Below are 57,671 nucleotides of genomic sequence, written 5' to 3'. Positions count from 1 at the left end.
CAGCGGTGTCGCGGGCGCCCAGGGGCCGTCGGAACAGCAGATCCTTCAGGAGTTCGGGGTCTCGCGCGCGGTTGCGCGAGAGGCGCTGAAGATCCTGGCGTCGCTCGATATGATCGAGATCGCGCAGGGACGGCGCGTGGTGCTGCGCCCCGCCGAGGAGTGGGATTACCTCAGCCCATTGCTCATCGACTGGCTGCCGCCCGAGCAGATGCGCGAGATCCTGGCCGAAGCGCACGCGACGCGGATAATCATCGAGCCGGCGATCGCCGCCATCGCGGCCAAGCACATGACCAAGGAGAACCTCGAGCGTCTCGGCACCTTGCTGGCGGCGATGTCGGCGAGCGAAGACAATCCGGATGCCTATCTGAAGCTCGATCTGGATTTCCACATGGAGATTTGCCGGGCAGCGCAGAACAGGATTCTCGACCGCTTCATGTATTCGTCTCGGTGGTGGCAGATGGCAAGCAGGCGCATCAGCAATCAGATGCCGCATGCGCTCCCCTCGGCAACCGAAATGCACAGGGCAATCTACGAGGCGCTCGTGGCGCGCGATGAAAAGCGAGCCGAAGAAGCGATGCGCCGGCACCTCAAGAAAACCACCGCGGTCGGCTTGCCTCGGTGAAGAAGCAGCGCAGCCAGCATTTGCGCTGGCCGCGCCGCAGCGTGCCGGGAGGACAGGGCGTTGAATTGAGAGGGGGCCCTAGGCCCTCTTCGCTTGTTGTTCCTGGCGCTGGCGTGCGCGGAAACCGAACATGTCGCCCTTGTCCTTGATTTCCGCCCAGATCGGGGCCGTGATCCTGTCGATGGCGGCAATGTCCGCGTCGGAGATCGTCCAGCCGGCGCTCTCGACGTTTTCCTCCAGCTCCTTGACGGTGCGGGCGCCGACCAGCGGCGAGCTGACGCCCGGCCTGCTGGTGAGCCACTGGATCGCAAGCTGCGGAACCGTCTTGCCGTAGCGCGCCGCGATCGGCTTGAGGAGGTCGACGGCATTCACCGCCCGCTCATAGGTGCCCGGCTGGAACAGCACCGTTGTGCGCCGCTCATCGCCCTCGACGAATTTCGTGTCCGGTGACAGCGTGCCGGTGAGCAGTCCCTGAGCCAGGCCGCTGTATGGCATGACGCCGATATTGTGCTTGCGGCAATAGGGCAGCGTTTCGGCCTCAACCTCGCGCCAGAGCATGTTGTAGGGCGGCTGCAGCACGTCGATGACGCCATGTTGGCGGGCGCTGTCCATGTCGGCGGTGTTGAAATTCGAGACGCCGACCGCCTTGATCCGTCCTGACGCGCGCAGCCGCTCCATCATCTCCATGGTCGGGCCGATCGGAAACTCCGAGTTCGGCCAGTGGACGAAATAGACGTCGACATGGTCTGTCTGCATGCGCTTCAGCGAACCGTCGAGCGCCGCCTCTATCGCGGCGGGTTCCAGATGATTGGGCGCGACCTTGGTCGCGATGACGGCCTTGTCGCGACGGCCGGCCAGTGCCTCGCCGACGACTTCCTCGGCATGGCCGTGTCCATAGGCCTCGGCCGTATCGATTAGCGTGATGCCAAGCTCGAGCGCGCGTCGGATCACCCGGATCGATTCCTTATCGTCGGCCGCGCCCCAAAACGCGCCCGACATGCCCCAAGTCCCAAGTCCGATTTCCGATACCTTGACCGGCGACGATCCCAGCTGTCGCTGTTGCATCCTGTTCCTCCCGATTGCCGGCATATATGGGCCATGGCCCTGCCGTTACCCAATTTATACGCTTATATACTCGTCTAACAAGTGCGTTCTCCGGGAATCGCAATTCGTCGCCAAAAACCGCAAATTCCCAAATAATTCAAGGTAAGGCGGGAGGCTCTGAAGCCGGCTGACGCAAAATCTCTCAAAGGGGGTTTACGCCTTATTCGGCAATCGTGTATGCTTATTAGACAAGTTGGCATTTAGCCAGAATTGTATGCTGTAAAGTGCGACGCCATTACGGGGAGAAGGATCCGATGAAGATCGTGGATATCAAGACAGCGGTCGTCGCCTATCACGGCAAGGCGACGCTGATCCGGATCGATACGGACGCCGGTATCTCCGGTTATGGCGAAGCCAACCCCGATGCAGGTGCCGCCGCAATCGTCGGGCTGATTTCGGAACTGAAGTCGGAATTGATCGGCCAGGATCCGCGCAATGTCGAATATTGCTGGGACAAGATCCGCCGCGATCACGTGTTTTCCGGCGCGCAGGCCGGCGTCTTTCTCATCGCCCTCACCGGGCTCGAAATGGCGCTGTGGGACGTGGCGGCGAAAGCCGCCGGCCAGCCGCTCTACCGCATGTTCGGCGGCAAGTTCCGCGACCGGATAAGGCTCTACGCCGATTGCGGCGACGGCGATGACGAATCGGGATCGCCGCAGGGCTGTGCGGCGCGCGCGCGCCGCATGGTTGAGGAGGGCTTCACCGCGCTCAAGTTCGACATCGACAATCTGCACCATCCAACGAAATTCGACCGGATGAACCACACCATCAACGGCGCGGAACTCCGCTTCATGGTGGAGCGTGTGGCGGCGGTGCGCGAAGCGGTCGGCCCCGACATCGATCTCTGCATCGATTTGCATGCGCGCTACGACGTGCTGAGCGCCAGCCGTATCGCCGCCGAGATGGAGCGCTTCAATCTTCTGTGGCTCGAAGAGCCGATCCCGGCGGAAAATGTCGAGGCTCTAAAGCAGATCAGAATGCGTACGAAAACGCCGATCTGCGTCGGTGAAAACCTCTATCTGCGCTGGGGCTTTCGCGAGTTGTTCCAGAATTACGGGGCCGACGTCGTCATGCCCGATGTGCCGAAATGCGGCGGCCTTGCGGAAAGCCGCAAGATCGCCAACCTCGCCGAGATGTATTATGTGCCCTTCGCGCCGCATCTGGTGTCGACGCCGCTGGGCACGATGGCGACCTGCCATGTCTGCGCCAGTGTGCCGAACTTCCTGGTGCTGGAATGGCACGCGCTCGAGGAACGGCACGCGTGGGACAGCTATGTCCGCCTGCCGGACGGCGCAAGGTCCATCGTCGAGGACGGCCATATCGCGGTGTCCGACGTTCCCGGCATCGGCGTCGAGCTCGACATGGATGGTGTGTGCAAGCACGCGGTTCCTGGCTTCGGCATTTTTGAGTAGCGGATGATCGGATGGAGACTCTTCTGGCCGGGCGCTGCGCTGCTCGGCAAAAAGAGACCGTCAGGAGGAGGCCATGGGCAAGCGGATCGTTTTCACCGGCGGCAGCGGCAAGATCGGCCGCCACGTCATACCTTATCTGCTGAAACGCGGGCATCAGGTCCTCAACCTCGACCTGACTCCGCTCGACGTGCCGGGCGTCGACACCGTCATCACCGACCTTGCCGACGCCGGCGAAGCCTACAATGCACTGACGCTGCATTTCGGGTTCAATGAATATTTCGGCGGCAAGGGCCGCCGGCCGGTCGATGCGGTGGTCCATTTCGCGGCGCTGCCGCGGATATTCCTGCGGCCGGACAACGCCATGTTCGCCGCCAATGTGCAGTCGACCTACAATGTGGTCGAGGCCGCCACCAAGCTCGGCATACGCAAGATCGTCACGGCTTCCAGCGAGACGGTCTATGGCGTCTGCTTTGCCGAAGGCGAACGCGATTTCAAGTCGTTTCCGATGGATGAGGACTACGACGCCGATCCGACCGACAGCTACGGCCTTTCCAAACTGCTAGGCGAGAAGATCGCGCGGTCTTTCGCCTCTCGCACCGGAGCCGACATTTATGCCCTGCGGATCGGTGGCGTCGTCGAGCCGAAGGACTATGCCCGCTTTCCGGAATTCCTGGCCGATCCCTCGAAGCGGCGGCGCGACGCCTGGACCTATATGGACGTGCGCGATCTCGGTCAGATCGTCGACCTGTGCGTCGAGAGGGACGGCTTGGGATTCCAGATATTCAACGCCGTCAACGACACCATCGTGTCTGAATTGCCGACGGCGGAGTTTCTCAGGAAGCATGTGCCCAACATACCGGTCACCCGCGCCATGGACGCATTTGAGGGACCGATCTCCAACCGGAAGCTGCGCGACGTCCTTGGGTTCCGGCAAGAGTATGACTGGCGGACACAGTGACCCGATCGTGCCCCACGGGCAGCGGCGACCGGCTTGATAGAGCCACTACATCCGGCTGATCTCTGACCAGCTCGTTCCAGGCGTCAGGCCGGTGACAAGCCACCCAGGCCGAATGTCGCGCCGTATCACAATCGGCAGAGCGTCAACATGATTTCTCTTCCGAGCTTACTCGCGATGAAGGTACCTCTCACCTCGGGCAAGGTCCGTCCGCGCAGTCAGTTCTTGTCGAGATCGAGAGATTTACAGCGACTAACCTGTAGGGACGTTTCCACCCCCGGAAGTCAAAGGATAAGCTGCGGTCGGCGTTTGGGCTGCAAGCGGGCCGGCAGCGATTTCGCTGCTCCTGACCGATGTCAGCTACGCTGCTGGACCCAGATGTTGGAAGAACTGCAGGAACAATTCACGCTCGGTGGTGATGTCGAGCTTTTCATAGATGCGGCGGCGGTGGTTCTTCACCGTGCCGACGGTGATGCCGAGCCGCTCGGCAATGTTGGCGGTGGGATGGCCGGCGAGGATGAGCTGCACCAGTTCGCGCTCGCGCGATGAAAGCTCGGGCCAGAGGCTTTCCGGAATTCTGGGCTTCTGCTGCGGCGAGGCGCCGGGACCACTGGGCGCCGAGGTGCGGGAGAAGTCTGAGCCGCGTGCTTTGATGTCCAGCGCATGCAGCGCCTCGAACACCGGCAATCGCTCGGTGAGCAGCGCGATCTCGCTGTCCTTGAACGACACCGTCGAGCGGTCGAGGAAGATGCCGAGGCACCAGTCGCCGCCATCGGCCAGCATGATGCCGACCTCGTCGCAGATTTCCGACTGCGCCAGGAAACCGGCTATGTACTGCCCGCGTTTGGCCTCCTCGTTGGCCAGACCTTTCAGCGGCATGATGCCTAGCCGGCGCTGGCTGCGCCACGAGGCATAGAACGGATCGAAGACGTAGTAATTGTCGAGATAGCGCCGCACCATCTCGTCGGAGAAGCGCCGGTGCTTGACGAATTCCGGCGTCTTGGTCGCCGAGTAGCGCGTCACCGTCACCAGGTCATGCGCGATGTCGGCGCCGATCAGGTCGATCAGGCAGTCGACATGCCGGTCGGTGCCGGTGGCGGCGATCGCTTTGGCCAGCGGCGCCCAGATGTTGCCCATGCGCATGCCCTTTTCTCGGCGAACCCGGCCCAAGCGTCATTGTGTCTTTAGGCATATGGCGCGATCCGGCTTTGGGAATCTAGCCTGCGGTCACTCTCGGCAAGGGAAAGCGACCCGTGGACCAGATTACCACCAACCCAATCGTCATCGGCATCGACGCCGGTGGCACCATGACCGACACGATCCTTGTCGATCAGGACGGCCACTTCAAGATCGGCAAGTCGGCGACCACTCCGAAGAACGAGGCCGAGGGCTTCCTCGCCTCCGCCGAGGATGCGGCCGATGCCTGGGGCATCTCGCTGCAGGACCTGTTCTCAGGCGTCAATGTCGTGCTCTATTCCGGCACCGGCATGCTCAACACGCTGTTGTCGCGCACCGGCCGCAAGCTCGGGCTGATCACCACCAAGGGCCTCGAGGACATGATCCTGATGGGGCGCGGCCTGCAGGCCTGGGCCGACTATTCCTATGCCGACCGCCTGCACGCGGTCACCCATCACCATCCCGATCCGCTGGTACCGCGCCGCCGCACCCATGGCGTCACCGAGCGCATCGACCAGTTCGGCGACGTCATCCTGCCGCTCTACGAGCACGAGGTGCATGCGGCCGCCAAGAAGCTGATTGCCGACAAGGTCGAGGCGATCTGCATCATGACCATCTTCTCTCACGTCAATCCGGCGCATGAGAAACGCATTGCCGAGATCTGCCGCGAGGAGATCGCCACCGCCGGCGCCGACATCCTCGTCTACACCAGCCATGAGGTGCGTCCGGTCATCCGCGAGCAGTCGCGGCTGAACTCGGTGCTGATCGAGGCCTACGCCACTTCGCGCGGCCGCAAGCAGCTCAAGGGCATTGAGGACGTCTCCAAGAAATACGGCTTCAAATATGGCGTGCAGACGCTGCTCTCCTTCGGTGGCCTGACCTCGATCGACCATCCGCGCCTGCACGAGACGATGATCTCCGGGCCGATCGGCGGCATTCTCGGCGCGGCCTATGTCGGCAAGCTGATTGGCAACGACTCGCTAATCTGCTCGGATATGGGCGGCACGTCCTTCGACATGGGCGTCATCACGCGCGGCCAGACGCGGATCGAGAACGAGCCGCTGATGGACCGCTTCAAGCTCAACGTGCCGACGCTGCATCTCGACACGATCGGCGCTGGCGCCGGCATGATCCTGAAGGTCGACCCGCTGACCCGAAAAGTCTCGCTCGGACCGGAAAGCGCCGGTTCCGATCCCGGCCCGATCTGCTTCGCCAAGGGCGGCACCGAACCAACCATCGCCGATTGCGATGCTATCCTCGGCCGCTTGAACCCGCACTACTTCCTTGGCGGCAAGGTCGTGCTGCAGGTCGAGAAGGCGCGCAAAGCCTTCGAGGAGAAATGCGCCCGCGTGCTCGGCGTCGGTGTCGAGGAAGCTGCCGAAGGCATGATCGACATGCTGGAGGCCGACGCTAACAATGCGCTCCGCCGCGTCATCTCCGGCCAGGGCATTCACCCCTCGGAATTCACGCTTCTGTCCTATGGCGGCTCGGGGCCATTGCACCTCGCCGGCTGCTCCAGGGGCATCGGCTTCAAGGACATCATCACCTTCCAGTTCGCCGCAGCCTTCTCGGCCTTCGGCTGCACCACGGCCGATTTCATGCGCCGCCATTCGGTGTCGACGCAGATCGACATCGGCGCCCGCGCCAGCGATGACGAATTGCAGGCCTTTGGTAAGAAGGTGACCAATGTCTGGGACGATCTCACCAAGGCTGCGGTCGACGAAATGATCGCCGACGGCCACAGCCACGACAAGATCAAGACCGTGCCGTTCCTGATGATGCGCTACACCGGCCAGCTCGAGGACGTCGAGGTCATGGCGCCGCTGTCGGCGGTTCGCTCGGCCGACGACATGCGCAAGGTCATCGCCGAGTTCGAGGCGGTCTATGCCAAGGTCAACCACCGCGTCTCGCGCTACGGCGAGGCCGGCTTCTCGATCACCGAGCTCGGGCTGATCGCCACCGCCGACAAGGTCAAGCCGATGCTGGTCAAGCGGCCGCTCGGCAAATCCGATCCGGCGTCCGCCCACAAGGGCGTGCGCGAGGCCTATATCGGGGGCCGCTGGCACAAGGCGAATCTCTACGAGATGGACTTGCTGCAACCCGGCCACGAAGTTGTCGGCCCCGCCATCATCGAACATCCGGCGACGACGCTCGTCGTCCATCCGCAGGATCGCGTCCATGTCGATGAATGGACGCTGCTGCACTACACTCACGCTTGAGAAGGGCGAACGCCATGCTGGACAAACCCGCCTCTGCGCTGCGCATCCGCGAAAGGCTGCTCGAATCCGAACGGCTGATGGACGAGACCGGCTGCTATGACGGCATCACCGAGCTCAAGCTGCGCAACCAGGATCCGCTGAAATTCGAGACGCTGCACACCAAATTGCGCGCCTACTGCGTATCGGCCCGCGAGATGGCGCGCCGCATCTCCGCCTCGCCCGGCGTGCGCGAGGTCGGCGAGATGGTCGTCGCCATCTACACGCCGGAAGGCGATGCCATCGCGCTTTCCAACGGCATCATGGTGCATGTGCACACGATGAGCCGCTTCATCAAATGGATGATCCGCAACGGCTACGAGGAAAACCCGCAGATCCGTGATGGCGACATCTTCGCCAACAATGACGCCTTCATCGGCACCGTGCAGGTGCCGGATGTGATGGACGTGGTGCCGATCTTCCATTCCGGCAAGCTCGTCGGCTGGGCCGGTGCGGTCTGCCACGAGCTCGAAGCCGGCGGCATCACGCCGGGCGGCGACGTTGCGCTGGCGCAGGAACGTTTCACCGAGGGCCTCTTCGTCTGCGCCGAGAAGGTCGGCGAGAACGACGAGCTTCGCCGCGACTACGTCATCCGCTGCGAGCGCAATCTCCGCATGCCGATCTACTGGGTGCTCGACGAGAAGGCCAAGGTGGCGTCGTGCATCGACATGCGCGAAAGCGTCAAGGCGCTGATCGACGAGATCGGCCTCGACTACTGGATGCAGGTGTCGAAGGAATTCATCGAGGAGGGTCGCCGCGCCCAGCTCGCCCGCACGCGCCAGCTCACTGTGCCCGGCATCTATCGCGGCCACACTTTTTACGGGCACGTCACCAAGGGCAAGCCCGGCTACCAGCCGCTCGGCGATCCCGACTGGCTCTACAACATGCCGATCGAGATGGAGATCACCACCGACGGCAAGATCGTCATGGACTTCGAGGGCACGCAGCCCTGGGGCTACCATTCGATGAACTGCACGCCGGCCGGCATGGATGGCGGCATGTTCGTGACGCTGACGCAGCACATGAATTTCGAAGGTCTCGTTAATGACGGCGCCTGGATGGCGACCGAACTGAAGCTGCCCAAGGGCACCTGGACCAACCCCGACAACGAGATGGTGGCGACGGCGACTTCCTGGGCGTTGCTTTTGCCCGCCTATGGCGTCTTCCAGCGGCTCCTGTCGCGCTCCTTCATCGCCCGCGGCTTCGTCGAGGAGGCCTTTGTCGGCCAGGTCAACAGCCCGATGATCGAGATGGGGGGCACCAGCCAATACGGCACGCCCTTCGGCATGGCGCATTTCGAATGCGCCGCCGCCGGGTCCGGCGCGCTCGCGATCAAGGACGGCTTGGACACCGCCTATGTCGGCTGGAACCCGGAATCCGACATGGGCAATATCGAGATCTGGGAACAGAACATGCCGATGCTCTATATCGGCAGGTCCATCGTTCCCAATTCCGGCGGCGCCGGCAAATATCGCGGCGGCTGCTCCTTCCTGTCGACCTGGCTGGTGAGCAAGACCGATCATCTCAGGCTGGTCACGTCCGAACATTCCTCGCGCGTGTTCGACAATGGCGGGCTTTGCGGCGGCTATCCGGCGCCGACCTGCCAGAAGCACCGCGCCGTGCGCGAGAGCAACATCTTCGAGCTGGCCGAAAATGGCGCGCCGCTGGCCCACCACACCGGCACCAACCCGTACCGCTCCGAACTCGAGGTCCGGCTGGAAGGCGAGCATGTGACGCTGGAAGGGCCTTACATCACAGCGCCGCATAAGACCGGCGACGTCTTCACCCATTCCTACAATGGCGGCGGCGGTTACGGCGATGTGCTCGAGCGCGATCCGGTCAAGACCGCCTGGGATGTCGAGAACGGCTTCCTCACCAAGGAGGCTGCCGAAGGCATCTTCGGCATCGTGCTCGATGAGGACGAGGAAGGCTTCCCGGTCGCCAATCTGGACGCCACCAAGCGCCATCGTGCCGAGATGCGGGCGCGACGTTTGGCTCGTGCAAAACCGGTTTCGGAATGGATCGCCAAGGAGCGCGAGCGGGTGAAGGCGGCCGATTTCGCGCCCGAGGTGAGGAAGATGTATGTCAGCGCGATCAAGCTTTCGCCGCGCTTCACCAAGGATTTTTCGACCTTCTGGGATGTCGACGCCAAATCGACCTTCGGCGTGGAGTAAGGGACCATGACCTCATACAGCAAGGAAGTCATCGCCGACCTGGTTGCCGGCACGCTGCCCTGGCCGCAGACGCGCCGCATCATGAGCGCCTACAAGGACGACGACCGCTTCTTCAAATATGTCTCGGTGCTGCAGGACCGCGTCGGCTGGAGCGATCCGATCCTGCTTCCGGTCGGCGACCATCTCTTCATCTGCCAGAGCGGCGACGAGCGGGTGACGAAATGCGAATGCGGCCATTCCTTCGGCGACTATCGCAAGAACTGGAAGCTGAAGGCGGCGATCATCGTGCGCGACAGCGAGGAGACGCTGCGCGAGATCTACCCCAACAGCGATCTGCCGGATCCGGACTGGATGGAGATCCGCGAATTCATCTGCCCTGAATGTGGCACGCTGCATGAGGTCGAGGCGGCGGCGCCCGGCTATCCGATCGTGCATGATTTCGAGCCCGATCTCGAAGGATTCTATCGCGATTGGCTTGGCAAGCCGCTGGAGCCGTCGAACAAAGGAGGCTGATGCCGCAAATGGGCCGCGTCGCAGGTAAGGTGGCGCTCGTTACCGGGGCCGGTCTCGGCCTCGGACGGGCGTCGTCGCTTTTGCTGGCGTCGGAAGGCGCCAGGCTCGTCGTCAGCGACATCGACGAGGGCCTCGCGACCCACACGGCGGCCGAGATCGTCAGGGTCGGCGGCGAAGCGCTGGCTCTGCGCCATGACGTGTCGAAGCCTGAGGACTGGCCCTCGGTCATGGCGGCGATCGAGCAGCGCTTCGGCCGGCTCGACGTGCTGGTCAACAATGCCGGCATCGCCATCGCTCGGAACATCGAGGATACCTCTTTAGCCGAATGGCGGCGCACCATGGCGATCAACCTCGACGGCGTCTTCCTCGGCTGCCAGGAAGGCATCAAGCTGATGAAGAAATCCGGCGGCGGATCGATCATCAATCTCTCTTCCATCGACGGCGTCATCGGCGAGGCGGATCTTGCCGCCTACTGCGCCTCCAAGGGCGGCGTGCGCACCTTGACCAAGGCGGTGGCCGTACACTGTGCCGAGCAGCGCTACGGCATCCGCTGCAATTCGATCCACCCCGGCTATATCTGGACGCCGCAGACCGAGAATTATCTGCGCGATCTGGGCACGCTCGAGCAGGAGAAGGCGAAAGCGCTGTCGCGCCATCCGATCGGCTTCCTCGGCGAACCCAACGACATCGCCTACATGGTCCTCTACCTCGCCTCGGACGAATCGAAATTCGTCACCGGCTCCGAAATGGTCGTCGACGGAGGCTATCTTGCAGTGTGAACACGGAGCACGTTCGCGATGACCAACCTCACCGGCCGCAGCGCCATCGTCACCGGCGGCTTTTCCGGCATGGGTTTTGCCATCGCCACGGCGCTCGCCAAGGCCGGCGCCAATGTCGCCGTCGGCTCCTACGTGGCGCCGCCGCACGCGGACAGGGCGGATGCCGCCTACTATCCCGGCGCCGACGAGATCGAGCGCGTGACGTCAGCGCTGGCTGCCCACGGCACCAAGGCGCACGCCGCCCATCTCGACGTGCGCGACAGCGCGCTCACCAATCTCTTCTTTGCCGAAGCCCAGGCGGCAGTCGGCCCGGCAGACATCCTGGTCAACGCCGCCGGCTCCACGGCCGAGCAACCGGTCTGCGGCCATTCCGACGAGCTCTGGGACAAGATCGTCGACACCAATCTCACCGGGGCGTTCCGTACGACCCGCGCGGTCCTGCCCGGCATGATCGAACGCGGCTGGGGCCGCATCGTCAACATCGGCTCGACCGCGGCTTCCGTCGGCTGGAAGGACAATCCTGCTTACTGCGCCTCCAAGGCCGGCCTGCTCGGGCTGACGCGTTGCGTGGCGCTCGAAGGCGCGGCACACGGCGTCACCTGCGTCATGATCAGTCCGACCTGGGTCGAGACCGAGCTGATGCGCCGCAACGTGGCGCAGGTCGTCGAGCGCGAAGGCAAGGGCCGCAGCGCAGAGGAACTGATGGACGAGTTCAGGAAAGGCAATCCCCAGGGGCGCATGATGCAGCCGGAGGAAATCGCGGCGCTCGCCGTCTTCCTTTGCTCGGACCTCGCCAGGGGGATCACCATGGAAAACATCCAGATCACCGGCGGCGCCTTGTGGTAGCGTCGGTGGGGGGCGATGGATTCCGGTCTCGTGGGAGGAGACCGGCATAGACGGAAGGACCATCAACAGACAGGGGAACTGACATGAAAATAAGAAATGCCTTGCAAGGGGCCGGTCTTGGCCTCGCGCTGATGCTTGCCGCAACGACGGCCGGGCAAAGCGCCGATCTTGGCGCGAAGGACGAGCCGATCAAGCTCGCCATGCTGGAATGGACGGGCGCGCACGTCTCCACGCACATCGCAGGCCAGCTTCTGGAGAAGCTCGGCTATAAAGTCGAATACGTCACCGCCGGCAATTTCCCGCAGTTTTCTGGTCTCGCCGACGGCTCGCTCAGCGCATCGGTCGAGATCTGGTTGAACAATGTCGGCGACATCTATCCGAAGGTGCTGGCCGCCAAGCAGATCGAGGATATCGGCAAGCTCGATCTGAAGACGCAGGAAGGCTGGATCTATCCGAAATTCATGGAAAAGGTCTGCCCCGGCCTGCCGGACTGGACTGCGCTGAACAAGCCCGAATGCGTGCAGGCATTGGCGACACCCGAAACCGCGCCCAACGGCCGCTTCCTCGACTATCCGGCCGATTGGGGCTCGCGCGCGGCCACCATCCTTGCCGACAACAACATGCCCTACACCGCTGTGCCGTCGGGCTCCGAAGGCGCGCTGGTGGCCGAGTTGGAAGCCGCCGAAGCCGCCAAGACGCCGCTCATCATGATGTTCTGGGGTCCGCACTACGCGCTGGCCGAGAACGACGTCGGCTGGGTGACGATGCCGCCCTGCAAGGAGCAGACCAACGAGCACTGCATCACCCCACCCGACGTCGACAAGATCGTCTGGTCGGGCTTTGGCGCCAAATGGCCGGCGGCTTACGCCTTCCTCAAGGCCTTCAAGATGGATGCGACCGAGCAGCAGAAGATGATGCTGGCCGTCGACAAGCAAGGCAAGGATCTCGACGCCGTCGTCAAGGAATGGATCGACAAGAACGAGACGGTGTGGAAACCTTGGCTCGACGCCGCCAAGGGATAATTCGCCGATGTGCCTGGCAAAGGCTGAGGGCACCATAGGCCCGGTTTCCGCACTGCGCGGAGCCGGGCGGGCGATCGGCACGGGTGGTTGAGGATGAACACGGCCGCGCGTCCGATAAAGCTTGCCTGCCGAAATGTCTGGAAGGTCTATGGCCGGCGCCCGGCCTATTACTTCGACTCGCGCGGCTATATCATCGATCCCGATGCGCTGGCCGAGCGCCTGCGCGCCGAGGCGCATCTGCCGGCCGTGGTCGATGCCAGCTTCGAGGTGGCGACCGGCGAGATATTCGTCATCATGGGTCTGTCCGGCTCCGGTAAGTCGACCCTGGTGCGCTGCCTGTCGCGCCTGGTCGAGCCGAGCGCCGGGGAGATACTGCTCGATGGCAGGAACCTGCTTGCCGCCAGCGGCAAGGAGCTGATCGAGCTGCGCCGCCACGCCATGGGCATGGTGTTCCAGAATTTCGGCCTGCTGCCGCATCTGAACGTGTTGGGCAATGTCGCCTTCCCGCTGAAAATTCAGGGCAAGCCGGCGAAGGAACGCGAGGCCCGCGCCCGCGAGATGATCGCGCTGGTCGGACTCGAAGGCCGCGAGGCATCCTTCCCGCACCAGCTCTCCGGCGGCCAGCAGCAGCGCGTCGGCATCGCCCGTTCGCTTGCGGTGGGGCCGGAGCTCTGGTTTCTCGACGAGCCGTTCTCGGCGCTCGATCCGCTGATCCGCAAGCAGATGCAGGATGAGTTCCTGCGCCTGCAGCGCATGCTGAAGAAGACGATCATCTTCATCACCCACGATATCGCCGAGGCCTTCCGGCTTGCCGACAGGCTGGCGATCATGCGGGCCGGCAAGATCGTGCAAATCGGCCGTCCCGCCGACATCGTGCTCAACCCGGCCGACGACTATGTCGCGCAGTTCACCGAGGACATGCCGCTGTTGCGCGTCATCACGGCCGGCGACATCGCCACGCCCGCCAATGGCGCGCCGTTGCCGGAACGAAGCGTCGTCGCCGACACCAGCCTCGAGGCGCTCATCCCGCAACTCGCCGCGGGCGCCACGGCCTTCACCGTTCCCGGGGTGGGTGACAGCCCGCCGGCGGTGCTCGACGCCGGCGCCGTGCTCGCGGTGCTCGAACGCGAGCAGGCAAGGCGCAAGAACTCATGACGGCGCCGGCCGCGGCATTTCGACCCTCATCGCGGTTCGTGGTGGAACCGGCGCTTCTGCCTTGGTGCGGCCTGGCCGTGCTGACGGCGCTTTGCCTGCTTCTCAAAACCGAGCTTCCCTGGCTGGTCAATTTCCCCAAGCAATGGACGCTGCCGCTGGCTACCTACATCAATGCCGTGACCGACATTGTCGTCGCCGTCATCCAACCAGCCTTCCGGGCGCTGTCCGCTTTGCTCGATGCGCCGATGCGCGGCGCGCGGCTGGCGCTCGCCTGGCTGCCCTGGCCGGCGGTGATGCTGGCGATCGCCGCCCTTGCGCTGAAGTCGGGCGGTGAGCGGTTGGCGATCTTCGCGCTCGCCACGCTCGCCTATATCCTGCTCGCCGGCTACTGGCCGCAGAGCATGAACACGCTGGCGCTGGTGCTGCTGGCGGTGCCGATCTCCACCGTGCTCGGCTTCCTGCTTGGCTTTCTGGGTTACGCCCGCCCGCGCTGGCGTCCGGTCCTGCTCGGCGCGCTCGACCTGATGCAGACGGTGCCGGCCTTCGCCTATCTCATTCCGCTCCTGCTCCTGTTCGGCTTCGGTCCGGTGGTTGGGCTGATCGCCTCGGCGATCTATGCGACGCCGCCGATGGTCCGCAACACCATGCTCGGATTGGACCGTGTGCCGGCGGCCATCAGCGAGGCCGGCTTGATGAGCGGCTGCACACGCCGTCAGCAATTCTGGCAGGTCGAGGTGCCGACTGCGCTGCCGCAGCTTCTCGTCGGCTTCAACCAGACGACCATGGCGGCGCTGTCGATGGTCATCGTCGCCGCCATTATCGGTGGCTTCGAGGATATTGGCTGGGAGGTGCTCTCCTCGATGCGCAAGGCCGAGTTCGGCCAGAGCATCCTCTCCGGCCTCGTCATCGCGCTGCTCGCCATCCTCATCGACCGCCTCACCATCGGCTTCGCGAAGGCGCCGGAGACCGGGCCGACGCCCGCCATGCGCTGGATGACGCCGCGCCGGTTGGCCTTGTCACTGGCGGGTGCGCTGGCTCTCGCCGTGGTCATCCGATTGGCCGCGCCAGATGCGGCGCTTCTGCCGGAAACCGGTCTGCGCATGCAGATGGGCGCCGTCAACCAATGGCTGCTGGCGCTCGTGCGCGACTACGCCTGGTTCTTCAACGGCGTGCGCAATGCGGTGCTCTACTGCCTGCTTCTGCCGATGCGCGTCGGCATTGCCGGCTCGGCGACGCCGGCAATGTGGGGCTTCACATTGCCATCTTCGGTGCTCGCCGCCTATCTCGTCCTGGTGCTGGCCTTGGCCGTGTTGGCGCTGCGCGGCTTCGGTTGGCGCGGGGCGCTGGCCGTGCTGGCCGCCGGCCTTGTTCTCTATACCGGCTTTCTCGATCTCCCCTGGCCTGCCTTCATCCTTGCCGTCGCGTTGCTCGCCGGCCAGGTGGCCGGGCCGCGGCTCGGTTTTTTCGCGCTTGTCGGCTTCGGGCTGATCCTGGTCAACGGGCTGTGGCCGCAACTTGTGCAGTCGCTCTATCTCTGCACGCTGGCGGTCCTGCTCTGCCTTCTGATCGGCGGCGCGCTCGGCACATGGGCGGCGCATAACGATCGCGTCTCGCATATCCTGAAGCCGATCTGCGACGCGCTGCAGACGATGCCGCAATTCGTCTTCCTCATCCCGGCGCTGATGTTCTTCAAGGTGGGCGAGTTCACGGCGCTGATCGCCATCATGCTCTACGCCATCGTGCCGCCGATCCGCTATATCGAGCACGGGCTGCGGCATGTCCGTCCCGATGTCGTCGAGGCGGTCGAGCAGATGGGCGCGACGCCGATGCAGACCTTGCTGCAGGCCAAGCTGCCGCTGGCTTTGCCGATCGTCATGCTTGGCCTCAACCAGACCATCATGGCGGCGCTGTCGATGCTGGCAATCGCCGCGCTCGTCGGCACGCGCGATCTTGGCCAGGCAGTCTATGTCGCGCTCGGCAAGGCCGATGCCGGCATGGGCCTGATCGCCGGCCTGTCGATCGCCTTCCTGGCGATCCTCGCCGACCGGCTGATCCAGGCGGGCGTCAGCGGCAGGGCCGACGAAGTCAGCTGAATCTGACGCCCACAAGGCCGCGAAACCGCTAAGTTCTTGAAAAATAACATGATTAGTCCGGAGGCGCTGATAGCAGAGACTTCAGGTCGGCCTAGCTGATCCAAGAAAAGAGCCTGGACACCCTCCCATGGGCCAGATTCCCGCAGTCATTGCACCGGCTAATTTTGCTTTGCGGCTTGGTCGCGGTGCCATAGCTTCCGTTCCGGAAGACCTTGCCGACAAATTTGGTCGCCAGACCTGCATGGATATACCGTGCCTGTGAAAGCAACTACCCATGTCCAGGCCATGTCCGCTTTTGCCTTGGCGAATTTCGGTGGCTTCGACCGGCCCACGCTAGCCCAGAACGAGAGCGCCTTCCCGCCTAACCCGAAGGCAATCGAAGCCGGCCGGGTCGCTGTGGCACGCAGCCATCTCTACCCGGACCCGGACTGGACCTTGCTGCGCGACGCGATCGCAAGATCCTATGGGATCGAGCGTGATCTCATCCTGTGCGGCGCGGGTTCGATGGAGCTGATTGCCTGTACCATCGCGGCCTTCGCCGGACCGGGCGCTGACGTGCTGGGTACGGACTATGCCTATAATTTCGCCGCCTCGGCGGCCGCGCGCGTCGGGGCGACCTATGCCAAAGCGCAGGAGCGCGGCTTTGAGGTCTCGATCGACGCCGTCCTGGCGGCGGTGACGTCGGCGACGCGTATCGTGTTCGTCTGCAATCCGGGCAACCCGACCGGCACGCGCATCAAGAACGCGGAGCTGCTGCGCCTGCGCGCGGCCCTTCCCGGCGACGTTCTCCTGATGGTCGACCAAGCCTATGGCGAATTCGACGATCAGGATCCGCAAGCCGTCTTCGCGCTGGCCGGGCGCGGCGACACCGTCATCCTGCGTAGTCTGTCCAAGGCATATGGGCTGGCCGGCGCGCGCATCGGCTGGGGCTTGTTCGCGCCGCGGATCGCCGCCGAGGTGCGCAAGATGCAGAACTCCAACCAGGTCTCGACGGTGAGCCTCGCCATGGCCGTCGCGGCGCTAGAGGACCAAGCCTATACGCGCGCAATCGTAACCCGCACCGCCGACATTCGCGACCGCTTCGCGCAAGGCTTGCGAGCGGCCGGATACGAAGTCCCCGAAAGCCGGACCAATTTCGTTCTGGCGCGTTTTGCCGACGCGGCGGCAGCGGCCGCCGCCGACAGTGCCCTGCGCGGCGTCGACATTATCGTGCGCGGCCTCTCCGGTTACGGCCTGACGGACTGCCTGCGCATCACCATCGGGCCGCAGGAAGTCATGGACCGCGCGCTGCGTATCCTGACCGCCCTGCGCGGCCGGCAATGCTGGTAAGGGCTTCATCCGAGGGGATTTCATGACGTCAGACGCACCGTACCTGCCCGCTCGCGATTTCATCGGCTATGGCGAGCGGCCTCCGCCGGCCGAGTGGCCGGGCGGCGTGAAATTGGCGCTCAACATCGTCGTCAATTACGAGGAAGGTGCCGAATACTCGATCGGCGAAGGCGACGGCGTTTCCGAAACGATCCTGTCCGACCTTGCCGTCGCGCCCGCCGTGCCGGGCCTGCGCAACCGCAACATGGAATCGCTTTATGAATACGGTTCGCGTGTCGGCGTCTGGCGGCTCATCTCGCTGTTCCGGGACAAGGGCGTCATCCCGACCTTCTACATTGTCGGGCGCGCGCTTGAGATCAACCCGGCGGCTGGCAAGGCGATCGCAGCACTTGGCAGCGACATCGTCTGCCACGGCTGGCGCTGGATCGACTACGCCCCGCTCAGCGAGGAGGAAGAGCGCCAGCACATCGCCATGACGGTGGACACGGTGCGAAACATCACCGGCATCGATCCCCTCGGGTGGTACACCGGCCGGCCAAGCCTCAACACGAGAAGGCTGGTGGTCGAGCATGGCGGCTTCCTGTTCGACTGCGACGACTACAATGACGACCTGCCCTATTTCGTCGATGTCGGCGCCAAGCGGCACCTCGTCGTGCCGCACAGCTTCGACAACAACGACAGCCGCTTTTCGCGCGGTTCAGGCTTGGAGACCGGCAGCCAGTTCTTCGACTATGTCAGCGACGGCGTCGACTGGCTGCTGAAGGAAGGCCAGAAGACCCCGCGCATGATGACGGTGTCGCTGCATTGCCGGCTGGCGGCGCGGCCGGGGCGAATGGTCGGGCTGGATCGCTTCCTCGACAAGATCACCGCCAATCCCGACATCTGGGTCTGCCGCCGCTCCGACCTCGCCCGCCACTGGCTGGACCGGTTCGGCGGCTAAGCCACCGAGCCGTTACCAGCGAAGTCTCTATTTATTCGGCACCTCATAGACCTTGCCGTGCCAGGGTGCTGCATCGATCTGGTCGAGCGCCATCACATAAAGCACCTTCTCGTCCGGTCCGAAGGCGAAGTTCGGCATCGACGGCGACGGCACCGAAAGCGTGCGCAAGAGCTTGGCGTCTTTGTCCACGACGATGATCTTGCCTGGCGAGTCGAGCGAGCGCGGGCTCTGGCCGATATACATCTCGCCTTCTTTGTCCATCTTGATGCCGTCGGGCCAGATATGCGGCTGGTTCGGGAACAGATCGTCGAGCCGCAGGAACACGCGGCGGTTGCTCAAGGTGTGGTCGGACGAAACGTCGAACTCGATGATCCGGTTGTCCTCGGTCTCGACCAGATAGAGGATCTTGCCGTCATTCGACATGACAAGGCCGTTGGCATTGTGCAGGTCGCCGGCGGCCTTCTTCACGCTGCCGTCCTTGCCGATGTAATAGGCCGAAGCGTCGATCAGCGGACCGCCCTTGCCGGAGCCCGTGAAATAGACGCCACCATCCTTGTCCGGTGCGAAATCGTTCGGTCCGCTGAACGGCTTGCCGTCCGTGTCCTTGTCATAGGCAGGCAGCGTCTTGCCGTCGGCCGAGATGCGGCCGATCGTGTTGTTGTCGTAGCAGGTGACGAGGAACTCGCCGGTGGTGGTCGGCAGCACGGCCGAGGGGCCGCAGCCATCCATCTTCCAGAAAATGTCGTTCTTCTTGCCGTCCCAGACAGTGACCGTGCCGCGGCCATATTCGACGTAAAACAGCTTGTCCTGATACCAGATCGGACCTTCGGCAAACCACGCGTCGTCATTGACCACCTTGACGTCGGCCGCCTGCGCGGCGGACGTCAGAACCAGGGCAAGCATCGTGCCCAGCAAATGCCGTTTGATCATGCGATTCCCCTTTTGTTTTCGTAGTTGAGGCCCTCTTCGAATTTCGTGCGCTTCCAGCGGCTTGGCGACTTACGACCGCAGCCGCTTGCCCTCCGGGTCGAAGGGCGGATGCGCGAGCAGCACCGCATCATGCGGCCGCCCGAGGATGGCGACAGTCACCTTGTCGCCGGCCTTGGCGGTTCCGGCCTTGACGTAGCCCATCGCCAGCGACTGAGTGACGAAATAACCATAGGCGCCCGATGACACCTGGCCGATCGGCGTGCCGTCCGGCAGGAAGATCGGCTCGCCGCCGGTCGCGTCGGCATCCTTGGCCGACACGGAAAGCATGATGAGTTCATCCCGCGCCGGCTTGTCGGCGACGGCGAGATAGGCGTCGCGGTTGAGGAATTGCTTGTCCGTCTTGATCAGGCGATCGAGCTTGACCTCCTGCGGCCAGTATTCCGGCGAGTATTCGCGGCTCCAGCTGCCATAGCCCTTTTCGACGCGCAGCGACATCAGCGCCCGTGAGCCGACCGGCCCGGCGCCGACTTCCGCGCCCGCCTTGAGCAACGCGCGGTAGAGCTCGACCTGGTCGGCCGACTTGCAGTGCAGCTCCCAGCCAAGATCGCCGGTGAAGGAAACCCTCAACGCCACGACGTCGACGCCGGCGACGGTGATCTGCCGCGAGCGCATGAACGGGAAGGCCTCGTTCGACAGATCATCATTGGTGAGCCGCTGCAGGAGCTCGCGCGATTTCGGGCCGGCGACGTTGAAGCCGCCGAGATCCTCGGTACGCGAGCGGAAGGTCGTGCCTTCCGGCAGCGGCACCGATTTGAAGAAGCGCTGATGAAAACGCTCGGCCATGCCCGAGCCGATCACCATGAACTCGTCCTCCGCCAGTCTGGTCACGGTGAAGTCGCCGGCAATGCCGCCGCGCTTGCCGATCAGCGGCGTCAGGCAGGAGTTGCCGACCTTGGCCGGCATGCGATTGGCGAAGAGCGCGTTCAGCCAGGCTTCCGCGTCCGGCCCCTTTATCTCGTATTTGGCAAAATTGGAGATGTCGATGATGCCGGCATGCTCGCGCAGCATACGCGCCTCGCGGCCGACCGGCCCCCACCAGTTCTGCCGAGTGAAGCCGATCGTTTCCTCGCGCGGCTCGCCTTCGGCCGCGAACCACAGCGGATGCTCCCAGCCGAAATTGAGGCCGAACACCGCGCCCATCTCCTTCTGCATCTCGTAAACCGGCCGTGTCCGCACCGGACGGCCGGCGGCGCGCTCCTCGTTCGGGAAATGGATCTTGAAACGGTGGCTGTACTGGTCCTGCACGCGCGCCTTGGTGAAGGCCTTTCCGGCCCAATGGCCGAAGCGCGCCATGTCCCAGCCGAACATGTCGAGCGAAGGCTCTCCCTCGATCATCCACTCGGCGGCGAGCTTGCCCATGCCGCCTGATTGCGAGAAGCCGGGGATAATGCCGTTGCAGCAGAAATAATTGCTGAGCTCCGGCGCCGGTCCGAACAGCACCGCGCTGTCGGGAGACCAGATCATCGGACCGTTGATCACCTTCTTGACGCCGGCGGCCGCGACCGCCGGCACGCGCTGGATGGCGCGCATCATGTTTTCCTCGATGCGGTCGAGATCGTCGGGAAACAGCTCGTGGCCGAAATCCATCGGCGTGCCGTCCTCGGCCCAGAATTTCATGTTGCGTTCGTAGGCGCCGATCAGCAGCCCCAAACCTTCCTGGCGCAGATAATATTCGCCGTCGCGATCGGCGACCGATGGCAGCCGCCGTCCCATCGATGCGATTTCCGGAATGGTTTCGGTGACGAAATACTGGTGCTCGGTCGGGATCAACGGCAGTTGCAGCCCGGCCATGGCGGCGACCTCCCTGCCCCACAGGCCGGCGGCGTTGACTACCCATTGCGTGCGGATATCGCCCTTTGGCGTGCGCACGATCCAGCTGCCGTCCGCTTGCGCCTCGGTCGCCGTGACCGGGGTGAAGCGATGGATTTCCGCGCCGCGCTGCCGCGCCCCCGCGGCGTAAGCCGCAGTCACGCCCGACGGATCGACATTGCCGCCCTCCGGCTCATACATGACGCAGCGAATGCCGTCGAAATCGACCAGCGGATGCAGTCGCTCCGCTTCGTCGCGACCGACCTCGTAGAAGTTCATCTTGTAGCGCCGCGCCTTGGCTTCCTGCAGCCGCAGCTGATGCTCGCGGGCCTCGGTCTGGGCCAGATAGAGCGAACCCGGCTGGAAGATACCGCAGCCCTGGCCGGTCTCCGCTTCCAGCTCCTTGTAGAGCGCCATCGTGTAGTGCTGCAGCCGGCTGATATTGGTGGAATCATGCAGGCCGTGGATGTTGGCGGCCGCGTGCCAGGTCGAACCGGAGGTCAGCTCGCTGCGTTCCAGAAGCACGACATCCGTCCAGCCGAACTTGGCGAGATGATAGAGGATCGAGCAGCCGATCAGACCACCGCCAATGACAACGGCTTGTGCATGAGTACGCATATCGAGATTTCTTCCCTTTGTTCGGCGACTTTGCTTCGCGCTCTTTGGCAGCGCTATGGCATTTCAATTAGCTGACTGATCGGTCGCAGTCGCCAGCGAATTCAGGGGCGCAAACCGCGCCCCTGAATGGTGTTTGAGCTGCCGGTCTAAGCCCTATCCAACCAGACCTTGTCGAGCTGCAGTTCGAACGTCTGGTGCATGCCGAGGTTCTTCACATAGGTGGCGTGGTGGCGGTAGAGCGAGCGCCAGAACGCTTGGACCAGGATGCCGGAGTCCTGCAGGATGAACTCCACGTCCTTCATCAGTTCCTTGCGCTTGGCCGGGTCGGCGATGGCCATCGCTTCGTTGAGCTTCTTGTCGAACTCCGGATTGGCATAGCCGGACTCGTTCCACGCCTCACCGCTGCGATAGGCGATCGCCAGCACTTGGACGCCGAGCGGCCGCATGCCCCAGTCGGTGGTCGACCACGGATATTTCGTCCAGTCGTTCCAGAACGAGGAGCCCGGGATGATGGTGCGCTTGACCTTGAATCCGGCGTCGCGCATCTGCGCAGCGACGACATCGGCCGGATCCTTCACATAGTCGGCGTCGTAGGAGATCAGCTCGAACTCGTGATCCGTCAGGCCGGCCTCGGCCATCAGCGCCTTTGCCTTGGCCAGGTCGCGCGGGACTTTGGGCAGTTCGTAATATTCCGGATGGATGGGGCAGACATGGTGGTTTTCGGCGACTTGCCCCAAGCCGCTATAGCCGAGTTTCAGCACCGTCTCGTTATCGACTGCAAGCTGGATGGCATTGCGCACGCGCTTGTCGTCATAGGGCTTGTTGGTCACGTTGGTGCGCAGCACGATCGTGCCGGCGGTGACAACCTGCTCCTTGACCAGGCCCATGCTGTCATAGAGATCGACCGTGCCGCCGACCGTTTGGTAGTTGCAGTCGATCTCGCCGGCCTCGAAGGCGCTGCCGATGGCGGGGTTGGATGCGTCGGATCCGTAGTCGATCCAGTCGACGCCGTCGAGATAGGGCTCGCCGCCGAACCAGGTGAAATCCTTGCGCCGCCGCACCGAGGCGGACTCGCCGACCTTGTAGGAGATCAGCTCATACGGGCCGGTGCCAGGCGTCTTCAGCATATTGGCGCCGTTCTTGTCGAAGTCGCGATGGACGATAACCGCCGGATAGTCGGAGAAGCCCGGGATGATGGTGACATCGGACTGATTGCATTTCAGCTTCACCGTATGGTCGTCGACCTTGGTGATGGCGCCTTTGGTAGCTTTTTTCGTAGCGGCGTCGATCAGCGAGCCCATGCGCCCGGCCATCGAGTTGCCCTCGGCCGCCTTATCGCACCAGCGCTCGATGTTGTAGACGATGTCGTCGGCGTTGAAGTCGTCGCCATTCGACCATTTCACGCCCTTGCGCAGATGCAGCGTGTATTCGGTGGCGTCGTCGCTCACCTCCCAGCTCTCGACCAAATGGCCCTCGAAGGTGAAGTCGGTGGTGTAGCGGATCATGTAATCGTTGCACTGGCGCATGACATTGGCGATTTCCGACCAGTCCCAGGCGCGCGGATCCTTCATGTCCTTGATGATCATCTGCATCTTCAGGATGCCGCCCTTCTTGCCGGGCACGGCTGCCGAGGCCTTGGCCGGCTCCATCCCTGCCATCGCATAGGCAAGCGCCGTTGAAGCACCCATCACGCTTGCCATGGCTAGGAATTCGCGGCGGTCCATCCGCCCGCCTTTGACTTCAGCTGCGTAGCTTTCGATGACCGCCGGCACGCGGTCACCGTTGCTCTTGAACATTGTCATCGTTGTTCTCCGGTTCAGGGCTTTCCGCCCGTTGCATTCCCCTTGCGGCTCAGCATGTTAGGGGTGATGCAAAAATCGCGGAAGGGCTCGACCCTTCACAAACCGCAGAAAACCGGCCCTTGAGGCCTAAAAAAACAAGGGCATTGGCTAGCTAAATTTTTGAAGGAGCGGATAGCCCTATGGTCGGGCGGCGTCTTCCTTGGCCCTGGACAAGATCCATTCCCTCACTGTTCGGGCGATATTTCCCTTCGAAAGCTGGCTCTCGGTGAGATAGTAATTCCAGGGACTTGGCGGCCGCACCGGAAACGGCTCGACGAGAAGCCCGCGGCGCATATAGGCATGCGCCAGCGAGCGCTGCGTGGCAACGAGCCCCGCCCCCATCGCGGCGAGCTCGAGCGCGATGTTGGAGGCGTTGGTCGACAGGCCCTTGTCATGGTCCTCCATGTCAACGCCGAGCGCCTCGGTCACCGCCTGCCAGTATTCCTGGCGGCCATGCACGAAGATCCAGTCCACCTTTAGCATGTCCTGCGGCGTCTTCAGCGCATGCTCGCCCTCGAGCAAGGCAGGGGCGCAGAGCAGCACCAGTTCGTCGTTCCAGAGCGGGATCGCCGCCGGCGGCCTGTCATCGAAACGCCGCGTGGAGATTGTGATGTCGGCGATCTGCTCGTTCAGATCCTCCCAGATCGTGCCGTGCAGGACGATCTCGATCTCAGGATGCCTCTTGCGGAAGGCGGCCATGCAGCCCGCCAGCCAGTTTTCCGCAAGGCTCATCGGGCACGAAACCACGACTGTCCGGTTGCGAGAGGACGCGACGATCGCCTCAGTCGCCTGGTCGATCTGATCGAGCGCCTGGCGCAAGGTCGGCAGGAACGCCTCCCCCATCTCGGTCAACTTCAGGCTGCGCGGATAGCGGATGAACAGCTGCCGGCCGATATAATGTTCGAGCGCGCGCACATGCGTGCTGACCGCGGCTTGCGTGTAGCCCAGTTCCTTGGCAGCGGTGGTAAAGCTCAGATGCCTGGCCGAGCTCTCGAACGAGCGGATATAGTTCAAGGGGGGTGGCGGCTTCATCCCGGTCTCCTGTTCCACAGTTGCCTAGCTATCGCATGGGCAACCGGGCGTTCAATCGCAGACAAGCGACATGGCATCAATATTTTTGGCCAAAGCCGCCAAACTAATCGCGTGCCTGGGCGATGAACCCAATTTAATGATGTTGTGAGAAGACAGGGGAGATAAGCGCGTGGCTGTGCCGTCATACCGGCGTGAGGGGCCTGTCGTCAGTTCCGATACGTTCACACGCCTGGCCGATTTCGTGCTGCGGCGTCCAGCTTCCGTCTTCCCTCAGCCGGTGCTCGAACAGGCCCGTTACCTCCTGCTCGACACGCTGGGCATCGCCGTTGCGGCAGGACCGATGGAGGCCGGCCGCATCGCCCGCGACGCCGCCGTCCTGCTCTATGGCTCGGGCGACCCGCAATATTCCGCCCGCATGCTGTTCGACGGACGGCGCGCCAGCATTGCCGGCGCGGCCTATGCCGTCGCCACGCAGATCGACAATCTCGACGCCCACGACGGCTACAGCCCCACCAAAGGCCATATCGGCGTGGCGGTCGTGCCGGCGCTTGCAGCACTCGCGGAGGCGAGGCCCGACCTCACCGGGCCGGAGGCGCTGGCGTCCCTGGTCGTCGGCTACGAAATCGCCGGCCGGGCCGGCATCGCCTTGCATGCGACGGTGAGCGACTATCATACCTCCGGCGCCTGGAACGCCCTGGGCGTTGCGGCGATCGCGGCACGGCAGCGGCGGCTCGACGAAACGCAACTGCGCGAGGCGCTGGGCATTGCCGAGTATCATGGCCCGCGCAGCCAGATGATGCGCGAGATCGCCACGCCAACCATGCTGCATGACGGCTCCGGCCTCGGCGCTCTCGTCGGCCTCTCCGCGGCAGTGCTGGCCGAGCGCGGCTTCACCGGCGCGCCGGCGATCACGGTAGAGGCGCCGGAGGTCGCGATCCATTGGCAGGATCTCGGCGTCTTCTGGCAGTCGCTCCATCAATACCTTAAACCCTACCCGATCTGCCGTTGGGCACATGCGGCCATTGATGCCGTGCGTGGACTTTGCCTGGCGCACAACCTTGCCCCGTCCGACATCGGCCATGTCCAGGTCAACAGCTTCCACTATGCCGCAACGCTCTTCGACGGCATGCCGGACACGACCTCGAAGGCGCAATACAGCCTGCGCTTCGCCGTGGCGACCTTCATCCTCCATGGGCGGATCGGGCTCGAGCATATTTCCGGCTCCGGGCTCGTGGACGCCGCGGTCGCGGACATGCTGACGCGCATCACGGTGACCGAAACCGAGCGCCACAGCGCCCGCTTCCCGGCCGGCCGCTGGGCCGACGTCGTCATCACGACGACGGACGGACGTGTGCTGGCGTCCGGCGACGTGCATGCGCGCGGCGGCCCGGAAGCGCCGATGACCAGGCAGGACGTCGAGGCCAAATACATGGAGTTCGCCGCGCCCGTGCTCGGATCTAGCCGCGCCGCTGCGATCCGCGACGCGGTGCTTTCGCTCGACGACCGCAACAGCCGCTTCTCCGATCTGTCGGCGCTGCTCTACGATCCTCCCAAGATTTCGAGCTGAGCGCGCAATGCCCCTCAGGCTCCTGAAATACGGTCTCAGCAGGGACTATCCGGTGAGCGGCGACATCCCCGCCACGCCCGAGCTGAAGCCGGCCTATGATGTCGTCATCATCGGCGGCGGCGGGCATGGACTGTCCTGCGCGCATCACCTTGCCAAATATCACGATATAAGCAGCGTGGCGGTACTGGAGAAAGCCTATCTCGCCGGCGGCAACACGGCGCGCAACACCACCACCATCCGCTCCAACTACATCACGCCGGAAGGCATCGCTTTCTACAAGGAAGGCGTCGAGCTGTTCGAGCGGCTCTCGCACGAGCTCGATTTCAACGTCATGTTCTCGCAGCGCGGCCAACTTACGCTGGCGCATAGCGAGGCGACGATGCGCAGCTTCCACATGCGCGCCGAAATGGGCAAGCATATGGGCACGCGCACCGAGGTCGTCGACCAGAAGGGCGTCGAGGAGCTCTGTCCGCTTTTGAATATGGACTATGGCGGCCCGCTCGAAATCCTCGGCGGGCTCTGGCATGCCGACGGCGGAACGGCGCGCCATGACGCCGTCGCCTGGGGCTACGCCGCCCAGGCGTCGCGACGTGGCGTCGAGATCCACCAGCGCACCGAGGTGCAAGACTTCGAGGTCGTCGGCGACCGGGTCCAGGCCGTCAGGACGAACAGGGGCCGCGTCGCTTGCGGCCAGGTGCTGATCGCCACCGGCGGCATGAACTATGACGTCGCGCTGAAGGCCGGCGTCGAGCTTCCCATCCGCTGCTATCCGCTGCAGGCAATGGTGACCCAGCCCTTGAAACCCTGGCTGCACACGCTGGTCTCGTCCGTTTCGCTGCACACCTATCTCGTGCAATCCTCGCGCGGCGAAATCGTCATCGGCGGCGGCTCCGATCCCTACCAGCTCTATTCGACGCGCTCGACGCTCGACATGAAGGAGCACCTCGCCGAGGGCGCCATCCACCTCTTCCCCTTCCTGCAGGGCGTGCGCCTACTCCGGCAATGGGCCGGCATCACCGACATGACGCCGGACTACAGCCCGATCATGGGTGCCAGCCCCCTCGCCAATCTCTGGCTCGATTGCGGCTGGGGCACCTGGGGCTTCAAGGCGACGCCCGTCGCGGGCAAGCGCATGGCGCAGACCATCGCCGAGGGCCGCGTGCCCGATATCCTCAAACCCTTTGCGTTGGAGCGCTTCGAGACCTTCCGGCTGCTCAACGAAATGGGCGCAACGGCGGCGAGCCACTGATCCATGAAACTGCTTACCTGCCCCATGAACGGCCTGCGCAACATCGACGAGTTCCAGTCCTTCGGCCCGGTGCGTGCGCGGCCCGATCCGGACGCAACCGCCGATACCGAATGGTCGCGACATCTGTTCCGCGCAGAAAACCGCAAAGGTATCGTGACCGAATGGTGGCGGCACGTGCCGAGCAACTATTTCTTCCTGGCCGAGCGCGATCTCGTCAGCAACGAGATCATCCGCACCTTCGACGCGTCCGAGCTGCGGGACCGCGCATGAACCGGCTGCCCGCCCCTTTCGGAAGCCGCATCGATCGGAGCCGCCCTGTCCGGTTCAGCTTCGAGGGCAAGCCCGTCCAGGGCTATGAAGGCGACAGCATCGCCAGCGCCCTCGCCGCTTCCGGCCAATGGGTGTTGTCGCGCTCGTTCAAATATCATCGACCGCGTGGCATCCTGTCGATGACCGGGACCGACGCCAACGCGCTGGTGCAATTGCCATTCGAACCGAACGCTGCAGCCGAGCGCACGCCGATCAGAGAAGGGCTGCGGGTCAGCGCACAGAACGTCAACGGCTCGCTTGAGCGCGACCGCGACGCCATCATGGACAGGTTCGGCCGCTTCCTGCCGGTCGGGTTCTACTACCGCACGTTCATGGGTCCGCGCCGCGACAGCTGGCTGAAATTCTGGGAGCCGATGATCCGCCGCAAGGCGGGCCTTGGCGTGGTCGACACCAAGGCGCCGCACCGGCATTTCGACAAGACGCATCTCCATTGCGACGTGCTGGTGGTCGGCGCCGGCCCGGCGGGATTAAGCGCCGCGATCGCCGCCGCTGAGGCCAGCGTCGATGTGGTGCTATGCGACGAGAATCCGGAGATCGGCGGCGCGCTGAGCTATGGCCGCTACGATCCGGCCATCCTCTCCGGTCTGTTGGCAAGGCTCGAGTCGCTGCCCAATCTTAAGGTGCTGACCGGCACCGTCTGCAATGGCTGGTACGAAGACAACTGGCTGCCGCTGATCGAGGGCGATCGCCTCTATCGCACGCGCGCTCGCGAAGTGATCCTGGCGACCGGCGCCATCGAGCAGCCCGCCGTCTTCCGCAACAACGACCTGCCGGGGATCATGCTCGGCGGTGCTGCCCAGCGCTTGATCCGCCACTACGGCGTGCGGCCAGGTCAGAGCGCCGTGGTGCTGGCCGCCAATGACGACGGCTACAGGACGGCGCTCGATCTGGTGGACGCTGGCGTATCGGTCGTCGAGCTCATCGATCCGAGACCGGCCGGCGAGGCAGGTCCGCTGGAAGCCGAACTCCGCGGCAGAGGCGCCGCCATCCGCAAAGGCGCAACCGTCGAGGCGGCGGAAGGCACGGCCGCAAATCGTCACCTTGCCCGCGTCCGTATCGGCGGAAACTGGATCGCCTGCGACTTGCTGACGGTTTCGATCGGCCAGGCGCCGGCATGGCAACTGCCGTGCCAGGCCGGCGGCAAGGTCGGCTATGATGCCGCGATGGGAGCCATGACGATTACGCTTCCGCAAGGTCCCGTCCATCTCGCCGGCGCCGTTGCCGGATCGGACGATCTTGAGGACGCGATCGCCAGCGGCCGTTGCGCGGCGGCAGCCGCGCTTTCCCGGGTCGGCCATGCGGTCGCGGAAGAACCTCCGGTCAGTCCAAAGACCGCCCGACCACGCTATGTGCAGCCCATCGTGGCCGACCCCAAGGGACGTGACTTCGTCGACTTCGACGAGGATCTGCAAGTCAAGGATCTGCAGAACGCGACCAAGGACGGCTATCGCGAGATCGAGCTGGTAAAGCGCTTCACCACGGTCGGCATGGGCCCGAGTCAGGGTCGCCATTCGGCCTTGGCGACCGCCCGCATCGTCGCCGAGGCGACCGGTCGCACGGTCGGCGAGATCGGCATCACCACGGCGCGGCCTCCTGTCGGGCCGGAAACGCTCGGCCTGCTTGCCGGTCACCACGAGGCGCTGGAGCGCCGCACGGCGCTGCATGCGCGGCACATCGCGCTGAACGCCGCGATGAAGCCGGTCGGCGCATGGTGGCGGCCTTATTACTATGGTGACGCAAGCAGCGCTGACGAGTCTGTCCGCCAGGAAATCCTGGCCGTGCGCGAAGGCGTCGGCCTGCTCGATGTCTCGACGCTCGGCAAGCTGGAGATCCGCGGGCCGGATGCCGGCGAATTTCTCGACCGCCTCTACACAATGGCGCATGCCAATCAGCCGGTGGGTCGTGTCCGCTATTGCCTGATGCTGAACGAGATGGGCTCGGTGGTCGACGACGGCGTCGCCTACCGGATGGCCGAGGATCAGTTCTATGTGACGGCAACCACCGGCGCCGTCGCGCGCGTCTATGCCGACATGCTGTTCTGGAATGCCGAGTGGCGTCTGAAGGTCGATGTGCTCAACCTTACCGGCGCGTTCTCGGGCCTCAACGTCACCGGACCCAAGGCGCGTTTGGTGCTGGAGGCGCTGGAGAGCGACATCGACTTCAGCCGCGACGCTTTCCCTTATCTCAGCGGCCGCGAAGGCATGGTCGCAGGCGTCCCGGTGCGGGTGATGCGCATCGGCTTCACAGGCGAGCTCAGCTATGAATTGCACTGCCCTTCGAGCCTGGCGCCGAGCCTCTGGGATGCGGTGATGGCGGCGGGCCGGCCGCATGGCCTGCTTCCCTACGGACTGGAAGCGTCGCGTATCTTGCGCCTGGAGAAAGGCCATATCCTGATCGGCCAGGACACGGATGCGATCACCACCCCGGACGAACTGGGCTTCGGCTGGGCGGTCTCGAAGAAGAAGCCGTTCTTCATCGGCAAGCGCTCCATCGAGATGCGCGCGAGGCTCGGTCTGACCCGCAAGCTGGTCGGGCTGCAATTCCCTGCCGGCGCCCGCAACATCCCCGGCGAAAGCTGTCTGGTGCTGCGCGGCGGCGCGCCTGTCGGTCAGATCACCTCGGTCGGATATTCGCCGTCACTTGGGCATCACATCGCGCTCGCCTATGTCCATGTCGACGACCAGGCGGAAGGCAGCCGCGTGACGGTGAAGTGCCGCAATGGTGAACTGGTCGAAGTGCCGGTCGTCGCCCACGCCTTCTTCGACCCGACCAACGCGCGGCAGGAGATCTAGATGGCCGCCAGCACCGCGACGCGCATCTACCCCTTCATGCCTGGCGGCGCAGCCGACGGCCCGGAGCTGATTTCCGGCGCGGTCGTGCTGAGCGACCTCACGGACCGCCCGCGCTTTGGCCTGAAAGGCGGCGGCAGTGCCGCCTGGCTTGCCGCGCAGGGCGTTACGCTGCCGGCCGTCAACCGCATCGGCGACCACCGCGGCATGCGGGTTCTGCGCCTCGGCAACGAGGACATCCTGCTTCTCGCGGAGGACGCCGGCGAGACTCTCGCCGAAGTCAAAGCGGCCTGGCAGGCCGCGACGGCGCCAAAAGGCTACTCCTCATGGCGCGAGGAAGGCTGGGCATGGATGCGCCTTTCCGGTCCCCGCCTTGCCGAAGCGATGAGCGCGCTTTGCGCGCTGGACCTGAGACCGCAAAAATTCGGCGCCGACGATATCGCGCAGACACGCGTCGGCCATATCGAGGCCGTGACGTTCCGTTCGCCGGCGGGTTTCGACATACTCTTCGACATCACCGCTTCGGCCTACTTCGCCCGCGCCGTCGCGGCGGTGGTCGGCCACACAGGCAAGCATAGAGGATAGTCATGACCCGCCCGCAAGGAACCATCGCCCCGATCCTGACGCCATTCGAAGATGACGGCCGCATCGCGCACGATCTGTGGATCTCTCACGCCAAATGGGTGCTCGGCCAAGGCGCGCATTTCCTCTCGCCCTTCGGCACGACGGGCGAAGCGCTGTCGGTGTCCTTGCGCGAGCGCATGCAGGCGCTGGAATGGCTGGTCGAGGCCGGCATTGCGCCGGACCGGCTTATGCCCGGCACCGGCGTCACCGCGCTTCCCGAAACGGTCGAATTGTCGGCCCACGCCGTCGGCCTCGGCTGCGCCGCCGTCATGGTGCTGCCCTCCTTCTTCTACACCGGCGCCGGCGACAACGGCCAGGCGCGCTACTACAGCGAGCTGATCGAGAAGGTGGCAAAACCTTCGATGCGCGTGATCCTCTACCACATCCCGCAGAACTCCGGCGTGCCGGTCAGCCCTGCCCTGGCGGCCAGGCTGAGCAAGGCGTTCCCAAACACCGTTGTCGCCTACAAGGACAGCGCCGGCGACTGGAACAACACCGCCGCCGTCATCTCCGCCGCGCCCGATATCTCGGTCTTTCCGAGCTCCGAGGCGCAGCTCACCAAGGGTCTGGCGAGCGGCGCGGCCGGCTGCATTTCGGCCACCGTCAATTTGAACGCCGCCGCCATTCGCCGCCTCTATGACGCGGCCCGGCAGGGCGAGGACGTCGCCGAAGCCGATGGCGCTATCAAGACGTTCCGGAAGGTCGTTCAGGATGCCGGGTTGATCCCTGCGATGAAGGCGGTGCTTGCGGTCAAGTCCGGCGACCGGCGCTGGCTGAACCTGCGCGCGCCGCATGAGAATGCGACGCTCGAGAACGGCCGGGCGCTGCTTGCCGTCCTCGGCAGCGCCGCCGATCATATCGGCCGCGATTGAGTTCGCAATGTCGGCGCGCCCAACAATCATCCTGCACACCAACAAGCCTGCCGGCGCGCTCGCGGTGCTTGCCGAGACACATCCGGATCTGGATGTTCATGCCTGCGACACCTATGCCGGCCTCCCCGCTTTGATCGAGCGGACCGCCGCGGAAGTGGTCTATTCGATCCGCTTCGACGGCACGCCGCGCTATCCGCGTCAGGCTCTCGTCGAGAGCCCGACGGTGAAATGGATATCGATCGGCGGCTCGGGCACCGACCATCTCGGACGTTGGGATCCCGCGCATGTGACGGTAACGAATTCAGCAGGCGTCGCGGCCGGCATGCTGGCCGAATATGCGCTTGGCGCCATGCTCTCTTTCTCGCTCGACCTGCGTGGCTTCGAGCGCCGGCAGCAGGCCCGCCAATGGGGCGGCGGCCGCGTCGAGCCGATCGAGGGCAAGACCGTCCTCATTGTCGGCCTCGGCAAGACCGGCGAAGCCGTCGCGCGCCGCGCGCAGGCGATGGGCATGCACACCCTCGGCATCCGGTCGCGACCGAAACCGATGCCGTCGCTCGACGAAGTGCGCGGCCCCGACGCGCTGTTGGCACTGATTGGCCGCGCCGATTTCATCGTCTGCTGCGTGCCTCTGCTGTCCACCACGCGCGGCCTGCTGGGCGAGGCCGCTTTCGCCGCGATGAAGCCGTCCGTCGTTCTCATCGACATTTCGCGCGGCGGCGTCATCGAGGAAAAGGCCCTTCTCGCCGCGCTTGATGCGGGGCGGATCAAGGGCGCGGCGCTCGATGTCTTCGCGACCGAACCGCTCCCGGCGGAGCATCCGCTCTGGAGCTACGACAACGTTGCTGTCACGCCGCATTGCGCTGCGGTTTATGACGGCTGGGACGTCAAGTCGGTGCGCATGTTCGCCGACAATCTGGCGCGCTACCGCCGCGGCGAGCCGCTGGAGAATGTGGTCAATCCGGAACGCGGCTACTGAAAGCAATTCCAGGAAAAGTGCAGCGGTTTTCCGTGCGAGAACAAGAATCGAAGGGGAATGCTATGTCACAGGACAGGCGCGGCGGTGGCCGCAGATCGAAGCTCGGGCGCGGTGGCGGCGGCATCGCGCAGCTGCCGTGGCAGAGCGTCAAGAACCCCTACCCGCCCATGCAGCTCCTTGACGAGGAGCGCATGGAGCAGTTGCACAAGACCTCGATGCGCATCCTGTCGGAGCTCGGGATCCGCGTCATGAGCGAAAAGGTTATGGACCTGTTCGCCAAGGCTGGCGCCATCGTCGATCGCGAGGAGCGGACCATCCGCATCGACGAGAGCATCGTGACGGAAGCTCTGAGCAACGTGCCCTCCTCCTTCACGCTGACCAGCCGCAATCCGGACAAGCAGATCCATTTCGGCGGCAATTCACTGGTTTTCGGCCTGGTCGCCGGTCCGCCCAATGTGCATGACCGCATCAACGGCCGCCGTCCGGGCAACCTCCCCGATTACCAGAACTTCATCCGGCTGGCGCACCACTTCAACGCCATCCACATCATCGGCAACCAGGTGGTGGCGCCGATCGAGCTGCCGGCGAATTCCCGCCATCTCGACACCTACCATGCCAATCTGACACTGAGCGATCTCTCCTTCCATTGCACGGCGATCGGCCGCGCCAGGGCGATGGACGGCATCAACATGATGGCGGTCGCGCGCGGCATCTCGGTCGAGGAGATGCGCGCCTCGCCGGGCGTCACCACGATCATCTCGATCAACTCGCCGCGCCTGTTCGATGACGCGATGGCGGAAGGCCTGATCGCCATGGCCGAGCACGGCCAGCCGGTGACGGTGACGCCCTTCACGCTGATGGGCGCGATGACGCCGGTGACGCTGGCCGCCGCGCTCTGCCAGCAGAACGCCGAGGCGCTGTTCGGCGTGACGCTGACCCAGCTGGTCAACCCCGGCACGCCGGTGATGTACGGCGCCTTCACCTCCAATGTCGACATGAAGTCGGGCGCGCCGGCCTTCGGCACGCCGGAAAACGCCAAGGCCAACATCATCGCCGGCCAATTGGCGCGGCGCTACAACCTGCCCTACCGCACCTCAAATGCGAATGCCTCCAACGTGGTCGACTTGCAGGCCGCCTACGAGACCGAAATGGCGACATGGGGCGCGGTGCTCGGCGGCGCCAATTTGATCTATCACGCCGCCGGCTGGCTGGAGGGCGGGCTGACGGCGTCCTACGAAAAGCTCGTGCTCGACGTCGAGATCCTGCAGAACATGATGGAGTTCCTGCGGCCCTTGCCCTTCCAGGAGGAAGACCTAGGCTTCGAAGCCATCAAATCGGTGCCGGCCGGCGGCCATTTCTTCGGCGCCGAGCACACCATGTCGCGCTACACCACCGCCTTCTACCAGCCGATGCTCTCCAACTGGCAGAACTACGGCGCCTGGCAGGAAGCCGGCGGCAAGGATGCGCTGGAGCGGGCGACAGAGCTCTGGCAGCAGGCGCTGCACGACTATGAGGAGCCGGTCATGGATCCTGCAATCCGCGAGGAGCTCGACGCCTATGTCGCGCGCCGCCGCGAGGAGATCTCCGCCAATCCGGAAGCTTAGGACACTACAATGCCTTACGACCTCGTTATCCGCCACGCGACGCTGATCGCCGGCGACGGCTCGGCACCGTTCGAGGCCGACATCGCCGTTACCGGCGACAGAATCGCGGCGATCGGCCGGCTGGACGATGAGCACGGCATCGAGGAAATCGATGCTCTGGGCAAGGTCGTCGCGCCCGGCTTCATCGACGTGCACACCCATGATGACGGCGCGCTGCTTTCGCCGCGCGGCATGGACCCGAAGATCAGCCAGGGCGTGACGACGGTGATCGCCGGCAATTGCGGTGTCAGCCTGGCGCCTCTGCTGCTCGACAAGACACCGCCGCCGCCCTTCACGCTGGTCCGCGGCCGGGAGAACTTCCGCTTCGGCCGCTTCGCCGACTATGTTGCGGAGCTGAAACGGCGCGGCATCGCCACCAACGCGGCCCTGCTCGTCGGCCACACCACCTTGCGCCAGCGCTGCATGCCAGTGACCGACCGTCCCGCAAACTCAGCGGAAACGGCGGCAATGCAGGAAGCGGTGGCCGAGGCGATGGCCGAGGGTGCGTTCGGCCTCAGCAGTGGGCTCGACTATCCGCCGGCCGTCAACTCGTCGACCGAGGAGGTCAAGGCGCTGGCCGCCACCGCGGCGGGCCTTGGCGGCCCCTATGTCACCCACACGCGCAATTATTTCGAGACGATGGACGAGGCGATCGAGGAAGCGATCGACATTGCCGGTCATGCCGGCGGCAAGCTGTTCATCTCGCACCACCAGTGCACCGGCCGCGCCAATTTCGGCAAGAGCCGGCCTTCGCTGGAGCGGATCGACCGGGCGCGCGAGACGATGGACATCGGCATGGATGTCTATCCCTATGCCGCGAGCTCGACGGTGCTTCGGCTGGAGCGCTGCGACACGGGCCTGAAGATCCTCATCACCTGGTCCGATCCGCATCCTGAGATGGCGAGGCGCGAGATCGCCGACATTGCCCGCGAATGGAACTGCACCGAGCGCGAGGCCGGTGAGCGGCTGTTGCCGGCAGGTGCCGTCTATTTCCAGCTCGATGAGGAGGATGTGCGCAACATCATCGCCCATCCGCGCACCATGATCGGCTCCGACGGCCTGCCGCACGACATCCACCCGCATCCGCGCCTCTGGGGTACTTTTCCGCGCGTGCTCGGACATTACGCGCGGGATATAGGGTTGCTCACTCTGGAGGAAGCCGTGTTCCGCATGACCGGCCTGCCTGCGCGTGAATTCGGCATACAGGAGCGCGGTATTCTCGCCGAAGGCAATTTCGCCGATCTCGTCATCTTCGACCCCGAGACGATCATCGACACCGCCACCTTCGAGGAGCCGCGCCGGCCCGCCGCCGGCATCGACCATGTCTTCGTCAACGGCGTCTCGGTCTGGCGTGGCGGCAGAGCCACCGGAGCGCTGCCCGGCGCGGTTCTCAAGCCTTCGGCTTCAAAGACGATATTCAAAGGCGCATGCGGCTGCGGCGCCGGTCACAGCGCCTCATAGATCCGGTCTACGCTCTCCAGCGTATAGGCGAATTCCACCGGCCGCGTGCAGCGCCAGCCTTCGAAGGGCTGTTCGGCAAGCGCCTTCAACGCCTGCCGCAGACGCAATATGCCGCCGCCATAGAGCCGGTTCGCCATGTCGAGCATGCCGGTGCGGTGCATGGCTTCCGTCATGCTGCCGCAGGCCTCTTTCACCAGCCAGACGCGAAAACCCTGATAAACCGCATCGAACACGCTCTCCGTCACACAGCTGTCGGTGAGCACGCCGGTGACAACAAGGTTTTCAACCCCGAGCGCGGCGAGGCGCTGCGAAAGATCGGTGCGGCGAAAGGCGCTCGGCCAGTGTTTGTGGATGACGATGTCGCCGGGCACGGCCGCCACCTCGGCGCAGATGTCCGCGCCTTCGCTGCCCGCGACGGCGGAGCGGAATTCTTCGGTCAGGATCTCCTCCTGACGCGCGTAGCCTTCACGCTCTTCCGGCTTGACCCAAGCCTGAGCGTGGATGACCGGCACGCCAGCCTTGCGGGCGGCCTCGATCAGCGCTGCGGCATTGGCCAGCACCGCGTCGTAGCCGACGACCGGCCATGCCGCGCCGGGTCGGTACTCATTCTGCAGGTCGATGACGAGCAAGGCAGTTTTGGCGAGGTTCATGGCTGATCCAGGAGATTGTCGAAGTCGGTGACGAAGCGCAGAAGCAGACGTATCGCCTGATCGAGATCGGCGATCTCCATCGCTTCATGCGGATTGTGGCTGCCATTCTCGTTGCGCACGAAGAGCATCGCAGTCGGAATGCCCGCGCCGGCGAAGGTCGCCGCATCGTGCCCTGCTCCGCTCGGCACATGCGGCGCCCTCATCTGCAATGCGGTCGCGGCGCGATCCAGGCCCGCGGTCAACGCAAGTGACATAGTCGCCGGCTCCCAGGTGAAGCGCGGCCCGGGCTCGAAGGTGACGCCGCGTTTGCCTGCAATCTCGGCGAAAATGTTCTGAAGCTTGGCCTCGATACGATCCAGGACGGTAGCTTCGGCGCTTCGCACATCGAGTGTGAAACCGAGCTCACCCAGAACACGGCTGCCGCCATGCTGCGTCGGATCGGACTGCACGCGGCCGAAGGTGATGGTGGCCTCACGCCCCTCGCGTTCGAGCGCATCCCATTCGGTTTCGAGCGCGGCGACCAGATCGGCAAAGCCAAGCACGCTGTCATGCCGGGCGAAGCGCGGCTCGGCGCCGGAATGGGCGTAGGCGCCAAGGCATTTCGCATCGACATAGCGGAAGCCGCCGGCGATCCCGGTGACGATGCCGACCGGCGCTTCGGCGGCGATCAAGCGTGGCCCCTGCTCGATATGCACCTCGACAAAAGCCGCGATCCGGCCTGCATCGATGCCGGGCACGCCGCGCCGCACGGCGTCGGGATCGAAGCCTTCCTCGCGCATGTGCTCGGCCAGTGTGCGCCCGCTGTCGGACCGCCTGGCTTCGAGCGCCCGCAGATCCAGCAGGCCAAGCGCCGCCTGGCTGCCGGGGTAGGACAGCGGAAACCAGACGGCCTCCTCCGCCCGCGTTGCCAACACGATGAGGTCGCGTGGCAAGCGGATGCCCTGCCCGACCAGTTCGGCCATCACCGCCAGGCCCGCTACCACGCCGGCGGCGCCATCGAAATTGCCGCCATGCGCCACGCTGTCCAGATGCGAGCCGATCACGATCGCCTGCAGCTCCGGGTTACGGCCGCTGAGCGTCAGATAGAGATTGCCGGCCGCATCGACGCGCGCGACGGCGCCGAGTTCTTCCCCCTCGTTGCGCACGAGATCGTGGGCGAAGCGCTCGCCCGGCCCGTAAGCAACGCGCGTGATTCCCGGCGCGTCCGTTGTGGCTTCGGCGAGTGCGTCCAGGATACGTCCCGCCAGTTTCCCACCGGCCGTCAGTGAGCTCATGGCACGGCCCGTCGAGCTTCGCCCTCGGCGCCGCGCAGCCGGTGCGGCGTCAGATCGTCCAAGGAAACGCCTTGCCTCGCGACATTGTCCGGCAGGCCGCCGCCGGCGATCAGGCTGGCGCAGACGCGCGACAACGCCGGCGAGGTCTTGATGCCGTAGCCGCCCTGCCCGACCAGCCAGACGAAATCCGGAAATTCGTCATCCGGCCCGACCACTGGCGACCCGTCGGCGACAAATGTCCGCAAGCCCGCCCAGGAGCGCGACACGCGCTGCACCTCGATTGTCGTTGCCCGTTCGAGACGCTCGGCGCCGATCGCGACATCGATGTCTTCGGCAAATGCGTCCATCGGCGTCGACGGCGTGGCGTCGGCCGGCGACACGAACAATTGCCCGGCATCCGGCTTGAAATAGAACTCCGCGCCGACATCGTTGACCAGCGGCCAGTCGCTAATGTCGACACCCGCAGGTGCGGGAATGTTGAAGGCGGTGCGGCGCTTTGGCTGCAGGCCGACCGGGCGCACGCCAGCCATCGCAGCGACCTCGTCGCCCCAGGCGCCAGCCGCATTGACGATCAGCGGCGCAAGGAATGCTCCCGCTTCCGTCTCGACCCGCCACTGGCCACCCTGTCGGCCGATGGTTCTCACCCCGGCCTTGGTAACGATGCGGGCGCCATGCGCTCGCGCGCCGCGCAAAAAACCCTGGTGCAGGCCGTTGACGTCGATGTCCATCGAATGCGGTTCGATATAGGCGCCGGCGAGGTAGTCCCGGCGCAGCACCGGCACGCGCGCGATCGCCTCCGCCGGCGTCATCGCGACGATCGTGGGAACGAGCGCCTGCGCGGCCGCCAGATCTTCACGCAAAAGGTCGAGTTGGTCGGTGCGCGCCATGGTGATCATGCCGCGCTTGCTGAGCAGCGGATAATCACAAAAACCCGTCGGCGGCTCGGTGAGAAACGCCCGGCTGGCGAGCACGATGCGGCGGATGACGCCGTTGCCGTAATTCTCGGTGAAGCTCGCCGCCGAGCGTCCCGTGGTGTGATAGCCGCAATGGCTCTCGCGCTCGAGCAGCACGACCTTCTTGTCGCGCGAAATCTCGAAGGCAGCGCCGGCGCCGGCCATGCCCCCGCCGATGATGATGACTTCGGTCTGCCCGCTCATCGGCGCTCATCCTCCACGACTATTTTGCGCGGCACGGCTGGCGGCTCGCCCAGGCGGCCGCGGCGCGCGCGATCGCGGGCGCCCCGCCCTTCGGCCAGATTGTCGGCCGGCGAGTTCTGCACGGCGCAATCCCGCAAAGCGAGGTCGCTGACAAAAGGCACCGGCTTGCCTGCGATTGCCATGCCTGTCAGCCGCGCCCACACGGCGCGCCGCTTGCGCACTTGATGCGACTGCAATTCGCTGATCTCGGCGATGCCGCTCTCCCGCTTGATCTGCAGTACGCCAGTCTCAACGGCCGCGTCGAACAGCTCCAGCCCGCGCTTCGTGCGCACGATGATGCCGTTGAGTGGCTCGTCCTCGACGGCCGGTCCGCCGTTCAGCCAGGAATCCGATACCGCGATATCCGCCACCTGCCCGATCGCGTCGGGGCAGATCTTGCAGCGCGGCTGGATCATCCATTTGTCCTCGTCTTCCCACAGCTGCCGATAGCTGATCTCGAAGGCGCGGCCGTCTCTGGTTTCGACGCGGTTCAGGCCAGGATTTCCATATCCCCGGTAGCGGAAGAGAGCGAGCTCGTCCTCACGAAGGCCAAAACGCTCCAGCACCTGTTCCGACTTGGTCAGGTCAGAGGCCCCGCCGCAGACGAAGGCGAGCGCATAGCGCATATATTCGTCGACACGCAGATCGAGCCGCGCCAGGTTTCGCACCGCGGTGATGTCGCAGGGCTTGGCGATCAGGGCGAACGGCTCGCCGCGGTCGAGGATGTCGTTGAAATCCACCAGCGTCGCCGCCGGCCCATAGCGCGAGCCGGCGCCTTCGAGCACCGAAGCGCTGTCGAAGCTTAGCCTTCGTTCCGTGCGCATCGGCATGGAACGCGAGGCCGCGACGTGCAGCACGAACTTGACCCGTCCCGAGTCGAGCAGGAACTGCCCGAGCGCCGTCAGCGTCCCGCCGCCGGAGCCGACAAACCGCACTGTGGGATTTCCAGCGGAGCCGAGCACAAGCCGTTCAACAGGCCCCCAGACGGTATCCGCTAGCCTGGCCTCGCGCCGTTGCGCCGGAGGCGGACCGGCGATCCTCGTTCCTGGGCAGACGGCGTTGATCTTCGCCAAAGTCGCCTTATCCAACGCCTGCCTCGCCACTGGCCGCTCTCGGCCTTCCGGCGTCATCACCATCTCGATTTCTCCAGCACCGGCAATCGAGACGCAAAGGCCGCAACCGATGCAAAGTCCGTTCTCCACGATGTCGCCAAGCGACAGCGGGTCGGCTGCGAGCGCCGCGGTGTCCTGACTGTATCCGGTTTCGATCAGGCCCATCGCGGTCTCAGACAGGCTCCGAGATGCGCTTGTACTGGTCGGGGCGGCGATAGAGCTCGAAGTTGAAATTCACCTTCCGGCAGGTCTCGATCAGATCGAGATCGGCGCGGTGGACAATGACCTCGTCGTCGAGCGACATCGCCTGCGCGGCGATCTCGCCGGTCGGCGCGATGATGCAGGATCCGCCGATCAGCGCTTGCCCGTCTTCCAGGCCCGCCTTGGCGGCGGCGCCTATCCAAAGCGTGTTCTGGTAGGCGCCGGCCTGCATCGGCAGATGATTGTGGAACATTCTCAGATGCGCCAGCGCCGGCGCCTCGTCGAGCAGCAGCGGCGTGTTGTAGCCGAGCAGCGCCACCTCGGCGCCGTTGAGGCATAGCATGCGATAGGTCTCGGGCCAGCGGCGGTCATTACAGATGGCGAGACCTACGCGCACGCCGCGATAGTCGAAGACCGGAAAGCCGAGGTTGCCGGGTTCGAAGTAGCGCCGTTCGAGATGGGTGGTCGTGCCTGCTTCCGGCTCGCTCGAACCCGGCACATGCATCTTGCGATAGCGGCCGATGGAGGCGCCCTCCGGCCCGACCAGATCCATCGTGTTGAAATGGCGCCTGCGACCCTCTTCATGCGCCAGTTCGCAATAACCCAGCGCGAACCCGACCTTCAGCCGCGCGGCGGCATCGTAGAGCCGCTGCGTCTCGGGTCCCGGCATCGAGACTTCGAAGAAGGCATCGATCTCGGCTTGGTCGTCGATGCGCCAGCGCGGGAAGAAAGTGGTCAGCGCCATTTCCGGAAACACCGCGATCTCGGCGCCGGAAGCCGCTGCCTTTTCGAGCAGATGCACCAGCCGCCCGACTGTCTCGGCGCGCGTGGCGCTGCGCTGGATCGGTCCGGTCTGGCAAACGGCGATGGTCAGGCATCGAGCCATGGTGTCCAATCCTCGACTGGTTTTCCCAAAAGCGCCGGATCGGCGGCGGCGCGCGCCACGAAGCGCCCGAACCCCGGTTCGGCCTGCAGCTTGCCGTCGGCGACCACCGGCACGCCGCGCACCAGGACGGTGGTCGGCCGGCCGGTGACGACCTTGCCCTCATAGGGCGTGAAATCGACGTGCGAATGCAGCGCCTTGTGCCCGAGCGTCCAGCGCGCAGCCGGATCCCACAGCGCGAGGTCCGCGTCGAGCCCGACGGCGATGCTGCCCTTGCGATCGGCGAAACCGTAGATCGAGGCGGCGTTGCGCGAGGTGAGGTCGAGATAGCGCTCGAGCGTCAGGCGGCCTGTGAGCAGCCCCTCTGAAAACAGCAGCGGCAGGCGTGTCTCGATGCCGGGAATGCCGCTCAGCGTCGTCGTGAAACCGGGTGTTTCGGAGCGGCCGATCTTGTCGGCGAAATAATATGGCGAATGGTCCGACGACCAGAGGTCGATGCCGCCGTTAATCAGCTCCTGCCACAGATGCTCATGGCTGCGCGGCGACCGCGGCGGCGGCGAAAAGACGAAGCGCGCCGCATCGATCGCCGGGCGATCGAGATCGGCAGCCCCGAGAAACAGATATTGCGGACAGGTCTCGGCAATGGCGTCGACGCCGCGCGTCTTTGCCCGCGTCACTTCCTCCGCCGATTGCCAGGAGGAGACATGCACGATGGTCATGCGCGCGCCGGTCATCTCGGCGAAGGCTAAAGCGCGATGCGTCGCCTCGCGCTCCATCGTCTCGCTGTGGGCGACGACATGATAGCGGATATCGGTGCGGCCGAGATCGATGAGCCGCTGTCGCGTGCGCCGGATCGCGGCGTCATTTTCGGCATGGACCATGACGATCCAGCCTAGTCGTCTCGCCGTATCGAGCACTCGGAAGAACAGGTCGTCGTCGACGGCAAAACCCTGATAAGTCATGAACAGCTTCACCGAGGAGATGCCGCGTACCGCAAGCGCCGCAAGTTGCGCCTCGACATCGGCGCCAGTGCCCATGGTGACCACGGCATGCAGCCCATAGTCGATCACGGGACGCCCCGCCGCGCGCTGCAGCGCGCGGTCAATGGCGCCGATGGTGGTCATGTCCTGCCCGGGCATGCCGAACGGGACGATGCAGGTGGTGCCGCCAAAGGCCGCGGAGATCGTGCCGGAATAGAAATCGTCGGCATTACCCGCGCCGCCCCAGACCGGCTGGTCGAGATGGCAATGCGCGTCGATGCCACCGGGCATCACCCAGCTGCCGCCGGCGTCGATCGATTTCCCCCCGGTCAGGCCTTTGCCGATCGCGGCGATGCGGCCGTCGTCGATGCCGATGTCGCACTCGGCCCAGCCGTCGTCGAGCGCCACGCGCCCGCCTTTGATCACCAGCTCATGCATTGGCGTCCCCTCGCCGGCCGGCTCATCCGACGGCCGCCGTCGCCATGATCTCGACACGGTACTGGTCGCCGGCAAGCCGCGCTTCCACCGTGGCGCGCACCGGCATGGCGCTCCTGTCGATCCAGGCGTCCCAGGCCGTGTTCATCATCTCGAAATCGGCGATGTCGCGGAGCCAGATCTGGACGCTGAGCAGCTTCGACTTGTCGCTGCCGGCCTTGGCCAGAAGCGTATCGATCTTGGCCAGGATCTGCTTGGTCTGGCTGGTGGTGTCGCCGGAAAGATCATCCGCGGTCAGGCCGGCCACATAGACGGTGCCGTTGTAGCGGAGCACCCGGCAGAAGCGCTGGCCGTTTTCGAGGCGTTCGATCGTCATGATGTTCCCTTCCGCTGGGTTCCAGATCCGGTTTTTGCCTATGGTAAGGAGGGTGCAAAACCGCTGTAAAGCCCGCGACGCGCCGAGACGCCGCTTTCCTTTGCCGGCATGGCCAAAAAAATTTAAGCCATAGCCGCGTCAATCTTCGTTTGTGGCAGCCACTATAAAGTGTAGCTTCAGCTCGGGCTGCCGTCGGTCAACGGTGCCGCCAGGGAGCCGCCGCAGCCGCATTCATGAGGTCGATCGCTCAATCCGCGATGAGGCTTTGGCAAAATGCTGAGCGCTCCCGCGCCATGCTGCCGATCATGGTCGGCGTCTGCCTCGCTTGCATCGGCAGCGCCATGCTGACCACCGCCGTGTCGCTGCATCTCGGCAAGCCCGGCATTTCGCCCCAGGTCGTGCAGATCGTGCTGACCGCCTATCCCGTGGGCTTCCTCGTCGGGTGCCTGGTCACGCGCCCGGCTGTCGCCCAATACGGCCACGAGCGCACCTTCGTCGCGATCCTTGTGCTGGCGCTGCTGGCCGCTTCAGGCTTTGTCTTCACCGACTTCCTGCCGAGCTGGATCTGCTTCCGCCTGCTCGGCGGCATGGCGATGGCGTCGTTGTTCGTGGTCTGCGAAAGCTGGATCAACCTCTACGCCGAGCACCACGATCGCGGCGCGTTGTTTTCGCTCTACATGCTGACGACGGCGATCGCCGTGCTGCTCGGACAACTCCTTGTCGGCCTGGTCGGTCCGCAATCGCCGCATCTGTTCCCGGTCGCGGCGGCGACGGTGCTTCTGGCGTTGATCTCCAAATTCATCGGCGGTCGCTGGCCGGCGCTGCCGGCCAGCGATCCGGAGCACGCAAGTTCGGCGAGACCGGTCAAGCGCCTCGGCCCGCTGGCGCTCTTTCGGCTGGCGCCGGTGACGGTCGTGGCGATCTTCCAGGGCGGCATCACCAACATGAACATCTTCGTGCTGACGCCGATCTACGGCACGCAGATCGGGCTGTCGGCGGCAACGACGGTCGGGCTGGTTACGACCATCAGCATCGCCGGCATGCTGGCGCAGACGCCAGTCGGCTGGCTGTCGGACAGGTTTGAGCGGCGAATCATATTGCTTGTCCAGGGCGTCCTGTCCGTCACGCTCTGCGCTGCGATCGCCTGGCTCGGCAATTTTTCGGTGCCGCTGCTCTTCGTGCTGTTCTTCCTCTATGGCTGCACGGCGCTCACCGTCTATCCCGTGGCGATGGCCTTCGGCGCCTCGCAATTGCACAGCCGGCACATGGTCGGCGCTTCCGGCACGCTGCTCCTGCTCTATTCGATCGGCAATGTCGCGACGCCCGGCATTTCCGCCGGCCTGATGGACCGCATGGGCGCGCCGGCCATGTTCCTCTTGCTCGGCGGCGGCGCCGTGCTGGTGACGATAACTGCCTGCTACAATCTTTTACGCCGGCCGGTCATCGCGCCGACGATGCAGGCAGCCGAGGAGCAGATCTGATGACGGATGCAATGAACCGCATGAAGGGCAGCGTCATTCTCATTGCCGGCGCTGCCAGCGGCATCGGTGCGGCGATTGCACGACGTTGCGCTGCCGAAGGCGCAAGCGTCGTCTGCGCGGATTACGATCTTGAGGCTGCGACGAAGCTTGCCGAAGCGCTTGGCCCTGCCGCGGCCGCTTGCCAGTGCGATGTGACGAACATCGAGTCCGCCGAAGCGGCCGTCGCGTTCGCCCGGCAAAAATTCGGCCGGCTCGACGGGCTGGTGCACAATGCCGCGGCCCCCTCCACCAACGCCACCGTCGTCGATCTCGATGAAGGTGCGTGGCGGCACGAGATCGATATCGGCCTGACCGGCGCCTTTCTGATGAGCAAGTTCGCCGTGCCGCTGATCGCCGCAAGCGGCGGCGGCTCGATCGTCTTCATCGGCTCGCAATTCGGGCGCGTCGCCACGACCAAGGCCGTCGCCTATTGCGCTGCCAAGGCCGGGCTGATCCACCTTGCCAAGGCGATGGCCGTGGACCACGCGCCCGACAAGGTTCGCGTCAACAGCCTGTCGCCCGGTGCGGTGGCCACGACCCGCCTGCTGCGCCGGTTCGCCGATTTCGAGGCCGCCAATGCCGGCCTTGGTCCCGCCCATCTGCTCGGCCGCATCGCCGATCCTGACGAGATCGCCGCGGCGGCGGCTTTCCTGCTTTCCTCGGACGCATCCTTCGTCACCGGATCCGACATGCTCGTGGACGGCGGCTATGCGACGCGCTGAGCCCGTATTTTCAAAGGAGTTCCCATGACCCTGCTCGTCACTGGCGGCACCGGCTTCGTCATGAGCGTGGTTGCGCGCGCTTGGCTGGATCGCGACCCTCTGGCCCGCGCCGTGATCCTCGACCGCTCCGGCCTCGACGCAGCCGCTGAGAAGCATTTCGCGCCGGTGCGCGACCGGCTGACGATAATCGCCGCCGATATCCTCGACTCGCAAGCCTGGTCCGCGACGCTCGACCAGCAAGGCATCACGGCAATCGTCCACGGCGCGACGATCACGCCGATCTCACGCGGCAGCGCTTCGGAGGCCAAGCGCCAGCCGGAGGCCGAGGATCCGGCACGCATCGTCGACGTCAATCTGATGGGCACCGTGCGCATGCTGGAGTGGGCGCGCGCGAGGCCCGGCCTCAAGCGCTTCGTCTATGTCAGTTCCGGTTCGGTCTACCGCCACAACGGGCCCGACTGGAGTAGCGAGCCGCTGCCGGAAGACGGCTATGTCGCGCCGCTGACGCTCTACGGCATCTCGAAATTCGCTTCCGAGATGGTCACCAACCGCTATGCCGACCTGTTTAACCTGTCGGCGGTCTCGGTGCGGCTTGCTTCCGTCTACGGACCGATGGACCGCGCCACCGAGAGCCGCAACTTTCGCCATGTCCCCAATCGCGTCGCGCATATGGCTCTGGCCGGCGAGACGATCAGGCCGAACAGCCTGGAGCCTGTCGGCGACTATGTCGCCTCGACCGACGTTGCCGCAGCGATCCTCGCGCTGATCGACGCGCCGCACCTCAATTACCGTCACTACAATATCGGCTCCGGTTCCAGCCAGACCATCGGCGAGATCATCGGTTGGGCAAAGGAACGCGTGCCGGGGCTGAAGGCCGAGGTGGCATCAGGAGAAGACGCCAACATCGTCCAGGACGTGGCGCTGAAAGGCGGTATGTGGGGCGCCTATGACATCGCCCGCATCCTGCGCGACACCACATGGCGGCCGCGTCCCGGCAAGGAAGCCTTTCACGCCTATATGGACTGGATTGCCGCCAACGAAAGCTGAGGAGAGTACCGATGCCGATCGATCTCCAGCATACCCAGCCGCGCGACTTTGTCGGCTATGGCCCGCATCCGCCCTTCGTCACCTGGCCGGGCGGCGTGAAGCTCGCTGTCAACCTCGTGCTTAACTACGAGGAAGGTTCGGAATACAACTGGCTGGATGATGGCCGCAACGACAATTGGGGCGAATACAATCTGACCAGCAGCCCGCCGGTGCGCGATCTCGGCACCGAGACGCATTTTGAATATGGCAGCCGCGCCGGCGTCTGGCGCCTGGTGCGCCTCTTCGATCGCTACGACATTCCGGTCACCTTTTCCGCCTGCGCCGTGGCGCTGGAGCGCAACCCGCCTTTGGTCGAGTGGATGAAGAGCCGCCGCCACGACCTGATGGGCCATGGCCTGCGCTGGATCGACTACACGATGATGGAGCGCGGCGAGGAAGAGCGTCACCTGCACGAAGCCATCGCGCTTTACGAGAAGCTGCTCGGCAAGCGGCCGCTCGGCTGGAACTGCCGCTCGCTGCCCAGCGTCAACACGCGCGACCTTCTGGTGAAGGAAGGCGGCTTCCTTTACCACTCCGATCCCTGCAATGACGACCTGCCTTATTTCCTCGATCACCGGGGCACGGAGATACTGGTCGTCCCCTACTCCAAGACGCTCAACGACAGCCGCTATCTGGTGGCTCCGGGCTATAGCAATCCCCGCGACTTCGCCGAGGACTGCCGCTCGGCCATCGACTATATGCTCTCCGAAGCCGACGAGACCGGCGGCCGCATGCTGACCATCGGCATTCACGCCCGCTGGACGGGCCAGCCCAACCGCGCATCGGGTCTACGCGAGGTGATCGAGCATGTCCAACAAAGCGACGGCGCCGCCTTCATGCGCCGCGAGGACATCGCCCGCTTCTGGCATGCGAACCATACCCGCATCGAACAGCGCGGCTGAGCGATGTTCGAAACGCTGATCCGCGGTGGAATGGTGGTGAATGCCGAAGGCATCAGCCACAGCGATATCGGAATCGCCGCGGGCAAGGTCGCCGCAATCGTCGCGCCCGGCGAAGCCGCCGAAGCCAGGATGGTCGTCGATGCCTCAGACTGTTTCTTGCTGCCAGGTCTGGTCGATGCGCATGCACATCTGCGCGACCCTGGCCTGACTCAAAAGGAAGATTTCTCCTCCGGCACGCATGCGGCCGCACTCGGCGGCGTGACGACAGTGCTCGACATGCCGACCGATGAACCGTGGACGGCCACGCCAACGCAACTAGCCGACAAGATGGCGATCGCCGAAGGCCGCATCCATGTCGACGTCGGCCTGCAGGCCGTGATCAGCCGCGACCTGTCGCTCATCCCTGGCCTGCTTAGCCTTGCGCCGGCGTCGTTCGAGCTGTTCACCGCCGACGTGCCGGACGCCTTCCTCTTTGCCTCGCTCGACGCGGTCGCCGAAGCGCTCAAAGCTTTTGCCGGTGCCGATACGCTGATCGGCATTTCACCCGGCGATCAATCGATCCTGAACGGCAGCGCTATGCGCGACCGCTCGGGCGCCATCGCCGCCTTTCTGGACAGCCGGCCGCCGCTGGCCGAAGCCAACGGCATCGCCCGCGCCCTTGTCGTCGCGGCCTCGGCGGAGGCAAAAATCCACGTCCGGCAGATCAATTCCGAACTGGGTGTCGAGACCTGGAGCCGGCTGCGCGGCATGGCCGACGCCAGCGTCGAGACGACGCCGCAGAACCTGTTCTTCACAGCGCAAGATTACGAAGCTCTGGGCGCTAATCTGAAGGCTTCGCCGCCCTTGCGGTCGCCGCATGACGTCGATGCGCTGCACGCTGCGCTCGGCGCGGGACTGATCGACATCGTCGCCACCGACCATGCTCCGCACGCACCGGCCGAGAAGGCGGCGCCTTATGCGGCTTTCGCTGACATTCCGGGCGGCATGCCGGGATTGCAGACGCTGCTTCCCACCATGCTGAAGCTGGTCGATGACGGGCTCATCGCCCTCCCCGATCTGGTGCGCATGTGCTCTCGCAATCCGGCCGAGCGCTTCGGCCTCGGCCGACGCAAAGGCCGCATCGCCGCCGGCTACGACGCCGATCTGCTGATCCTCGATCCACACCAACCCAGCACGATCGCCAATGCCGACCAGGTGTCTCAGGCCGGCTATACGCCCTTCGACGGTTGGGCCGTGAAAGCGCGCCTGACCAACGTCTTCCTGCGCGGCCGCGAGATCGTGCGCGCAGGCAGGCTGGTCGGCCCGGCGCAGGGAAAGATCGTCACCCGGGAGAGCTGAACACCATGGCCTTGCTCGCAGGTAAAACCGTCATCGTCACCGGAGCGAGCTCCGGCATCGGCCGTGCCATCGCGCTGAAATTCGCGGCGGAGGGCGCGAGCGTCGTCGTTGCCGACATGGTGGAGCAGCCGATCGAGGACGGCGAGAGCACCACCGACATGATCCGCTCGGCCGGCGGCGCTGCAATCTACGTCAAGACCGACATATCCGACTGGAGCGCCGTCGATGCGCTGGTGGGCGCAACGGTCGCGCGGTTCGGTCGCCTCGACGTGATGGTCAACAATGCCGCGATCTACACCAGCACCAACCTGATCGAGACCACGCCGGAACAGTGGAACCGCGTCATCGGCGTCAACCTGACCGGGTTCTTCTACTGCAACAAGCGCGCCGTCACGCAGATGCTGACCCAGGCGCCGGTCAATGAGGTGCGCGGCCGGATCATCAACATCTCCTCGCAGCACGGCATGGTCGCCTGCCCCGGCGATTTTCCCTATTCGGTGAGCAAGGGCGGCATCGTGCAGATGACGCGCCAGATCGCAGTCGACCATGCCGACGACCTGATCGTCTGCAACGCCATCGCGCCGGGCAAGATCATCACCGGCAAGCCGGGCGTCGCCAACGATCCTGGTGCGCTCGAGTATTCGCGCCGGCGCACGCCGTGGCCGCGGCTCGGGCATCCTAACGACGTGGCGGGCGCGGCGCTGTTCCTGGCCAGCGATATGGCCAGCTACGTCACCGGGATCAACCTGATGGTTGACGGCGGCTGGATGGCCGGCTGACGAGTGATTGCCGGGCCGCTCTGGCAACCAGGCACGGGATGACGCCTGACGAATACCGGGCGAAGTGGGGACTGGCGAAGGACTACCCTATGGTTGCCCCAAACTATTCGGCCGCCCGATCGGAATCTCGAACTAACGAAGGAAGGCGTCCGGCCTCGAGTTTCTAGGGCGTGGGCAAAGCGCGGGCAAGCCGTGGGCAAAGCCATTTTTTTCGCAATGAAATCAATGGTTATGGTGGGCCCGGAGGGTGTGAGGTCGTCAAGAAAAATCAACGGCTTATAGGATGGTTAGCCAACCCATATCCTTCGTATCGTCTCGTATGGTCTGGCGAACCGGATAAGAACCCGAAATGAGCCACCTTCTTATTCGCTAATCGTAGGTCGAAGGTTCGATTCCTGCCGGGTTCACCACTTAGGCTCGCTATAGTCTCACCTGACGTTGTTAAGGTCGGTATTCCGGGCAACACCGCCCTATCGCTCACTGAAAATCCTCGTGTCAGTGGTTCGAATCCGCCTCTGGGCACCATCCCCTCTTCTCCCGACAGTCCCTATCGCCGATAGCTTCTACGCCGCAGCCTCTGCAAAGGCCTGAAATTGTTGGCCTTTTCGGGTCAGTTCGCGAATTTGAGCGCGGTTGGGCCGTTTCGAGTGCATTTGGTCCAACGGCGGGTGGGGGATGGTATTTTCGTTGGTATTGGACATCCTGTTGGTATCGAAACAGCCAAAGGGAGGTCTCACGAATGGCCCTTTTCTGATGTGAAATGCCGAAACGCTCGCCCCGCTACTAAGCTTGTGAAACTCTCTGACAGTTGCGGACTCCAACTGTGGGTGCAGCCTACGGGATCTCGCCTCTGGCGCCTCGCATATCGCTTTGACGGCAAGCACCGGCGCGCGCCTCCGTGAAGTCGATGCTTGATGCCCAGCTTTCCGCTTGTTGATCGCAACATAGACGTGGGTGCGTCGAAGTTCTTGATTTATCGCGGGCAAAGATCAGAAGCTCTCCAGGATGGCTCCGTATCGCTCGGCCCTACCTTTGAACGGCGATTTAGCCATTAAAGCTACCAATGCGTCCCCTGGACCGCACGACACGCGCAATTACATACAGTGGCAAATCCTAATAAGGAAAAATACGCCCACTCCATAAGGGATGATGAGAAGTCCGAGAGCGATCCAATAGCCCGGCTGCGCTATTGCGGCGAAATCTGAGCGAAGTTGTTCCATCTGCCCCAAACGATGCGCCAACATCGTTGTTCCAAGGGGCAACAATGCGAGCGGCATATGACCTTCCTGATTTGCCGGCAAATGTAAAAAGTTCTGAGCTTCCAGCTCGAGGCAGGAACAAGCTGTGGGGACGTTGGGTGGCTGCTCTAACGCCAGAACAGGTCACGGCAGCCTGTTGCGCGAGCCCGAGTACTTGGATCAAAATTTGATTTGAGCGAAGCAAGTCCGCGTTCGAGCGTGGTGGCCGTCTTCCCTCGCCGGAACAGCTGCTTGCGCCAGGCATTTCTGGCGAGGCTGGGATAATCGGCAAAAGCGCATGTAACCACTTAACTCGATCTCGATCGGCGTACTGAGCGGTTCAGGGAATTCGCGTTTCAGACGGGTCAGGTAGCTTTGCTGCCTGCCGCGGTCGCAACAAATGGCCAAGCCTGTCCAACGCCATAATTCGGCCTGTCGTCGACGCATTGGTGCGGCCAGTGATCCAAACTGGTTCCGCTGCCCGGCGTCCTTACAGGCCAGCGGTCTTGGTCGGCTATAAACCTCTTCATGAAGGAGGAACAAAGCAGCCGGCTGTCAGTTCGGTAACATTCAACAAATTGTTCCGGATCATGGCTCATCGTCGGTTTTCGTTGCTAGCTTTGGGCCTTCTGGTCTTGGCGTTTGGCTCGACGCAGCAAAACGCCGCTCACGCGCAAGCGCCCTGTCCGGCCGATCACGACAAGCTGCTTTCGGCCTTGAAGGCCAACGTCAAGGCGAGCGGCGGCCCCGCGAATGGCGGCTTCGAGACCAATGAATGGGCGGCAATCGTTGCCCGCGACGGCACCGTCTGCGCCGTTGCCTTCAGTGGACCCACGGCCGATGCGCAATGGCCGGGCAGCCGGCTGATCGCGGCCGAGAAGGCCAACACGGCCAATGGCCTCAGCCTAGTGAACATGGCGCTGTCGACAGCCAATCTCTATGCCGGGGTGCAACCAGGCGGACCGCTGTTCGGTCTGCAGACCACCAATCCCGTCAACCAGGCAGCGGCTTACACAGGCGACCCCAAGACGTTCGGCAGCGCCAACGATCCGCTGATCGGCGAGCCGATCGGCGGCGTCGTCGTGTTCGGCGGGGGCCTGGCTCTCTACGACGGCAAGGCGATCGTCGGTGGCCTCGGGATCAGCGGCGATTCCTCCTGCGCTGACCACAACGTCGCCTGGCGCGTTCGCGCCGCCCTGGGGTTCGATAAGGTTCCGGCGGGCGTCAATCCCAACCGCAAGGATGCCATCATCTACGATCTTGATCCCGGCGGGAAAAGCGCCTCGGGCTGGGGCCACCCGCTTTGTGCCGGGCACGAGGCCGATATAGCGGCGGAAATCGGTTCCGGCGTCGGAGGTTCGACTCCGAAATGAAGCAAGCAGCGCAACCGGCGCGATCCTGCGGAGACGCCCCCATGACCAAGCGCTCGTCGGCGCCCCGAAAACATTCTCCGTGCGCCCTTGCAGCGATGCTGTTGGTCTGCGCCCCCTTGCTGACAGCCGCTTCGGAATCGCCGCCGGCACCCGCGATCTCACCGCCTGCCGCGGCCGCGCCGCCCGATGACGGGCAATGGACGATGCCCGCCAAGAACTACGCCTCGACCCGCTATAGCGAGCTCGCCGAGATCAACGAAGGCAACGTCAAGAATCTGCAGGTCGCATTCACCTTTTCCACCGGCGTGAACAAGGGCCAGGAAGCGGCGCCGCTGGTGGTCGGCAGCACGATGTACATCGTGAGCCCGTTTCCCAACATCGTCTACGCACTCGATCTCTCCAAGCCCGGCGTGCCGATCAAGTGGAAATACGAACCCAATCCTGAGCCCGCCGCGCAAGGGGTTGCCTGCTGCGACGTCGTCAACCGCGGCGCGGCTTTCGCGGATGGGCGCATCTTCTTCAACACGCTCGACGGCCACACCATCGCGCTCGATGCGAACACCGGCCAGCCGGTCTGGAACGCGCATGTCGGCAACATCAATATCGGCGAAACCATCACCATGGCGCCGCTTGTGGTGAAAGGCAAAGTGCTGGTCGGCAATTCCGGCGGCGAGATGGGCGTTCGCGGCTGGGTCAAGGCGCTCGACGCTGGCGACGGTCATGTCGTCTGGACGGCTTACAACACCGGCCCCGACAAGGAGGTGCTGATCGGCCCGGACTTCAAGCCGCATTACGACATGGACAAAGGCAAAGACCTCGGCGTCACGACATGGCCGCCGGAGGCCTGGAAGATCGGCGGCGGCAATATGTGGGGCTGGATTTCCTACGATCCGGATCTCAACCTTATCTTCCACGGCACCGGCAATCCCGGCCCCTGGAATCCCGATCTGCGGCCTGGCGACAATAAATGGACGTCGGGCATTTTCGCGCGCGACCCCGATACCGGGGCGGCTAAATGGTTCTACCAGTGGACCCCGCACGACCTGCACGACTATGACGGCATCAACGAGCAGATCCTGCTCGACATGAACTGGCAGGGCAAGCCGCGCAAGGTGCTGGTCCGGCCGGAACGCAACGGCTATCTCTACGTCCTTGATCGCACCACCGGCGAGGTCCTGTCCGCAAAACCTTACGGCCCCGTCAATTCCAGCAAGGGCGTGGACCTCAAGACCGGCAGGTTGATGGAAAACCCGGACAAGGTGACGGGCACCGGCAAGGTCGTCCGCGACATCTGCCCGACCGCGTCGGGCCTCAAGGACTGGCAGCCTTCCGCCTTCTCTCCGAAGACCGGCCTACTCTACATCCCGCACAACAATCTGTGCATGGACGAAGAAGGCGTCGAGGTGAACTACATCGCCGGCACGCCCTACGTCGGGATGAACGTCCGCATGATCCCGGGGCCGGGCGGCAATCGCGGCGCCTTCACCGCCTGGGACATCGCGGCCGAAAAACCCGCCTGGAGCCTCAAGGAGAATTTCCCGGTGTGGAGCGGCGCGGTTGTCACCGCCGGCGATGTGGTCTTTTATGGAACGATGGAAGGCTGGTTCAAGGCGGTGAGCGCTAAGACCGGCGACCTGCTCTGGCAGTTCAAGACCTCGTCCGGCATTATCGGCCAGCCCATCACCTATCGCGGCCCGGACGGCCACCAATACGTCGCCATCTTGTCCGGCGTCGGCGGCTGGGCTGGCGCCATCGTATCGGGCGACCTCGACCCGCGCGACGCTACCGCCGCGCTCGGTTTCGTCAATGCGATGAAGGACCTGAAGAACGCGACCACGGCGGGAGGCACGCTCTATGTGTTCCGGCTGCCCTGATGTGTTCGGTGTGATCCACAGCGTGGCGCGGAAGGCTTTCCCGCCGATAGCGCTCGGCATCACCGCGCTCGCCTTGCTGCTCTTTCCGGCGACGGCCGGCGCTCGTGAGCTCAGGGTCTGCGCTGACCCGAACAACCTGCCCTTTTCCAATGCGGCTGGACAGGGATTCGAGAACAGGATCGCCGAAATCATTGCCGCCGATCTCGGCGCGAAGCTGACCTACACCTGGTGGGCGCAGCGCCGCGGCTTCGTGCGCAACACGCTGAAGGCGGGTCTCTGCGATCTCGTGCCCGGCACGCCGGCCAATCTCGAAATGCTGCGCACCACCACTCCCTACTACCGATCGTCCTATGTCTTCGTGACCCGCCAGGACGGTCCCGACGTGGCCTCCTTCAACGACCCGCGGCTGCGCGACATGCGCATCGGCGTTCAACTCATCGGCGACGACGGAGCCAACTCGCCTCCGGTCCAGGCGCTCGGCCGCCGCGGCATCATCGGTCACTTGGTGGGCTATCCGGTCTATGGCGACTACTCCGCCCCCAATCCGCCGGCCCGCATCGTCGAGGCGGTGGCGAGCGGCGAGATCGACCTAGCCGTGGTATGGGGACCGCTTGCCGGCTATTTTGCCCAGAAGCAGAACGTCCCGCTGCGCATCACGCCGGTTGCGCCTCGCATCGACGGACCGCAATTACCCATGATCTACGATATTTCGATGGGCGTGCGGCGCGAGGACGACGCCTTGCGCGGCGACGTGAACACTGCCTTGGCCAAGCACAAGGCGGAGATCGAGGCATTGCTGGCGCAGTATGGCGTGCCGCGCCTCGATGCTTCGGGGAGTCCGGTGCGATGAGGTGCGCTGCCGCTATGCTTGTTCCTGTGGTGCTGATGCTCGTCGGTTGCCAGCGCGAGGAGCGGGATACGCGCCCGCAATCGGCCCTCGGCTCGGGCGAGCAGCCGATGCCGGTGACAACTCTGGAACCCGGCGGGCAGCGGCCCTCCCCCACAGACAACAAAGCGGCGAGCTTCGAGGCCAATGCCTTTCATCTGAGCGAAGGCAAGCGCCTGTTCGGCTGGTTCAACTGCTCAGGATGCCATGCCAATGGCGGCGGCGGCATGGGCCCGGCGCTGATGGACGAAAAGTGGATCTATGGCAGCTCGATGGAAAGCATCCATGCCACGATCCGCGACGGGCGGCCGAACGGAATGCCCAGCTTCCGCGACAAGGTCCCGGACGACCAGATCTGGGAGCTTGCGGCCTTCGTTCGCTCGTTGAGCGGCAACGCGCCTTCCTCCGCCGCGCCGTCGCGCAATGACGACATGATGGCGCATCCATCGGAAAATCGTATGCCGAATGCCGCCACGCTGGGGAAGTCGCCGTGAAACGCTTCGCCCCGATTGCATTCGCCACGGCAATCGCCCTGTTTCTTCAGGGATGCGCAGGCTGGCAATCGGCGCTCGACCCGAAAGGTCCCGCGGCAAGTGAGCTCGCATGGCTGATCTGGTTCTTCACCGGCCTGTGCGCGGCGGTGTGGGTGCTGGTGATGATCGCTCTTGCCTTGCCATTGATGATGCGGCCACGAGAGCGCGCCGAGCCGCTTGTAATCGACGCCGATGCCGACAATCGCAAGCTGCGCGTGGTGATGACCGCTATCGGGCTGACCGCCGTGATCCTGGTCGGCCTCACTCTGCTAAGCTTCTTCGCCAACAGGACGCTCGCCGCGATCGGCTCGGACGCCGCGCTGACCATTCGGATCACCGGTCATCAATGGTGGTGGGAGGTGCGCTACGAGGATGCCACACCGAGCCACATCCTGACCACGGCGAACGAGATCCACATTCCAGCCGGCGAGCCGGTGCGGCTTCTTATCACCTCGACCGACGTGATTCACTCCTTCTGGGTGCCGAGCCTTTCCGGCAAGCTCGACCTCATTCCGGGCCACATGAACGTGCTCGACATCAAGGCCGATAAACCGGGCGTCTATCGTGGCCAATGCGCCGAGTTCTGCGGCGCGCAGCACGCCAACATGGGCACCTTCATCATCGCCGAACCGCGCGAAAAGTTCGACGCCTGGTGGAACGATCAGCTGCAACCAGCCGCCGCTCCAATGAGCGACGAGGCCGAGGCAGGCGAGGACCTGTTCCTGAAACGCCCTTGCGTCATGTGTCACAAAGTCGGCGGCACCCCCGCAGGCGGAACGGTCGCTCCCGACCTGACGCATATAGCCAGCCGGCAAACGCTTGCGGCCGGAACATTGACGATGAGCCGCGGCAATCTCGCCGCCTGGATAGCGGACCCGCAAGGCATCAAGCCGGGTTCTCACATGCCGGTAGCCGATCTGAGCGGCGACGAGCTCAACGCCATCGTCGCCTATCTCGAGGGGCTGAAATGAGCAGCGCGGATCTGACCAGCGAACGCGATCTGCCGCCCGAACGCGAGGCGTCCGCCAAAGGCGATCTTGCACCCGAGCGCGACGGACCGCGCGACACCGGCTTGGACGATGCCAGCCTGCATCGGTGGCTGGCGCGGACGTGGCGTACGCCTCCCGGTATCATCGGCGCGCTGTCGAGCGTCGACCATAAGGTCATCGCCCGCCGATACCTGATCACCGCCTTTCTGTTTCTGTGTTTGGGCGGCCTCAACGCCGTTGTCATGCGCATCCAACTCTCGGGTCCGCGGCGCGGCCTGATCGGGCCGGATCTCTACAACCAGCTGTTTACGATGCATGGCGTCACCATGATGTTCCTGTTCGCTGTGCCCATCGTCCAGGCGACAGGAATCTATCTGGTGCCGTTAATGGTCGGCACCCGCAACATCGCCTTTCCGCGCCTCAATGCCTTCAGCTATTGGGTCTATGTCTCAGGAGGCCTCTTCGCCTGGGTGTCCTTCGCCCTCTCGATGGCGCCGGATGTCGGCTGGTTCGCCTATGTGCCGCTGTCCGGGCCGGAATACGCTCCAGGCAAGCGCGCAGACGTCTGGGCGCAGATGATCACGTATACAGAGGTATCATCCCTGGCGGTCGCCGTCGCGACAATCGTCACCGTGTTCAAGCAGCGGGCACCCGGCATGTCGCTCGACAAGATCCCGCTCTACGTCTGGGCATTGCTGGTCACGTCCTTCGTCGTCGTGTTCGCCATGCCGGCGGTAATGGTCACTTCGACCTTCCTGATCCTGGACCGGCTCGTCGGCACGCATATCTTCAACCCGGCCGAAGGCGGCGACGCGCTGCTGTTCCAACATCTCTTCTGGTTCTTCGGACATCCCGAAGTCTACATCATCTTCCTGCCGGCGACAGGAATGGTGTCCGCCATCATCCCCGCCTTCGCACGGCGCCCGGCCTTCGGTCATCTCGGGCTGGTTCTGTCGCTCATCGCGGTCGGTTTCCTGTCGTTCGGCCTCTGGGTCCACCACATGTTCGCGACCGGGCTGCCGAAACTGGGGGCCAGCTTCTTCACCGCCTCGAGCATGATGATCGCAATCCCCAACGGCGTTCAGATCTTCTGCTGGCTGGCGACTCTCTGGGACAGCAGACCGGTGATCCGCACGCCGCTGCTGTTC

Annotated in this window: 48 protein-coding genes and 1 pseudogene (2 of these 49 cut by a window edge); 36 read left to right on the top strand and 13 right to left on the bottom strand. The window is 64.4% G+C overall.

Annotated elements, in window-relative coordinates; genetic code table 11:
- A protein-coding gene (locus LB523_RS00825; RefSeq protein ID WP_224600571.1) for a FadR/GntR family transcriptional regulator crosses the window boundary here: on the top strand, nt 1-622 show its 3' portion. It extends 74 nt beyond the left edge of the window; the window shows 622 of its 696 coding nt (coding positions 75-696); its start codon lies off the left edge, out of view; it ends in the stop codon at nt 620-622.
- A 78-nt stretch (nt 623-700) separates the two neighbouring features.
- Here the strand turns inward: LB523_RS00825 and LB523_RS00820 are convergent, their stop codons facing one another.
- Nucleotides 701-1,687, bottom strand: a complete 987-nt coding sequence (locus LB523_RS00820) for an aldo/keto reductase (protein WP_224600570.1) — start codon at nt 1,685-1,687, stop codon at nt 701-703.
- 293 nt (nt 1,688-1,980) lie between these two features.
- On the opposite strand from LB523_RS00820, the gene LB523_RS00815 reads away from it, so the two are divergent.
- Both LB523_RS00815 and LB523_RS00810 read left to right on the top strand, forming a co-directional pair.
- Entirely contained in the window at nt 1,981-3,138 is a 1,158-nt protein-coding gene (locus tag LB523_RS00815; protein ID WP_224600569.1) for a mandelate racemase/muconate lactonizing enzyme family protein, read from the top strand.
- 73 nt (nt 3,139-3,211) lie between these two features.
- Nucleotides 3,212-4,096: an NAD-dependent epimerase/dehydratase family protein gene (locus LB523_RS00810; RefSeq protein WP_224600568.1), complete on the top strand. Its 885-nt coding sequence runs from the start codon at nt 3,212-3,214 to the stop codon at nt 4,094-4,096.
- Nucleotides 4,097-4,453: 357 nt separating this feature from the next.
- Here LB523_RS00810 and LB523_RS00805 read toward each other — a convergent pair whose 3' ends face one another.
- Nucleotides 4,454-5,236: a helix-turn-helix domain-containing protein gene (locus LB523_RS00805; RefSeq protein WP_140839218.1), complete on the bottom strand. Its 783-nt coding sequence runs from the start codon at nt 5,234-5,236 to the stop codon at nt 4,454-4,456.
- A gap of 110 nt (nt 5,237-5,346) precedes the next feature.
- On the opposite strand from LB523_RS00805, the gene LB523_RS00800 reads away from it, so the two are divergent.
- The 10 genes from LB523_RS00800 to LB523_RS00755 all read left to right on the top strand — a co-directional run bounded on the left by LB523_RS00800 (nt 5,347) and on the right by LB523_RS00755 (nt 18,375).
- Entirely contained in the window at nt 5,347-7,488 is a 2,142-nt protein-coding gene (locus LB523_RS00800; protein WP_224600567.1) for a hydantoinase/oxoprolinase family protein, read from the top strand.
- Between the two features lie 14 nt (nt 7,489-7,502).
- Nucleotides 7,503-9,698 carry a hydantoinase B/oxoprolinase family protein gene (locus LB523_RS00795; protein WP_224600566.1) on the top strand — a complete coding sequence of 732 codons (2,196 nt, stop codon included), beginning with the start codon at nt 7,503-7,505 and terminating at the stop codon, nt 9,696-9,698.
- Nucleotides 9,699-9,704: 6 nt separating this feature from the next.
- Nucleotides 9,705-10,211, top strand: coding sequence for an acetone carboxylase subunit gamma (locus tag LB523_RS00790; protein WP_095768577.1), 507 nt, complete (start codon nt 9,705-9,707; stop codon nt 10,209-10,211).
- 8 nt (nt 10,212-10,219) lie between these two features.
- Entirely contained in the window at nt 10,220-10,990 is a 771-nt protein-coding gene (locus LB523_RS00785; protein ID WP_224600565.1) for a glucose 1-dehydrogenase, read from the top strand.
- 18 nt (nt 10,991-11,008) lie between these two features.
- Nucleotides 11,009-11,836 carry an SDR family NAD(P)-dependent oxidoreductase gene (locus LB523_RS00780; protein ID WP_224600564.1) on the top strand — a complete coding sequence of 276 codons (828 nt, stop codon included), beginning with the start codon at nt 11,009-11,011 and terminating at the stop codon, nt 11,834-11,836.
- Between the two features lie 83 nt (nt 11,837-11,919).
- The gene (locus LB523_RS00775; protein ID WP_224542991.1) at nt 11,920-12,858 is read left to right on the top strand and encodes an ABC transporter substrate-binding protein; all 939 of its coding nucleotides are present in this window, start codon (nt 11,920-11,922) and stop codon (nt 12,856-12,858) included.
- Nucleotides 12,859-12,951: 93 nt separating this feature from the next.
- Complete coding sequence (locus tag LB523_RS00770) at nt 12,952-14,013, top strand: glycine betaine/L-proline ABC transporter ATP-binding protein (protein WP_224600563.1); 1,062 nt, start codon at nt 12,952-12,954, stop codon at nt 14,011-14,013.
- A 41-nt stretch (nt 14,014-14,054) separates the two neighbouring features.
- The gene (locus tag LB523_RS00765; RefSeq protein WP_224600562.1) at nt 14,055-16,106 is read left to right on the top strand and encodes an ABC transporter permease; all 2,052 of its coding nucleotides are present in this window, start codon (nt 14,055-14,057) and stop codon (nt 16,104-16,106) included.
- A gap of 252 nt (nt 16,107-16,358) precedes the next feature.
- Entirely contained in the window at nt 16,359-17,435 is a 1,077-nt protein-coding gene (locus LB523_RS00760; protein WP_224600561.1) for a pyridoxal phosphate-dependent aminotransferase, read from the top strand.
- A 22-nt stretch (nt 17,436-17,457) separates the two neighbouring features.
- Complete coding sequence (locus LB523_RS00755; RefSeq protein ID WP_095768571.1) at nt 17,458-18,375, top strand: allantoinase PuuE; 918 nt, start codon at nt 17,458-17,460, stop codon at nt 18,373-18,375.
- A 27-nt stretch (nt 18,376-18,402) separates the two neighbouring features.
- On the opposite strand, the gene LB523_RS00750 is transcribed toward LB523_RS00755, so the two are convergent.
- The 4 genes from LB523_RS00750 to LB523_RS00735 all read right to left on the bottom strand — a co-directional run bounded on the left by LB523_RS00750 (nt 18,403) and on the right by LB523_RS00735 (nt 24,665).
- Complete coding sequence (locus LB523_RS00750) at nt 18,403-19,305, bottom strand: SMP-30/gluconolactonase/LRE family protein (RefSeq protein ID WP_224600560.1); 903 nt, start codon at nt 19,303-19,305, stop codon at nt 18,403-18,405.
- Nucleotides 19,306-19,374: 69 nt separating this feature from the next.
- A complete protein-coding gene (locus LB523_RS00745; RefSeq protein ID WP_224600559.1) occupies nt 19,375-21,792 on the bottom strand; it encodes an FAD-dependent oxidoreductase in 2,418 nt (805 codons plus the stop codon).
- Between the two features lie 146 nt (nt 21,793-21,938).
- Complete coding sequence (locus tag LB523_RS00740) at nt 21,939-23,594, bottom strand: ABC transporter substrate-binding protein (RefSeq protein WP_224600558.1); 1,656 nt, start codon at nt 23,592-23,594, stop codon at nt 21,939-21,941.
- A 177-nt stretch (nt 23,595-23,771) separates the two neighbouring features.
- Entirely contained in the window at nt 23,772-24,665 is an 894-nt protein-coding gene (locus tag LB523_RS00735) for a LysR substrate-binding domain-containing protein (RefSeq protein ID WP_095768685.1), read from the bottom strand.
- 169 nt (nt 24,666-24,834) lie between these two features.
- Between LB523_RS00735 and LB523_RS00730 the strand changes: the two genes are divergently transcribed.
- From LB523_RS00730 to LB523_RS00690, 9 genes are all read left to right on the top strand, one after another.
- Nucleotides 24,835-26,232 carry an MmgE/PrpD family protein gene (locus LB523_RS00730; protein WP_224600557.1) on the top strand — a complete coding sequence of 466 codons (1,398 nt, stop codon included), beginning with the start codon at nt 24,835-24,837 and terminating at the stop codon, nt 26,230-26,232.
- Between the two features lie 7 nt (nt 26,233-26,239).
- Complete coding sequence (locus LB523_RS00725; protein WP_224600556.1) at nt 26,240-27,481, top strand: FAD-dependent oxidoreductase; 1,242 nt, start codon at nt 26,240-26,242, stop codon at nt 27,479-27,481.
- A 3-nt stretch (nt 27,482-27,484) separates the two neighbouring features.
- Nucleotides 27,485-27,751: a sarcosine oxidase subunit delta gene (locus tag LB523_RS00720; RefSeq protein ID WP_224523179.1), complete on the top strand. Its 267-nt coding sequence runs from the start codon at nt 27,485-27,487 to the stop codon at nt 27,749-27,751.
- On the top strand, nt 27,748-30,603 hold the full coding sequence (locus LB523_RS00715; protein ID WP_224600555.1) for a 2Fe-2S iron-sulfur cluster-binding protein: 2,856 nt from the start codon (nt 27,748-27,750) through the stop codon (nt 30,601-30,603). Before LB523_RS00720 ends, LB523_RS00715 begins: the two co-directional genes overlap by 4 nt.
- Entirely contained in the window at nt 30,604-31,185 is a 582-nt protein-coding gene (locus tag LB523_RS00710) for a hypothetical protein (protein ID WP_224600554.1), read from the top strand.
- Nucleotides 31,186-31,187: 2 nt separating this feature from the next.
- Nucleotides 31,188-32,096: a dihydrodipicolinate synthase family protein gene (locus tag LB523_RS00705; RefSeq protein WP_224600553.1), complete on the top strand. Its 909-nt coding sequence runs from the start codon at nt 31,188-31,190 to the stop codon at nt 32,094-32,096.
- Between the two features lie 7 nt (nt 32,097-32,103).
- Complete coding sequence (locus tag LB523_RS00700; RefSeq protein ID WP_224600552.1) at nt 32,104-33,072, top strand: D-2-hydroxyacid dehydrogenase; 969 nt, start codon at nt 32,104-32,106, stop codon at nt 33,070-33,072.
- 62 nt (nt 33,073-33,134) lie between these two features.
- Nucleotides 33,135-34,676, top strand: a complete 1,542-nt coding sequence (locus LB523_RS00695; RefSeq protein ID WP_224600551.1) for a trimethylamine methyltransferase family protein — start codon at nt 33,135-33,137, stop codon at nt 34,674-34,676.
- 9 nt (nt 34,677-34,685) lie between these two features.
- A complete protein-coding gene (locus tag LB523_RS00690) occupies nt 34,686-36,176 on the top strand; it encodes an N-acyl-D-amino-acid deacylase family protein (RefSeq protein WP_224600550.1) in 1,491 nt (496 codons plus the stop codon).
- On the opposite strand, the gene LB523_RS00685 is transcribed toward LB523_RS00690, so the two are convergent.
- Genes LB523_RS00685 through LB523_RS00655 form a run of 7 tightly spaced genes read right to left on the bottom strand, consistent with a single transcriptional unit; the run spans nt 36,161 to nt 43,283 of the window.
- Nucleotides 36,161-36,826: a cysteine hydrolase family protein gene (locus tag LB523_RS00685; RefSeq protein WP_224523192.1), complete on the bottom strand. Its 666-nt coding sequence runs from the start codon at nt 36,824-36,826 to the stop codon at nt 36,161-36,163. The genes LB523_RS00690 and LB523_RS00685 overlap by 16 nt on opposite strands.
- Nucleotides 36,823-38,100, bottom strand: a complete 1,278-nt coding sequence (locus LB523_RS00680; RefSeq protein WP_224600549.1) for a Zn-dependent hydrolase — start codon at nt 38,098-38,100, stop codon at nt 36,823-36,825. The genes LB523_RS00685 and LB523_RS00680 overlap by 4 nt, the downstream gene beginning before the upstream one ends.
- Complete coding sequence (locus LB523_RS00675) at nt 38,097-39,257, bottom strand: NAD(P)/FAD-dependent oxidoreductase (protein ID WP_224600548.1); 1,161 nt, start codon at nt 39,255-39,257, stop codon at nt 38,097-38,099. Before LB523_RS00675 ends, LB523_RS00680 begins: the two co-directional genes overlap by 4 nt.
- Nucleotides 39,254-40,573, bottom strand: coding sequence for a Coenzyme F420 hydrogenase/dehydrogenase, beta subunit C-terminal domain (locus LB523_RS00670; RefSeq protein WP_224600547.1), 1,320 nt, complete (start codon nt 40,571-40,573; stop codon nt 39,254-39,256). Before LB523_RS00670 ends, LB523_RS00675 begins: the two co-directional genes overlap by 4 nt.
- Nucleotides 40,574-40,580: 7 nt before the next feature.
- Nucleotides 40,581-41,495: a nitrilase-related carbon-nitrogen hydrolase gene (locus LB523_RS00665; protein WP_095768556.1), complete on the bottom strand. Its 915-nt coding sequence runs from the start codon at nt 41,493-41,495 to the stop codon at nt 40,581-40,583.
- Complete coding sequence (hydA, locus tag LB523_RS00660) at nt 41,480-42,910, bottom strand: dihydropyrimidinase (RefSeq protein WP_224600546.1); 1,431 nt, start codon at nt 42,908-42,910, stop codon at nt 41,480-41,482. Before hydA ends, LB523_RS00665 begins: the two co-directional genes overlap by 16 nt.
- Nucleotides 42,911-42,932: 22 nt before the next feature.
- A complete protein-coding gene (locus tag LB523_RS00655) occupies nt 42,933-43,283 on the bottom strand; it encodes a RidA family protein (RefSeq protein WP_224600545.1) in 351 nt (116 codons plus the stop codon).
- A gap of 293 nt (nt 43,284-43,576) precedes the next feature.
- Between LB523_RS00655 and LB523_RS00650 the strand changes: the two genes are divergently transcribed.
- The 14 genes and pseudogenes from LB523_RS00650 to ctaD form a co-directional block, all read left to right on the top strand.
- Nucleotides 43,577-44,764, top strand: a complete 1,188-nt coding sequence (locus LB523_RS00650; RefSeq protein ID WP_224600544.1) for an MFS transporter — start codon at nt 43,577-43,579, stop codon at nt 44,762-44,764.
- Nucleotides 44,764-45,525 (top strand): SDR family NAD(P)-dependent oxidoreductase, encoded by a 762-nt coding sequence (locus tag LB523_RS00645; RefSeq protein ID WP_140839273.1) that lies wholly within the window; start codon nt 44,764-44,766, stop codon nt 45,523-45,525. The genes LB523_RS00650 and LB523_RS00645 overlap by 1 nt, the downstream gene beginning before the upstream one ends.
- A 24-nt stretch (nt 45,526-45,549) precedes the next feature.
- The gene (locus LB523_RS00640; protein WP_224600543.1) at nt 45,550-46,572 is read left to right on the top strand and encodes an NAD-dependent epimerase/dehydratase family protein; all 1,023 of its coding nucleotides are present in this window, start codon (nt 45,550-45,552) and stop codon (nt 46,570-46,572) included.
- An 11-nt stretch (nt 46,573-46,583) separates the two neighbouring features.
- Nucleotides 46,584-47,513: a polysaccharide deacetylase family protein gene (locus LB523_RS00635; protein ID WP_224600542.1), complete on the top strand. Its 930-nt coding sequence runs from the start codon at nt 46,584-46,586 to the stop codon at nt 47,511-47,513.
- Nucleotides 47,514-47,516: 3 nt separating this feature from the next.
- Nucleotides 47,517-48,851, top strand: a complete 1,335-nt coding sequence (locus tag LB523_RS00630) for a dihydroorotase (RefSeq protein ID WP_224600541.1) — start codon at nt 47,517-47,519, stop codon at nt 48,849-48,851.
- Nucleotides 48,852-48,856: 5 nt separating this feature from the next.
- Nucleotides 48,857-49,630, top strand: coding sequence for an SDR family NAD(P)-dependent oxidoreductase (locus LB523_RS00625; protein ID WP_224600540.1), 774 nt, complete (start codon nt 48,857-48,859; stop codon nt 49,628-49,630).
- On the top strand, nt 49,615-49,797 hold the full coding sequence (locus tag LB523_RS00620; RefSeq protein ID WP_140839527.1) for a MucR family transcriptional regulator: 183 nt from the start codon (nt 49,615-49,617) through the stop codon (nt 49,795-49,797). The genes LB523_RS00625 and LB523_RS00620 overlap by 16 nt, the downstream gene beginning before the upstream one ends.
- A gap of 543 nt (nt 49,798-50,340) precedes the next feature.
- Nucleotides 50,341-50,517, top strand: a pseudogene (locus LB523_RS00615) (Arm DNA-binding domain-containing protein); the annotation flags it as partial.
- Nucleotides 50,518-51,503: 986 nt separating this feature from the next.
- Complete coding sequence (locus LB523_RS00610) at nt 51,504-52,241, top strand: heme-binding protein (RefSeq protein ID WP_224600539.1); 738 nt, start codon at nt 51,504-51,506, stop codon at nt 52,239-52,241.
- Nucleotides 52,242-52,282: 41 nt separating this feature from the next.
- Nucleotides 52,283-54,115, top strand: a complete 1,833-nt coding sequence (locus tag LB523_RS00605; protein WP_224600538.1) for a methanol/ethanol family PQQ-dependent dehydrogenase — start codon at nt 52,283-52,285, stop codon at nt 54,113-54,115.
- Nucleotides 54,096-54,965: a substrate-binding domain-containing protein gene (locus tag LB523_RS00600; RefSeq protein WP_224600537.1), complete on the top strand. Its 870-nt coding sequence runs from the start codon at nt 54,096-54,098 to the stop codon at nt 54,963-54,965. Before LB523_RS00605 ends, LB523_RS00600 begins: the two co-directional genes overlap by 20 nt.
- Nucleotides 54,962-55,495 (top strand): c-type cytochrome, encoded by a 534-nt coding sequence (locus tag LB523_RS00595; RefSeq protein ID WP_224600536.1) that lies wholly within the window; start codon nt 54,962-54,964, stop codon nt 55,493-55,495. The genes LB523_RS00600 and LB523_RS00595 overlap by 4 nt, the downstream gene beginning before the upstream one ends.
- Nucleotides 55,492-56,505: a cytochrome c oxidase subunit II gene (gene coxB, locus LB523_RS00590; RefSeq protein ID WP_224600535.1), complete on the top strand. Its 1,014-nt coding sequence runs from the start codon at nt 55,492-55,494 to the stop codon at nt 56,503-56,505. The genes LB523_RS00595 and coxB overlap by 4 nt, the downstream gene beginning before the upstream one ends.
- A protein-coding gene (gene ctaD, locus LB523_RS00585; RefSeq protein ID WP_224600534.1) for a cytochrome c oxidase subunit I crosses the window boundary here: on the top strand, nt 56,502-57,671 show its 5' portion. It continues 807 nt past the right edge of the window; only the first 1,170 of its 1,977 coding nucleotides appear in the window; it begins with the start codon at nt 56,502-56,504; its stop codon lies beyond the right edge, outside the window. The genes coxB and ctaD overlap by 4 nt, the downstream gene beginning before the upstream one ends.

The sequence above is a fragment of the Mesorhizobium sp. ESP-6-4 genome, from assembly GCF_020164735.1.
GTDB lineage: Bacteria > Pseudomonadota > Alphaproteobacteria > Rhizobiales > Rhizobiaceae > Mesorhizobium.
Note: the sequence above shows the minus strand (reverse complement) of the source record. Positions and strands in the feature narration are given on the sequence as shown.

Bases quoted from the DNA above. Each gene is read 5' to 3' on its own strand.
- LB523_RS00820 (WP_224600570.1), bottom strand. From the start codon at position 1,687: ATGCAACAGCGACAGCTGGGATCGTCGCCGGTCAAGGTATCGGAAATC.
- LB523_RS00815 (WP_224600569.1), top strand. From the start codon at position 1,981: ATGAAGATCGTGGATATCAAGACAGCGGTCGTCGCCTATCACGGCAAG.
- LB523_RS00810 (WP_224600568.1), top strand. From the start codon at position 3,212: ATGGGCAAGCGGATCGTTTTCACCGGCGGCAGCGGCAAGATCGGCCGC.
- LB523_RS00805 (WP_140839218.1), bottom strand. From the start codon at position 5,236: ATGCGCATGGGCAACATCTGGGCGCCGCTGGCCAAAGCGATCGCCGCC.
- LB523_RS00795 (WP_224600566.1), top strand. From the start codon at position 7,503: ATGCTGGACAAACCCGCCTCTGCGCTGCGCATCCGCGAAAGGCTGCTC.
- LB523_RS00790 (WP_095768577.1), top strand. From the start codon at position 9,705: ATGACCTCATACAGCAAGGAAGTCATCGCCGACCTGGTTGCCGGCACG.
- LB523_RS00785 (WP_224600565.1), top strand. From the start codon at position 10,220: ATGGGCCGCGTCGCAGGTAAGGTGGCGCTCGTTACCGGGGCCGGTCTC.
- LB523_RS00780 (WP_224600564.1), top strand. From the start codon at position 11,009: ATGACCAACCTCACCGGCCGCAGCGCCATCGTCACCGGCGGCTTTTCC.
- LB523_RS00775 (WP_224542991.1), top strand. From the start codon at position 11,920: ATGAAAATAAGAAATGCCTTGCAAGGGGCCGGTCTTGGCCTCGCGCTG.
- LB523_RS00770 (WP_224600563.1), top strand. From the start codon at position 12,952: ATGAACACGGCCGCGCGTCCGATAAAGCTTGCCTGCCGAAATGTCTGG.
- LB523_RS00755 (WP_095768571.1), top strand. From the start codon at position 17,458: ATGACGTCAGACGCACCGTACCTGCCCGCTCGCGATTTCATCGGCTAT.
- LB523_RS00750 (WP_224600560.1), bottom strand. From the start codon at position 19,305: ATGATCAAACGGCATTTGCTGGGCACGATGCTTGCCCTGGTTCTGACG.
- LB523_RS00745 (WP_224600559.1), bottom strand. From the start codon at position 21,792: ATGCGTACTCATGCACAAGCCGTTGTCATTGGCGGTGGTCTGATCGGC.
- LB523_RS00740 (WP_224600558.1), bottom strand. From the start codon at position 23,594: ATGACAATGTTCAAGAGCAACGGTGACCGCGTGCCGGCGGTCATCGAA.
- LB523_RS00735 (WP_095768685.1), bottom strand. From the start codon at position 24,665: ATGAAGCCGCCACCCCCCTTGAACTATATCCGCTCGTTCGAGAGCTCG.
- LB523_RS00725 (WP_224600556.1), top strand. From the start codon at position 26,240: ATGCCCCTCAGGCTCCTGAAATACGGTCTCAGCAGGGACTATCCGGTG.
- LB523_RS00720 (WP_224523179.1), top strand. From the start codon at position 27,485: ATGAAACTGCTTACCTGCCCCATGAACGGCCTGCGCAACATCGACGAG.
- LB523_RS00715 (WP_224600555.1), top strand. From the start codon at position 27,748: ATGAACCGGCTGCCCGCCCCTTTCGGAAGCCGCATCGATCGGAGCCGC.
- LB523_RS00710 (WP_224600554.1), top strand. From the start codon at position 30,604: ATGGCCGCCAGCACCGCGACGCGCATCTACCCCTTCATGCCTGGCGGC.
- LB523_RS00705 (WP_224600553.1), top strand. From the start codon at position 31,188: ATGACCCGCCCGCAAGGAACCATCGCCCCGATCCTGACGCCATTCGAA.
- LB523_RS00700 (WP_224600552.1), top strand. From the start codon at position 32,104: ATGTCGGCGCGCCCAACAATCATCCTGCACACCAACAAGCCTGCCGGC.
- LB523_RS00695 (WP_224600551.1), top strand. From the start codon at position 33,135: ATGTCACAGGACAGGCGCGGCGGTGGCCGCAGATCGAAGCTCGGGCGC.
- LB523_RS00690 (WP_224600550.1), top strand. From the start codon at position 34,686: ATGCCTTACGACCTCGTTATCCGCCACGCGACGCTGATCGCCGGCGAC.
- LB523_RS00685 (WP_224523192.1), bottom strand. From the start codon at position 36,826: ATGAACCTCGCCAAAACTGCCTTGCTCGTCATCGACCTGCAGAATGAG.
- LB523_RS00680 (WP_224600549.1), bottom strand. From the start codon at position 38,100: ATGAGCTCACTGACGGCCGGTGGGAAACTGGCGGGACGTATCCTGGAC.
- LB523_RS00675 (WP_224600548.1), bottom strand. From the start codon at position 39,257: ATGAGCGGGCAGACCGAAGTCATCATCATCGGCGGGGGCATGGCCGGC.
- LB523_RS00670 (WP_224600547.1), bottom strand. From the start codon at position 40,573: ATGGGCCTGATCGAAACCGGATACAGTCAGGACACCGCGGCGCTCGCA.
- LB523_RS00665 (WP_095768556.1), bottom strand. From the start codon at position 41,495: ATGGCTCGATGCCTGACCATCGCCGTTTGCCAGACCGGACCGATCCAG.
- hydA (WP_224600546.1), bottom strand. From the start codon at position 42,910: ATGCATGAGCTGGTGATCAAAGGCGGGCGCGTGGCGCTCGACGACGGC.
- LB523_RS00655 (WP_224600545.1), bottom strand. From the start codon at position 43,283: ATGACGATCGAACGCCTCGAAAACGGCCAGCGCTTCTGCCGGGTGCTC.
- LB523_RS00650 (WP_224600544.1), top strand. From the start codon at position 43,577: ATGCTGCCGATCATGGTCGGCGTCTGCCTCGCTTGCATCGGCAGCGCC.
- LB523_RS00645 (WP_140839273.1), top strand. From the start codon at position 44,764: ATGACGGATGCAATGAACCGCATGAAGGGCAGCGTCATTCTCATTGCC.
- LB523_RS00640 (WP_224600543.1), top strand. From the start codon at position 45,550: ATGACCCTGCTCGTCACTGGCGGCACCGGCTTCGTCATGAGCGTGGTT.
- LB523_RS00635 (WP_224600542.1), top strand. From the start codon at position 46,584: ATGCCGATCGATCTCCAGCATACCCAGCCGCGCGACTTTGTCGGCTAT.
- LB523_RS00630 (WP_224600541.1), top strand. From the start codon at position 47,517: ATGTTCGAAACGCTGATCCGCGGTGGAATGGTGGTGAATGCCGAAGGC.
- LB523_RS00625 (WP_224600540.1), top strand. From the start codon at position 48,857: ATGGCCTTGCTCGCAGGTAAAACCGTCATCGTCACCGGAGCGAGCTCC.
- LB523_RS00605 (WP_224600538.1), top strand. From the start codon at position 52,283: ATGACCAAGCGCTCGTCGGCGCCCCGAAAACATTCTCCGTGCGCCCTT.
- LB523_RS00600 (WP_224600537.1), top strand. From the start codon at position 54,096: ATGTGTTCCGGCTGCCCTGATGTGTTCGGTGTGATCCACAGCGTGGCG.
- LB523_RS00595 (WP_224600536.1), top strand. From the start codon at position 54,962: ATGAGGTGCGCTGCCGCTATGCTTGTTCCTGTGGTGCTGATGCTCGTC.